The organism is Ruegeria sp. MALMAid1280 (assembly GCF_049195285.1).
Classification (GTDB): domain Bacteria; phylum Pseudomonadota; class Alphaproteobacteria; order Rhodobacterales; family Rhodobacteraceae; genus Ruegeria.
In genome coordinates this window covers 168,533-224,698 of sequence record NZ_JBMIRT010000046.1, presented here as the reverse complement: position 1 = coordinate 224,698, position 56,166 = coordinate 168,533, and the positions used below count along the sequence as shown (strand labels likewise).

Below are 56,166 nucleotides of genomic sequence, written 5' to 3'. Positions count from 1 at the left end.
GCCTATCGCCGCCGCACCCGCAGCTTTCGGTTCAATAGCTGGATCTATGATGGCAAGCGGGACGAGGTGCACTCGCCCGACGGCTATCTGGTCTCACTGTCGCAACGGGAATCCGCCCTGCTCAAGGTTCTGTTGGCCAATCCGCATATCCCCCTGACCCGGGATGAGATTGCCGCCGCGCTGGACGTCACCGGCAGTACTGACAAACCCGAGGCACAGGGCCGCGCCATCGACATGCTGGTCGGGCGGTTGCGGTCCAAGATCGAGGCCAACCCGAAAGACCCGCAAATGCTGCGCACCGAACGCGGCGTCGGTTATGTCTTTGCCGCCGAAGTGTCTGTGGACGAGGACGCATGACAGCGCGCGTGCCGCGCCTGCGCAGCCTGGGCTGGATCTGGACCGGGGCGGCCTTTGCCACCGGCCTTTTGTCCGCAGGGTTGTGGTTTTCTTCGGCCCGCGCCTGGGACGACTTTCTGACCCACGCCTATGTCGCGGGCTTTGCTGTTTACGAAGAATTGCGGGTCGGAATAACCCCTCCGCCCGGTGTCACGGTTACGGCTTTGTCGCCACGGGCGGTACACTTGGCCGATGCAGGCCAGTTCGAGCAACTGCCAGGCCTGTCGGACCGCAGCTTCGTCACCAACCTGTCGATTCTGACCGACAATACCGCCCCTTTGGCCGGGCGCGAGCTGACGCTGGCAGTGATGTCCGACCGGCTTGTCTATCCGGTGTCCGATATCCTGTCGCGTATCGACCAGACCGGGGCCGAGAAGATGGGCAATCTGACCCGCCTGCTGGCCACCTATTGCAGCGAACCGATCCTGATCGCCCGGTTCGGGCGCAATGACTGGCGGCAGGTGGACGGCACCGATGTCTGGGGCTGCAAGGCCGCCCCCGCCGACCTGCGCCTACCCGCCATTCTGGCCGCGATCGTGGCGCTGGCGGTAATCCTGACCTCGGTCGGCAATGTCTCGGATACCTTCACCCGGTTTGCGGGTGCGCTGCGCGACCGCAAGCGCCGGGGCGGGCCGAGCAGCTATGACACCGATGGCCCGGCGGAACTGCGCGAGATCGTCTCGGCCGTCAACGATCATCTGGATGCCGAGCGCGCGCAGCTGGAAAAACGCGCCACCGTTCTGTCCGGGGTCAGTCACGATCTGGGCACGCCCGCAACACGGGTCCGCCTGCGGGCGGCGCTGATCCCCGATGACGAGCTGCGCGAAAAGCTTGAGGCGGACGTGGACCAAATGACCGGAATGATCGAAAGTGTGCTGACCTACACGCGGTCCGAGCTGAGCGTCGAAGAACCCCGTCAGATTTCGCTGACCGCGCTGGTCGAGTCTCTGGTCGCCGATTATCAAGATATGGACCTGCCGGTGACGCTGAGGAAAATCACCCCGGTCGCGGTCGAGGGCGCGCCCTCGGTCTTCATGTCGCGGCGCGGACACGGGTCGTTGCCGGAAACGCGGCGGATGCTGGTGATGGGGCGGCCGATTTCGTTGAAACGCGCGCTTACCAACCTGATCGACAACGCCCTGAAATACGGCCGTCACGCCGAGGTGCAACTGGAAACCGATGCCCGTACGGCCACCATCACCGTCGAGGACAAAGGGGCCGATCTCTCCGTTTCAGATATCGAAGCGCTGATGGCGCCGTTCCGCCGTGGGTCCAATACCGGGTCCTCGGACGGGTTCGGCCTTGGTCTGACCATTGTGGCCACGATTGCCGAACAGCATGGTGGTTCCCTCAGTTTCGAGGCCGGGGATCAGGGCTTGCGGGCACGGCTGCAGATCACCCGGCAATGACTGCTCTAGGTCATGTAACTGCGCACCAATGCGCCGGCGATCAGCGACCAGCCATCGGCGATGACGAAAAATGCCAGCTTGAACGGAAGCGAGACGGTCGCAGGCGGCACCATCATCATCCCCATCGACATCAGCACCGCCGCCACCACCAGATCGATGATCAGAAACGGTAGGAAGATCAGGAAACCGATCTGAAAGGCGCGGGCGATCTCGGACAGCATGAAAGACGGCATCAGGATCGACAGCGGCGCCTCGGGCGACAGCGCGATGGCGTCTCCACCGGGGCGCAGGGCGGCCATGGACTGAAACGTATCGGGGTCCAGCCGCGCAGCCATGAAGGCGCGGAACGGTTGGATGGCAATTTCCAGCGCTGGCTCAACCTCCATCGTTTCCTCGACCATCGGTTTGATGCCGGTGGTCCAGGCCTCGGTAAAGACCGGCTCCATAATGAAATAGGTCAGGAACATCGCAAGGCTGACAATCAGCATGTTGGGTGGGGATTGCTGCAAGCCGATGCCCTGCCGCAGAATCGCCAGAACAGTGATCAGAAACGGAAAACAGGTGATCATGATTGCCAGCCCCGGCGCGAGGCTGAGCACTGTGATCAACAGGATCAGCTGGATGGTCCGCGCCGAGATCGAGCCCCCTTCGCCCAGTGACAGCGACAGCTCCTGCGCCGCAGCCAGCGATGGGGACACGGTCGCAAGCGCAACAACCAGCCAAAGCAGAATCCGCATCAACCGATCCCGTTCTGCAAATCCGCGATTTCGGTCAGGCGTACGGCCAGTTGCCCGGCCTGATCGCCCTCCATCTCTTCCAGCAGGCCACGGGCGACCAGTTGATCGCCGACATAGAGGTCAACCGGATCCTCGATCCGCTTGTCCAGCGTCAGCACGGCGTTTTCGCCCATGTTCAACAGGTCGCGGATCAAGGGTCGCGCGCGCCCGACCGAGACTGTGACCTCGATGGGGACGGCTTCGAACGGGTTGGCTTTTTCGGGTTTCGGGGTCTGGGAATCACTCATGGCTTACTGCCTCTTTTGCCTCAAATACATATGCGTCGAATGCCCCGGCGACCGAGGTAAGCAGCCCGCTGCAATCCACCTCACGCTGCGAGGTGCCGACCTGCAATCGCGCCTGTCCGGTCTCCAGCGAGGGGTCTTCGATCACGCGCGTGGGTGAGGACAGGTCTTGTGGCAACAGGACCTCAACCTCGCCCGTGCGGCCCGCGGGTACGAATATCTGCATTGGCTGGCCGACCTGCTCGCGCGCCATTTCGGCCAGTTGTTCAACCAGCCGCGCGGCAAAGCCGCGATCCAGCGTCTCGGGCAGGATAACCTGCACCAGACTTTGAAACATCGGCTCCAGCGACAGGGTCATCCGGGTGACGGCCTCGTGATAGGTAAAGGACATGTCCTCCAGCGATTTGGCCAGTTCGGCCGAAACCTGCCCCCGGCTCTGCTCCTGCGCCTGAACCGAGTCTTCCCAACCGGCGCTGTAGCCCTGTTCAAAGGCGGCCAGTCTTTGTTCTTCCAGCGCGTCCTCGTCCAGAAGGTGCAGCTTGCCACCCCCGGCCTGCAGGGTGAAATCCTCAAGAAGATGGGCAATCGACATCAGACACGCTCCTCCCCTTCTTCGAGCCAGCTGCGCAGGATTTCGACCGTCTCTTCCTGCTTGTCGCCGATCATCGCGCGCAGCCGATCCACCGGATCAGCACCCTGCTGAGCGGCCAGCGCCGGAACGTCGCCAGCAGGTGCCTGATCTGGAAGCGAAGTGAATTGGCCGTTCTCGTCGGTAGCGATTTCACCGGTCAGATAGGCCTCGGGTTCAGGAGTGGTCCCTGCAGGCAGCAGCGCGGGTGCCATCGCCGGTTTCGTCAGGATCGGACGGATCACGAACAGGCCGAGCACCAGCGAGACAATCGCCAGAACCGCCATCTGGATCAGCGACATCGCGTCGAAATGCACCTTTTGCCAGATTGAGGCCGAGGCCATCGTGCCCTGCGGCTCAACCACCGGCAAGTCCAGCGATTTCAGGGTAATGACGTCCCCGCGCGCCTCGTCGAACCCAACGGCCGAGGCGACCAGTTCTTTCAAAGCGTCCATCTCGGCCTCGGGCATCGGCTCAAAGGTCTCAACCCCGGCGGCGTCCACAGTGCGCGTTCCGTTGACCAGAACCGCCACGGTCAGGCGTTTGATCGCACCGGGGGCGTTGTGAACCTCAAGCTCGGTCTCGGAAACCTCATAATTCACCCGCTCGCGCGTCTGCGTTGCGTTGGAGTTCGATTCGTCGCCGCCAGCGCCATCGCCATCCGGCAGGTTCGACGCCACCGTGACATCGGCAGACTGGTTGCGCGCGCTGTCTGACCGTTCCTCGATATCGGTGCTGATGGCGACGCGGCCATTGGGGTCAAAGCGGCGCTCGCGGATGGATTCGGTCTTGGTCACCGTATCAACACTGACTTCGACCACCGCATTCCCGGTGCCGACGCGCGCCTCGACCAGTCGCATCACCCGTTCGCGCAGCTGTCGCGCCTTGTCATCCGCCGTATCAGCGGCAACGGCCGTTTCCTGCGCCCCGATCACCGCCCCGTTCGAATCGACGACCGTGACATTCTCGGGCGCCAGACCGCTGACCGCTGAGGCCACCAGAAACCGGATCGCCTTGGCCTGATCGGACGTGACCTGCGCCCCCGACGGTACCAGATAGACCGAAGCCGTCGGCGCCACGCTGCGCTGGAACGGATTGGTCGACCCGTTGGCGATATGTACCCGTGCCTGACTGACATGGGGGCTGCCGACAATGGTGCGGGCCAGCTCGCCTTCTTTCGCGCGCCAATAGGCGGCATCGAACATCTGCGACGTGGTGCCGAAACCGCTGAGCGAATCCAGCAGTTCGTACCCCTGATTGCCGTTGGCAGGCAGCCCCTCGCTGGCCAGGGTCATGCGCAGTTCATCCCGCTGCGCCCCGGGCACATAGATCGAACCGCCCCTGATCTCGTACGTAACCCCGCGCTGTTCCAGCGAGCGGACGATATCCCCAGCGGCACCGCTTTCCAGCCCCGCATAGAGCAGGGTCATCGACGGTGTCGTCACCAGACGTGACATCGCAAGAACCCCAAGAAACACCAGCACGACCGCACCGGCAACGATGATTTGTTTACGCCTGTCCAAACTTGCCCAGACAGTTCCGATCTGCTGCACGCTCACCTCCGACTCGCCGACATTCTGCCCGGCGCATCCCCTGTTTGGACGATTGCCCTTAACAATCGGTTAGTCCCTGCCGGGTTATGACGATTGCAGAACGGACAAATGAGGACGTCATGACTGACGCGACTGCAGAACAGGCAGAAGCCCCGGAAAAGTCTGGAAAAAAGGGGCTGATCATCGGGGTGATTCTGGCCGTGGCCGGGGCGGCCGGCGGGTATTTCCTGACCACGTCCGGAATGCTGCCTTTCGGCGGCAAATCCGCGATGGAAGAGGCCAAGGAAAAGGACAAGGGCAAGCCTGTCAAGGCGTTGCCGCAGGTGGGTTTCATCGACCTGCCGCCGGTGATCGTGTCGGTGAACGCGGGCGATTCGCGGCATCTGAAATTTCACGCTCAGCTTGAGGTGAACAGTGATTACGCCGCCGATGTCGAGAAGATGAAGCCTCGAATCATGGACATCCTGAACGGCTATCTGCGCGCGGTCGAAGTGTCGGATCTTGAGGATTCACTGGCCCTGATGCGCATCCGCGGACATCTGCTGCGGCGCATTGAAATCGTCGTCGGCGAGGGGCGCGTGCGCGATGTCCTCGTGATGGAATTCGTATTGAACTAGGAGGCGAAATTGGAGCTGATTGCAGATATTTTGCTGGTCGCCGGCGCGCTGGGTGCGGGTCTTTATTGTTTTGTGCTGTCCCGGCGGCTCAAGCGGTTCACCGATCTGGAAAAAGGCGTTGGCGGCGCGGTTGCCGTGCTGTCGACCCAGGCCGATGAGCTGAAAAAGTCGCTCGGTGCGGCGCGCGAGGCGTCGGACCAGTCCGGTGAGGTCCTGAAAGAGCTGACGCTGCGGGCGGAATCGGTCGCCCAGCGCCTGGAACTGATGATGGCCTCGATGCATGACATCGTTCCGCCCGAAGAAAAAGCTGTGAAAACGACCGATTCGGAACCCGCCACCCCGCCGAAAGAGACAAGCGCACAGCCTGAGGCGGATGAGGAAACAACCAAAGCAGGATCGGAAGACACGTCTGAGACGAACGAAAAGTCTGCAGAGACGGAAGACAGAGTTGAAGTGGCCGACAAGCCGGAACAGCCGGAAGACACCGCCGAAGCAACGGAAAAGCCCGAAGAGGCGGGCAGCGAAACTCCTGCCGCAACTCCGGCCAAGCGGCCCGATGGCCTGATGTTTTTCCGACACGACCGGTCTCGGGGTGAGGCAGCGACATGACCCGCAAGCCAACCGAAAAACGGCCAAAGAGTGGTGTGCTGGCGGTCATCTCATTGCTGATGATCGGGTCGGCGGCGATTCGTATCGGGTTGGAAGCAGGTCCCGCGCTGGCAAAAGGTACCGAGCCTTCAATGCCCGAGGCCAGGCAGGCACGGGCCGATTTACCCGGTGCACAGGTCTTGCTGACCGAGTTGCTGCGCCGGGAAGAGACGCTGGAACAGCGCGAGGCGGCAGTCCTGGACAAGGAAAAGGCGCTGGCCATTGCCGATCAGGCGATCGAGACCCGTCTGGTTGCGCTGCAAGAGGCTGAAGAAGCCCTGCGCGAAACGCTCTCCATCGCCGAAAAGGCCGCCGAGACCGACCTGACGCGCCTGACGGATGTTTATCAAAGCATGAAACCCAAAGACGCCGCCGCCCTGTTTGAGACGATGGACCCGAGCTTTGCCGCCGGCTTTCTGTCACGGATGCCACCGGACGCGGCGGCGGGCGTTCTGGCCGGGCTGAGCCCCGAGGCCGCCTATACGATCAGCGTCATCATGGCTGGCCGCAACGCGGCAGTGCCGCAGGAATAACATTTCAACCCCGCACAGGGCTTTGCTGGAGACAACCCATGATCGGATTAATCGGAATTGTCGTCATTTTCGCCATGGTGTTCGGCGGCTATCTGGCTGCGGGCGGCAAGATGGCCATCATCATGAAATCGCTGCCGTTTGAGATGATGATGATCGGCGGTGCGGCTGTTGGGGCTTTTATGATCAGCAACGACAAGAGTGCCGTCAAACACACCCTGAAAGACATGGGCAAGGTGTTCAAAGGCCCGAAATGGAAGCCCGAGGATTACCGCGACCTGCTGTGCCTGTTGTTTTCGCTGATCCGTATCGCCAAGGCCAACCCGGTCGAGGTTGAACAACATATCGAAGACCCGGAAAACTCGGCTTTGTTCTCGGCCTACCCCAGAATTCAGGCCGACAGAGAAGCCGTTGACCTGATCTGCGACACGATGCGGTCCGCTTCGATGAACTATGACGATCCGCATCAGGTGGAAGAGGTGCTGGAAAAGCGGATGGAGTCGAATTTTCACCACGCCATGCACTCCAGCCACGCCCTGCAGACGGTTGCGGACGGTCTGCCCGCCCTGGGCATCGTGGCGGCGGTTCTGGGGGTGATCAAGACGATGGGCTCAATCGATCAGCCGCCTGAGGTATTGGGCAAACTGATCGGCGGTGCGCTGGTGGGGACCTTTCTGGGCGTGTTTCTGGCCTATGGTCTGGTCGGGCCATTTGCCGGCAAGCTGAAAGCAGTGGTGGAAGAAGACAACCATTTCTATCAGTTGATCAAAGAGGTTCTGGTCGCCAACCTGCACAACCACAATGCCGCCATGTGTATCGAGGTCGGGCGTCAGAACACGCCGACCCATAACCGCCCGGATTTCACCGAGCTTGAAGACGCGCTGAAAGAACTCAAGCAGGCAGCCGCATGACCCGGTTTGCGCTGATTGTTTCCGCCCTGATCACAGCAGCCACAGGCGCCGCCGCGCGGGATGTGACCGTGCGCTCGGGCGAGCATGACGGCTATACAAGACTGGTTGTTCAGGTTCCGCCAGACACCGGCTGGGTATTGAAACAAACGAAAAACGGCGCACGCCTGAACGTCGCGCTTGAGGATGTGGCGTTTCGAACAGGGGCGGTGTTTCAGCGCCTGACCCAGAACCGCTTGGCCACCCTTTCCCAGGCTGAACCCGGTGCGCCCCTTGAGCTGGAGTTCGGTTGCGACTGTGTCGCCTCGGCGTTTCTGTTCAAGAATACGATGATCGTGGTGGACATCGCGCCCGGCACTTTCCTGCCACCGCTTACCAGCGACATTCCGGCTCTGGCTCTGCCCAAAGCCCCGAAGGAAAATTTAACGCCCGGGCAGGATCAGAGTATCGCGGCACTTGAACTGCCCTTGCTGAACCTGAACGCGAGCGGGTTCGAAGATCAGCTTGCAACGCGCCTGCTACAGGGTGCTGATCGTGGCATCATCGATCTGAACATTGCCCCGGTGGGGCCACGTGCCTCGGTTGGCAACCAAAGCCTGCTCATGCCGGCTGACGTGGAGCTGAACGTTCAGGTAACCTCAATTCTGGACACCCTGAACGGGCTTTTGGGTCCCGATGTTCCGCAGTTGGAACGGCGCCCCCCCTGCGTATCCAGCGCCGAGCTTGCTTTGGATGACTGGTCCGGTGAACGCCCGTTTGCCGAACAGACGGCACAGCTGAGGGCGGGTCTGTTTCAGGAGTTCGACACCATCGACAAGACCCGCGCGCTACAATTGGCAAAGCTCTACGCCTATTCCGGGTTCGGTGCCGAAGCCATCAGAGCACTGGATCTGCTGGGAGAGCGGTCCGTGGAAACCAAACGCATCGCTGCCATTGCCCGCGTTCTGGACGACGGACCACTGACTGAACCGAACCCGTTTACGGGCCTGCAGCGGTGCGATAGCGACGCCGCTTTGTGGGCTGCCCTGACCGAGGGCCGCTTGCATGAAGACGCCAATCTGATCGCGATTGAGCAGACCTTTGCGCGCCTGCCGAACCATCTGCGCCGCCATGTCGGGCCAAGGCTGTCGGACATTCTGGTGGACGGGCAGGAATTGGAAGCCGCCCGCCGTGTCTTGCGCTCGGTGGATCGTGTCGAGACTCTGGCCAGCGCAGACACCACGCAGGCCAAGGCAATGGTCGCCTCGGCCGAGCACGATGCCCCCCGGACCGAAGCCTTGCTGACCGAAGTGATCGGGGCCCCGGACGCCACGCTGGAAGCCCCGCTGGCGCTGGCCCGGCTGGTTGAAAAACGCTGGCTGGAGCGTGGGGCCGTCTCACCGCAAGAGCTGGATCTGGCGGAATCCTACACGGTCGAGTTTCGCCGGTCGGATATCGGCCTGATGATGCAGCAAACGCACGCGGTTGCCCTGATGCTGGGGCAGGAATTCGATGCGGCGCTGGACGTCGTGGCGGAGCTGCCCGAGGATGACGGGTCCGCCGAGACGCTTAACCGCGTGGTGTTCGTACTGACCGAACGGGCCGACGATGCCACCTTTCTGCGCCGCATCCTGAGCCTGCGCCAAGCCCAGACACAGGGGCTGACAACCGATGCGGCAATTGCGGTTGCGGACCGGTTGGCCGAGCTGGGGTTTGCAAGGCAGGCGCAGGCCCTGGCGAAACGCCCTCAGGACAGGCTCAAGCGCGGGGAACGGGCCCGGTTGCGGGCCAAGGCAGCGCTACTTGCGCAACGCCCGCATCAGGCGATGCTTGAGCTGGGCGATGATTCTACGGAACAGGCTGTTTCACTGCGGGCCGCAGCCCTGCAGGCCGCGGGCGAATTCGCGGCAGCGGGTGAGTTGATGCGCGCCTCGGGGCACGTGGAGGAGGCGAACCGGCTGTTCTGGCTGGCCGATCAGACGGAAAAGGCGGATCAGGATGACGGTACGAAATTCAGTCGTGTTGCAAGAACAACTGGGGGTTTGACGGCTTCACCGCTGCGCGTTCCTGAAAAACCACTGGCCGACGCGGAAGCCCTGTTACAGGACAGCGCCGATACCCGGCAAAGGATTACAGACCTCTTCGCAATGTTGAAGGAACAGTAAAACAGGCTCTAACACGCTGGAAAGCCGGTATCAGAACCAACGTCACCCGGATCAATGACCGGTCGCCCACCGCTCAGGGGCCGAAAATAAAGGGCGACAAGTCAGCGTATCGAGAGTTTGGGGTAACCCAGCCCAGAATGACATTGCGGATCGCCTCGGCTCGCGCCGCGCCTATAACCGGGGCGGCGAATTCCATGTATTTGGCGATCACCTCATCCCGGCTGATCGGAGCCTCGGGACCGCCGCGGGCGTGTATGTCTCCGGAGCCCAGCACCCGCCCATCGGTGGTTGTGATTCTGACATCGGCCCAGCGGCCTTCGGGAAATCGGGTGTTGTGCCGGTCAGATTCAGCCACGCTGATACGCGTCATCAAATCTGCCACGGCCGGGTCAGACAGCCCGGATCCGGAAATGTGCTCGACGCCGATCCGGCCGTATATGGCCTGCACTGCCACGGCAAAGGACAGAGAATACTGGGCTTGAGACGTCGTATCCGGCATTCCGGCATACAGGCAGACTGCCTGATGAAAGCTGTTGATCTGAATGGATTTAATTCGGCCATGGGACAGGGTGTTGTCCCGCATCACTGCCCGGACGCCATCTATCGCCGCATGGGCCCAGCGGCAGATCGGATAGGGCTTCACATATTGATGCTCGACCTGCCAGAACTGCCCCAGATCGGCCCAATGGGGGGCGGCGGCCTCGGCTTCGATCGTGATGGCAGGTGCGCCAGTAAAGCCACGCTCGGCCAGAATGGCGGCGGACATGCCAACCAGCGCACCCCAGCCCGAGCCGTCATGCAGCATCGTAGGGTTGGCAATCTCGCGCATCATCTGGCTGCGGGGGCCGTGGTATTCGGCAATCCCCATCGCATGCCGCATCTGTTCGGGTGTAAATCCCCGCAACCGCGCCGCCATCGCCACCAAGCCCAGCGCGTTCCACGCGCCCGAGGTGTGGTAGTCGCTGACCGACGCATGCAATGACAGCCCGGCCCGACCGGCGATTTCGTAACCGGTGATCACGGCAGCCAGCGCTTCGGGCCCGGTCAGGTCAGGCCGATGTTCCGCCAGGGCAATCAGTGCTGGCAGAACCACAACCCCGATATGCCCTTTGGTCGGGTTATATCCATCATGTCCGTCCAGATTGTCGGTCTGGGTTGCGGCGGCATAGGCGGCGCCTGCCATGCTGACCGGACGACCATCGAACATCATCCGCGCGCTGTAGGCCGGATCAGTGCTGGCATAAAGCAGCGCCGCGGTGTCGCGCGCAATCACCCCGGCCTCCATCGGGCCCGAGGCGATCAGGATGCCCATCGTGTCCAGCATCATCAGCGCCGCCGCCTCTTTGGCACTGTCCGGCATCTGATCAGCCGGGCGGTTCAGGGTGAAATCGGCAACGCGCGTGATGGTATCCGTCATGAGGCGCCCTCTGTCACCGGGTGGATGTCGCGCAATCGGTGACCCTTGGGGTCAAAGGGCGGTTCCGCAAGAATTTTGGCCCCGTGGCGCTTGCCCAGGATGAAGATTTCGACCGTATCACCCGGACCTGCCACCTTGGGGTCGGCATATCCGATGGCCAGAGATTTGCCGACCGAATACCCATACGCGCCCGAGGTCACGCGACCCACGGGTGTCCCGTCGGGGGTAAAGATCGGCTCACCACCTGAAGCATCGGCAACATCGGCATCGACCTCGAAGATCGACAGAACCTCGCGCGCCGGGTTGTCCTTGATGGCCAGATAGGCCTCTTTATGCAGGAAGGTCTTGTCCAGCTTGATCAGGCCCGACAGCCCGACCTCTTGCGGCCAATATTCCTGAGAATACTCGCGGCCCCAGGACCCATAGCCCTTTTCGATGCGCAGCGACCCCAGCGCACGGCCGCCGACAGGACCCCCTTTCAACGCCTTTGCGGCCCCTAAAAGCGCTGAATAGAGCCTGATTTGGTCAGTTTCAGCGCAATGCAATTCCCATCCAAGATCGCCGGTAAAGCTGACGCGGATGGCCAGACAGGTGACCCCGGCGACCTCGATCATGCGGGACCGCATGAAGCGGAAGCCTTCGTTGCTCAGATCCGCATTGGTCAGCCGCTGCAACAGATCGCGCGATTTCGGCCCCGCCACGTTGAAGCCTGCAATGCGGTTGGTGGCGACCTCGAAAGTGGTGCCCTCGGGCAGATCGATCATGTTGAAGAAGCGCTGATGATAGCGCTCGGCCATGCCCGAGCCGATCATCATATACTCGTCGTCAGCGACCTTGGTGATGGTGAAATCACCGGCCACACCCCCGCGGACCGAGATCAGCGGGGTCAGGCAAGACCGCCCAACCTCAGTCGGTACCCGGTTGGCGACCAGACGGTCGAGCCAATCATAGGCCCCTGGCCCCTTGATCACGTAATTGGCGAAGTTCGAGATATCGATGACACCCACATGGTCGCGCAGCATCTGCACCTCGCGCCCCACCGGCTCCCACCAGTTCTGACGGGTGAAGCCGTTGGTTTCCGCCGCGCCGGGTTGATCGGCGAACCACAGTGGATGCTCCCAGCCGCAGTTCAGGCCAAAGACGCAGCCCATGTCCTTTTGCATCTGATAGGCCGGGCGCACGCGTGCAGGACGACCGGCGCTGCGTTCTTCGTTCGGGAAGTGGATGGCAAAACGGTGGGTATAGACGTCCTCGACCCGCGCCTTGGTGAATTTCTTGTCGGCCCAGTCGCCGAACCGCGCCAGATCCCATGCAAACATGTCGTATTGCGGTTCGCCCTCGATCATCCACTGCGCCGACAGCAGGCCAAGGCCGCCGGATTGCGAGAATCCGGGGATGATCCCGGTACAGCAGAAGTAGTTGTTCAACTCCGGCACCTGTCCCCAGATCGCGTTGGAATCCGGAGACCAGATCATCGGCCCGTTGATCACCCGCTTGACGCCCGCAGTCGCGGCGACCGGCACGCGTTCGGTGGCGCGGATGACGTTCTCCATGATGCGATCCAGATCGTCGGGGAACAAGTCGTGGGCAAAATCCAGAGGAGTGCCGTTTTCAGCCCAAAACCGCATGTCTTTCTCATAGGCGCCGATCAGCAACCCGTTGCCTTCCTGCCGGAAATAGTACTCTCCATCCCGGTCGGCGATCGACGGCAGACGGCGACCCAAAGCGGCGACCTCATCAATCGCCTCGGTGACAAAATATTGATGCTCGGTCGGTTGCAGCGGCAGTTCGACTCCGGCCATCGCAGCCACCTCACGCCCCCAAAGACCACCAGCATTCACCACCCATTGCGTGTGAATATCGCCCTTTTCGGTGCGCACGATCCACGACCCATCGGGCTGCTGTTCAGTCCCTATTACGGGGCAAAACCGCTCAATTGTGGCTCCCATCGCTCGCGCTCCGGCGGCGTAGGCATGGGTCACACCGGATGGATCGACATTGCCGCCATCGGGTTCGAACATAATGCATCGGATATCATCGAACTGCGCCAGCGGGTGCAGCTCCGTGGCCTGCTCGCGGCTGATCTCATGGAAATTCAGGCCGTAGAACTTTGCCTTGGCCTCCTGCAGGCGCAGCTGGTGTTCGCGGTCCTCGGTCTGCGCCAGATACAATGACCCAGATTGGAAGACGCCACAGCCCTGCCCGGTCTCCTTCTCCAGCTCTTTATACAGGTTCATCGTATAATGCTGGATGCGGGTGATGTTGTTGTTGTCGTGCAGCCCATGAATGTTGGCCGCCGCGTGCCAGGTCGAGCCCGAAGTCAGCTCATCCCGTTCCAGCAGGACCACATCGGTCCAGCCAAGCTTGGCCAGATGGTAGAGGATCGAGCAACCGACAAGGCCGCCTCCGATCACAACGGCCTGAGCGTGGGTTTTCATCGGCGGACCTCCTGCTCGCGAACTAAGCGCTTGTTGGAAAGTCAGCCACAGGTCAGGGGCAGCTTATGCTCTGTTCCCGACGCGAAATGTCGGGAACAGAGCGTGGATCGCCGGTTTTGATCAGTAGGGCGCCTCGACATCGTTCATCGAAACGTAAACCGTCTTCATCTCGCTGAAGTGGTTGATCGCCAGTTTCGAGTTCTCACGGCCAACGCCCGACATCTTGGACCCGCCGAACGGCGCCTCAACCGGGGCGAGGTTGTAGGTGTTGATATAGCAGGTGCCCGCCTCGAAACCCGCCACGATACGGTGGGCGCGGGTCAGGTCGTTGGTAAAGACACCGGCGGCCAGACCGAATTCGGTATCATTGGCGCGGGCCATGACCTCTTCCTCGGTGTCGAAATCCAGCACCGACATGACCGGGCCAAAGATTTCCTCGCGTGCGATGGTCATGTCGTCGGTCACATCGGCAAAGACAGTGGGCTGCATGTAGAAACCATCGCCGTCGATCCGCTTGCCGCCATAGACCAGACGTGCGCCCTCGGCCTTGCCCTTTTCGATATAGCCCAGCGCAATGTTCATCTGGTTTTCGCTGACCATGGGGCCAAAGTTGACCTCTTCATCCAGCGGGTCGCCGATTTTCGCGGTTGCCAGACGTTCGGACAGGCGGGTAAGGAACTGTTCCTTGATGCCTTTCTGCACGAACACGCGGGTACCGTTGGAACACACCTGACCCGAAGAATAGAAGTTGCCCAGAATTGCGCCCGACACGGCGTTTTCGATATCGGCATCGTCGAACACGATCATCGGGGATTTGCCGCCCAGTTCCATGGTCACGTGCTTCATGCCATCCGCTGCGGCAGCATAGACCTTGCGGCCTGTCGGTACCGAGCCGGTCAGCGAGACCTTGGCGACGCGCGGGTCGGTCACCAGCGACGCACCGACATCGCCATAGCCCTGCACCACGTTATAGACGCCTTTGGGTGCGCCGGCCTCGATCAGAATCTCGGCCACTTTCAGCGCCGACAAAGGCGTGGTTTCCGAGGGTTTGAAGATCATCGTATTGCCACAGGCCAGCGCGGGCGCACCTTTCCAGCAGGCGATCTGGGTCGGATAGTTCCACGCACCGATGCCGACGCAGACACCCAGCGCCTCGCGGATCGTATAAACGAAGTCACCACCACCCAGCGGGATGTGTTCACCGGTCAGTGAGGCCGCCAGACCGCCGAAATACTCCAACGCGTCAGCACCACTGGTCGCATCGGCCACCAGCGTTTCCTGCAGGGGTTTGCCGGTGTCGTGGGTTTCCAGGATCGACAATTCGCGGTTGCGCGCGCGCATGATGTCGGCGGCACGGCGCAGAACCCGACCGCGCTCGGTTCCCGACATCGCAGCCCACTCAGCCTGAGCGGCTTTCGCGCTTTTTAGAGCCTGATTTACGATCTCAGGCGTGGCGGAGTGCAGCCGCGCGATGACCTCTCCGGTGGCCGGATAGATGACGTCGATCGGGGCGCCATTGGTGTCTTCGACATATTCGCCATTGATGAAATGGCTGGCCTTGGGCTGAAACTTCATGCCGCGTCCTTTTCTGTTCGGTTGTCCCTTTGAGACAGGGAAATGAGTGCGTTGCGCACGGGAATATCTTTTATTGATTGGCCAGTCAATAAACGCATGAGCAGGCGTGTTCTTGCTTAGCCAAAAGGGTCTACTCTTGAAATGAAAGGTTAATGTTCTATTTATGTTCTATACAGTCAGAGGATCACCCGATGACCCGGAACATGCAAAATTCTGCCTCAAGCGGCCCGACAAACGACTATCATCTGCTGCCCGTCACCGACCGGCAGATGCGCTATGCCCGCGCCATCGCGGAACAGTCGGCGCTGGATATTCCGGTCGAGGCACAGCGCGACCGGCGGTCGATGTCAGCCTGGATATCGGCGCACAAACCGGATGATCCGTCGCCCTTTGCAAATTACCCGACGGGCAAGCAGATCGCTTTTGCCGAGCGTATTTCACGCAGCAAGCGCAGGCCGATCCCGTCCGAGTGTTTCCGCGACAAACAGATGATGTCGCGCTGGATCGATCACAACAAATAACCCTTGATCAGAGCCTATTCCTGGCTGTGTGTGCGGGCGTAGAGAGCAACGGCGGCGGCGACAAACATGCCCAGCAGGATATACCCGGTCACGGCCTCGGCCACGGCCAACCCGCGGCACAGGCCGATGGGGGACATGTCGCCGTACCCGACCGTAGTGAAGGTGACGTATGAGAAATAGAGAATATCCGCCGGCCCCTTCGCCCCAAGTACGCAATTGTCGGTGTATCCGAACGCGCCATAGACGGCCGCAAACAGGAAGGGGACAACCTGGATGAAAGACACCCCCATCAGGAACAATAGCCTGCGCGGTGATTTCACCTGTGTCATGTAGAACCAGGATTGCGAGACGATCCACAGCACCAGCCCCACCGACGCAATCGTGCCGATCGTGTCCCCGGCCGCGGCCTCACTCAGACGCGACAGCCCGAACCACGCAACGAAGCTGGCGACGACCATGCCTGCGGCGGCCAGAAACGTCGACTTCCATTCTGCCAAAGTCGTGGGCTTGCGGGCCATGGGGCCTCCAACACGCTGATATCGCCTGAATTATCCAGATTTCAACGCACCGCCGCAACCGGAATTGCGAACCGGCCTAGTCGATGCCCAAATGCGTCTGCCCGCGCAGCCGCGCCAGCTGAATCTGTTTCTGCCGCTCGCGGAACCGCATCTTGTCAGCCTCGGAGGTCTCATTGATGCACTGATGGCAAGAGACGCCGTGTTCATATTCGGGACGTTTCATATCCTCGGGCAGGATCGGGCGACGGCAGCCGTGGCACAGGTTATGCGGCCCCTCGACCAACCCATGCCCCACGGAGACACGGTTGTCGAACACGAAACACTCCCCCTGCCAGGTGCTGTCCTCGGCGGGCATCTCCTCGAGATAGCGCAGGATGCCGCCTTTCAGGTGGTAGACATCCTCGACCCCCTGCCCCAGCAGGAAATTGGTGGATTTCTCACAGCGGATACCGCCGGTGCAGAACATGGCGACGCGCTTGTTGTGGAAACGGTCCTTGTTTTCCTCCCACCAGGCCGGGAAATCACGGAAACTGGCGGTTTCAGGGTCTATTGCGCCCTCGAACGTGCCAATCGCCACCTCGTAATCGTTGCGGGTGTCGATCACCACCACATCATCCGAGCGGATCAGATCGTTCCAGTCCTCGGGCTCGACATAATTGCCGACACGGGCGCGCGGATCGATATCCGGCTGGCCCATAGTCACGATCTCTTTCTTCAGGCGCACCTTCATCTTGCCAAAGGGCGGGTGGTCGGCGGTGGCCTCTTTCCAGTCCAGATCGGCACAGCCCGGCAGTGCGCGGATATGGGCCAGCACCGCGTCGATCCCGGCGCGGGGGCCTGCAATGGTGCCATTGATCCCCTCTTGCGCCAGCAGCAGCGTGCCTTTGACCGATTGCGCGCGGCACAGGCCCAGCAAGGGCTCGCGCAGTGCGGCGGGATCGGCGAAACGTGTGAAATGGTACAGGGCAGCGATCGTATACATGCCCGTGATCTAAACCTGCAGGGCCAGTGCCGCAAGCCATTGGGTGACTGCCCGGCGCAAGATTGACGATCCCGCCCCCGCCCCGTACCGATAGAAAACCCGAGGAGAGACCGCGATGACCCATGCCCTGATTGTAATCGACGTCCAGAATGATTTCTGCCCCGGCGGCGCGCTGGCCGTACCCGCAGGGGATGAGATCGTCGCCCCGATCAACGCGATGATGGATGATTTCGAAGCCGTGATCCTGACGCAGGACTGGCATCCGGCGGGGCATTCCTCATTCGCCAGTACGCATCCGGGCAAAACCCCCTATGATGTGACGGAAATTCCCTATGGCCCGCAGGTGCTGTGGCCGGACCATTGCGTGCAGGGCACGCCGGGCGCGGCGTTTCATGCCGATCTGCGCACCGACGGCGACCTGATCATTCGCAAAGGGTTTCGCAGCGCCATCGACAGCTATTCGGGGTTTTTCGAAAACGACCAATCCACGCCGACGGGCCTTGAGGGATACCTGAGAACACGCGGCATCGACAAGCTGACCCTCGTTGGCCTGGCGACGGATTTCTGCGTTCATTTTTCGGCCGTGGACGCCGCGCGGCTTGGGTTTGACGTGACTGTGCGGATGGAGGCCTGCCGGGCCATCGATCTGGACGGGTCCCTGGCCGCGGCCGAAACCGCGATGCGCGCGGCCGGGGTGACCCTGAGCTAGGGCGCGGTGCCCGCCGACGCCAGATACTTTAGAACCACGATCACAACCACCGCCAGCCCAAGTGCGAATCCGATTCGCCCCTGGATCGAACGCCTCTTGGGTTTCGGCCCGGCGGGTTCTCGCGATTTGCTTATCCACTCCTTAACTTCGGATGGCACGTCGTCCCGTGGCCGGGCTGTTTTCACATCATCGATAAACTGCCGGATGTCGAAGGCACCACAATATTCGCCCTTCACACCCACCGCCCTGATATTGGCGAACAGCGCACGCAGGATGCGTTCCCGCTCGGCCGTATCCTGCGGGCGGAAATACCCGTGTGCAAGATTGCTGTTGGTGGGGTCCAGGCCAAACCCGGCCTCTTCGAAAACCAGACGGATTTTGGGAGAAGCCGCGCGCAGGGCCTCGGCGGTTTTGGCACGGCGAAACTGCGCACGCGTTGCCCCTTTCGCGGGCGCTGCGGACTTCGCTGATCCGGAATTCGTTTCGTCAGCATCAATCGTTACAATATCAAAGTCGTACTCGAGACCCATTCACCGACTTAACCTTGTTCTTCCATCCCCTTTTTCTACTAACCAACGAAAAGATCAAACAATATGCTCGTATTGTGTCCTGACCTTGTCATTGTCTTCAATCTAGCGACTCTTGCCAATCCGCGCACCTATTGATCTAACAACGGAAATCGCAGGAGCTCCCCCATGGTCGATATTGCGACACGCGTGTACAATCATAAATGGAAGATTGACCCGATTGTCCGGTCTTTGATCGACACTGATTTCTACAAACTGCTGATGTGCCAGTCAGTGTTTCGAAATAAGCCACAAACGGATGTGGTGTTTTCGCTGATCAACCGGTCGAATCACATTCCGCTGGCCAAGCTGATCGACGAAGGCGAATTGCGCGAACAGCTGGACCATATCCGGTCGCTCAGCCTCAGCCGGGGCGAAAGCACCTGGCTTCGGGGCAACACGTTCTACGGCAAACGGCAGATGTTCCGCTCGGATTTCATGGAGTGGTTCGAGAACCTGCGCCTGCCGCCCTATCACCTGGAACGCAAGGGCGATCAGTACGAGCTGACCTTCGAGGGCAAGTGGCACGAGGTCATGCTGTGGGAAATCCCCGCCCTCGCGGTGTTGATGGAGCTGCGATCACGCGCGGTTCTGAACGACATGCGCCGGTTCGAACTGCAGGTGCTCTATGCCCGCGCCATGACGCGTGTTTGGGAAAAGATCGAGCAGCTGCGGGGAATTGACGGGTTGGGCATCGCTGATTTCGGCACCCGCCGGCGGCATTCCTTCCTGTGGCAGGATTGGTGCGTGCAGGCGATGATCGAGGGGCTGGGCCCGGCGTTTTCCGGCACCTCGAACTGTCTGATCGCCATGCGGCGCGAGGTCGAAGCGATCGGCACCAATGCCCATGAACTGCCCATGGTCTACTCCGCGCTGGCCGAAAACGATGAGGCGCTGGCGCAGGCCCCCTATGACGTTCTCAGCGACTGGCATGACGAACACGAAGGCAACCTGCGCATCATCCTGCCCGACACCTATGGCACGCAGGGATTTCTGGACCGGGCGCCGGACTGGCTGGCGGGCTGGACCGGTATCCGCGTCGACAGCGGCGATCCGGCTACCGGGTCCGAGATAGCCATCAACTGGTGGAAATCGCGCGGCGAAGACCCGACCCAGAAACGGGTGATCTTTTCCGACGGGCTGGACGTGGACAAGATCCGCGAGCTGCATGAGCGTTTTGCCCATCGCACCAAGGTGTCCTTTGGTTGGGGCACTTTGCTGACCAATGATTTCCGCGGACTGGTCCCCGATGACGCGTTGGCGCCGTTCTCGCTGGTCTGCAAGGCAGTGTCGGCCAATGGCCGCCCGACGGTGAAACTCTCGGACAACCCGGAAAAGGCAATGGGTCCGCAGGACGAAATCGCACGCTATAAACGCGTGTTCGGCGTCGGTGCTCAGGATCCGATCAAGGTAATCGTTTAGACCCTAACCATGGTGTGCGGCCACGGTTTTCAGCTGCGAGAACCCGTAAAGGGCCTCGAACCCTTTCTCGCGGCCATGGCCTGATTTACCCACGCCGCCGAACGGCAACTCGACGCCTCCGCCGGCACCGTAATTGTTGATGAACACCTGACCCGAGCGCAGCCGTTTCGCCAATCGCATCTGCCGCGCACCATCGCGGGTCCAGATGCTGGCAACCAGTCCGTAATCGGTGCCGTTGGCGATCTGAATGACCTCTTCCTCGGTATCGAAGGGGATCAGAACCTGAACCGGGCCGAAAACCTCATCGCGTGCCAGAACGTGGTCGGGTGGAACATCGGCAAACAAGGTTGGCCGGACATAAGCACCCTGCGCCGGGGCGTGATCAACGATCCGCCCCTGCCCCGCGATGTTCAGATCAGAGCCTTTGGCCAGAAACCCGGTCACGATCTCTTTTTGCCGGGCCGAGATCACGGGACCAACCCGTAAATCCTCTGACGCCGGGCCAACGGTCAGATCGGCATAAGCCGCCGCCATGCGGGTTTTGACCTGCTCATACACCCCCCGCTGCACCAGAATGCGCGATGAGGCCGAGCAGGTCTGACCCGCGTTCTGGATGCCCGCATTCACCAGAAACGGTAGCGCGGCATCCAGATCGGCATCGTCGAACACCAGTTGCGGGGATTTTCCACCCAACTCCAGCGTCACCGGCACCACGTTGCGTCCCGCCGCCTGCTGCACCAGCGCCCCCGTCGCAACCGAGCCGGTGAACGAGATATGGTCAACGCCGGGATGCCCGGACAGCGTCGCCCCGGCCTCGGCCCCCAGACCCGGCACCACGTTCAGCGCGCCCGCAGGCAAACCGGCCTCTTGCGCCAGATGGGCAAAGGCCAATGCGGTCAGACAGGCCTCTTCCGCCGGTTTCAGCACACAGGCATTGCCCATCGCCAGCGCCGCCCCGACCGAACGGCCGATGATCTGCATAGGGTAATTCCATGGCACGATATGGCCCGTTACCCCATGCGGTTCGCGCAGGGTATAGACGGTATAGCCGTCCAGATAGGGGATGGTCTCACCCATCACCTTGTCGGCAGCCCCTCCGTAGAACTCGCAATACCGCGCCAAGGCCACCGCATCTGCCCGTGCCTGGGTCAGCGGTTTGCCCACATCCATCGCCTCAATCCGCACCAGATCGTCCACGCGGTCCAGAACCAACCGGCCCAACCGGGTCAGGATACGGCCCCGTTCCAGTGCCGTTTTACGCCCCCAGTCGCCCTGCAACGCGGCGCGCGCGGCCTGCACAGCCGCGTCGATATCCGCCGCGTCTCCACGCGCAATCCGGCAAATCTGGGACCCGTCCGAGGGGTTGATCAATGGAATCTCCGCCTGTGAGGCAGGGCTGACCCATTTACCGCCGATGAGACACAGGCCGGGATTGAACCAGAGGGGGTTGGACATTTGGGCCTCCTTTCAGGCTCTAACAAGGCGAATTACGCCACATTCATACCGATATTAGGCAAGACGGGCGCGGCTTCGATCAGGGTTCGGGTATAGGGGTGCTGCGGGTTGGCAAAGACCTGTTCGGTTTCGCCCTGTTCGACGATCCGGCCCGCCTGCATCACCATCACCCGGTCCGTGATCGTGCGCACCACGCTCAGGTCATGGCTGATGAACAGATAGGTCAGGTCATAGGCGGCGCAAAGCTTGGCCAGCAGGTCCAGAATTTGTGCGCGGACCGAGACATCGAGGGCCGAGACCGCCTCATCAAACAGGATCAGTTCTGGTTCGATGATCAGGGCGCGGGCGATGGCGATGCGCTGCCGCTGCCCGCCCGAGAACTCATGGATGTATTTGCCGGCGTCGTCGGGGCTGAGGCCCACGGCGGTCAGCATCTCGGCAATGCGGTCCCGGCGATCCGCCCCGGTGGGCGGTGCGTCCAGCAGGTGAAACGGCTCGGTGATCAGACGGGCGACACGGTGGCGCGGATTGAAACTGCCATAGGGGTCCTGAAACACCACCTGCATCTTGCGGCGCACGGTCGGGTTCGGCCTGTGGCCCGAGAAAACCGGCCGCCCATCCAGGCGGATTTCGCCGCTCTGCACCTGCTCTAACCCCAAAATCGCCCGTGTTAGGGTCGATTTTCCACATCCGGACTCGCCCACCAACCCCAGACGCTCCCCCTTGTTGAGAGTGAAGCTGACGCCGTCCACGGCGCGATGATGGCCCGGCGCGCCAAACAGTCCCTTTCGAGGCAGGCGGTAATTGCGGGTGACCTGCGTTACCTCAAGCAGGGGGTGAGGATCAGCGGCCTCGGGCAGCGCCACCTGATGGCCCGAAGCCTCAAACAACATTCGCGTGTAAGGGTGCTGCATGTTGCGCAGCAGGTCGGTGGTTGCGCCGCTTTCGACCACCTCGCCGCAGCGCATCACCACGATCTGATCCGCCATATCCGCCACCACCGCCAGATCATGCGTGATCATCAGCAAGCCCATGCCGTATTCGCGCACCAGCCCTTTGAGAAGATCAAGGATCTGCGCCTGAGTGGTCACGTCCAGCGCGGTTGTCGGCTCGTCCGCGATCAACAGCTTGGGGCGCAGGGCGATGGCCATGGCGATCACCACACGCTGGCGCTGACCTCCGGACAGCTCATGAGGGTAGCGAGACAGGGGAAAGCGGTCGGGCGGCAGGCCAACGCGAGTCAGAACCTCCTGCGTGCGCGCCAACGCCTGCGGGCGCGGCATCGCTTTGTGAATCAGGATCGTCTCGATCACCTGATCGCCGATGGTCTTGACCGGGTTCAGGGCGGTCATCGGTTCCTGAAACACCATGCCTATCGCAGCCCCGCGCAAGGCGCACATCTCAGCCTCGGGGCGGTTCAGCAGGCCGTTCCCCTCCAGCCGGATCACCCCTCGCGTTTCAGCCCCGTTCGGCAGCAACTGCATGACGGCCAAAGCGGTCATCGACTTGCCCGAGCCACTTTCCCCGGTCACGGCCACAATCTGACCGGGGTCGATGGACAGGCTAACCTGTTTCAGAATTTCAGCGCCGTGGATCGACAGCGAAAGGTTTTCGATCTGCAGCAAACTCATGCGCGCGCCACCCTGATCCGTGGATCCAGCCAGTCGCGCAATCCGTCGCCCAACAGGTTCAGGCCCAAGACGGCAACAATGATCGCCAGCCCCGGAATCAGAGCCAAATGCGGCGCAAAACTGACCATTGTCTGCGCATCGGCCAGCATCCGGCCCCAGCTGGGCGTCGGCGGCTGCGCGCCAAGGCCGACATAGGACAGACCGGCTTCGGCGAGAATGCCCAGCGAAAACTGAATGGTCCCCTGCACGATCAGCAGGTTCGCCACATTGGGCAGGATATGTTCCGCCGAAATCCGCGCCGCGCCCTTGCCCGAGACGCGGGCGGCGAGGATGAACTCACGCTCCCACAGTGACAACGCGGCCCCACGGGTGATGCGGGCAAAGACGGGGATGTTGAAGATGCCGATGGCGATGATGGCATTGATCGCCCCGGCTCCGAATACGGCGGTGATCAGGATGGCGATGACCAGCGACGGGAAGGCAAAAACCAGATCATTGCCGCGCATGATCACCTCATCCAGCCACGACCCCTTGCGCGCCGCCGCCGTCAGGCCCAGCGGCACGCCCAAGCCGATGCCGATGCCCACCGCCACCAGCGCCACCGCAATCGACGTGCGCGCGCCGACCATGATCATCGAAAACATGTCACGCCCGAAATGATCCGTTCCGAACCAGTGCTGCGCGTTGGGTGGCTGCAATTTGTTGGCGATATCCAGCGCCGCATAATCATAAGGCGTCCAGATAAAGGATACCAAGGCCGCCAGCAGAACCAGCGAGGATAGCACCGCGCCGAGGATCAGATTGCGGCTCATGCCCGGCTCCGCAGTCTTGGGTCAACGGCGGCATAGGCCAGATCGACCATGAAATTCACGGTGATCACGGCAAAGACCAGCAGCATGACCACCGATTCCACCACGATCAGGTCACGGGCCGAGATGGCCTGAAACACCAGCCGCCCGAGGCCGGGCAGATAGAACACCTGCTCGATGATGATCGAGCCCGCCAGCAGGAAAGAAAACTGCAGCCCGATGATGGTCAGTACCGGAATCAGAGCGTTCCGCACCCCGTGCCGCCACAACGCCTGACGACGCGACAGACCCTTGGCGCGGGCGGTGCGCATGAAGTCCTCACCCAGAATGTCCAGCAGCGATGACCGCATCACCCGCGCCAGAATCGCCGCTTGTGGCAAGGCCAGCGCGATGGCAGGTAAGGTCAGGGAATGCAGACCGGTCCAGAGCCCCTGATCCCAGCCCGCAAACCCGCCCGCATTGAACCAGCGCAGATTGATGGCAAAGATCAGCACCAGCATCATCGCGAACCAGAAATTCGGCACCGCGATGCCCAGCTGCGTCACGCCCATGACCGTCAGGTCTCCGGGCTTGCCGCGACGCGCGGCCGCGTAAATCCCGGCGGGAAAGGCGATCAGAGTGGACAGCGTCAGCGCATACAAAGCCAGCGGCAGCGACACCCACATCCGGTCCACGATCATCTGCGATACCGGTGTGCGATAGGTGTAGGAGGTGCCGAAATCCCCCATCAACATGCCGCCGACCCAGTTGAAATACCGTTGCGCCTTTGAAACGTCCAACCCCAGCTCGGCCCGCAACGCCGCCAGAGTATCCTCTTGCGCGTTCACGCCCAACATGAACGAGGCCGGATCACCCGGTGCAACCTCGATCACCGCAAAGATGACGACCGAGGCGACGGCCAGGCTGATCAGCAGTGAAATCAGACGTTTGAGGGTATAGCGCAGCATCGAAGCCACGTTAGGCACACAGACCGCGCGGGTCCAGCGCCTATGGCACCAGAAGATAAATGAAAATCGCGTAGGCGACGATGGCGGCGTAGCCCAGCGGGTAAATCCACTTGATCGCGTAGTTGTCCAGCTTTCTGGCCCCCTCCTCGCGCCCGGACACTTTCAGTTTGCGCAGGGCCACGTTGAACACGATCAGCGCCCCGGTCATCAGGAACATGCATTGCAGGATGAAATCCAGAAAGGTCAGATAGCCCAGCTTTGGAAGATCGGCCGAGATCGCCCAGTTGAAGGCCACGAAAACCAGCAGATTGCCCCCGGCGATCTCGATCCGGCGGCGGTATTCGTCAAGGAAGAACAGCGCCCAGCCAACAGTGATCAGAACCAGCATCGGCAGGAACACCCGGATCACGTAATAGGTCAGATGCCGCTTGCCCTCGAAGGCCAGCGCGATCTGATCGCTGTCCCGACCGGACAGGCCGATCACGGTCGAGCGTTCGACCCGGGCGTTGCCCAGAATCCACTCTTCCTCACCCAGCATGTCGCCGAGGCCCGAGTGCTCGTTGAGCGGGTAATAGGACACGTAGTCGGACGGAAAGACCGAGACGACCTCGAAAAAGAACTCCTGCGTGTCAAACGGGTATTTGCGGAAATCGAAATGCGGGGCCTGCAAGGTCAGCGAGGATTTCTCGACATAAACCACTTGCCCGTCATAGCGCAGCGAGGCTGCGGCTTCGTGAATCCATTTGTTGGATTGCTGGTTGTGGATGACGAACGCGGGCACAACCGCACCCAGCCCCCGCGCGTGATCGGCCAGCCCCGAAGGGTTGAAGACCTGAATCTCGCGCCCGACCTCATCGCGGTCAAAGGCCAGTGCCGGGTCGGTCCATTCGACCCGCAGAACAACAACGGCGCCATAGTTCTCGGCCTTCTGATCGACGCTGGTGACCTGATCAATGCGGATGCCGATCCCCACCTGCAGCGGGTTTTCAGGCGTCCCGACCAGCGGCCCCACCCCACTTTCCAGCCCGTTTTGCGCCCGCGCCTTGCCATCAGCGGCAAAGAGGCAGGCAACAACAAGGCAGAAGATGCGGATCAGGTTCATTGTCAGGCTTACTCGGAAACAGAAAGCCGGGGCCGGTTCCAGCCCCGGACAGGGCTTACTCGGACCAGCTGATCTGGGTCAGGTCAATCGCGGCGGTCGGCGCGTTCTTCCACAAACCTTGGACACCGGCCTTGGCGATCCCCAGCTTGGGCAGCTGGAACAGATAGCCGTTGACGAAATCAGTCGATATCAACCGCTGCATGTCACCCAGCAGTTTCTTGCGCTCCTCCGGGTCGGTGGTGGCATTCAGCGTCTCCAGCAACGTTTGGGCGTCCAGGCTGTCATACTGGAAATAATAATCGGGCCGCGCATAGATACCGATATCCATTGGCTCGGTATGGCTGATGACGGTCAGATCGTAATCCTTGCCCTTGAACACCGATTCCAGCCACTGCGCCCATTCCACATTGATGATCTCGGCGGTGATGCCGACCTCGGCCAGTTGCGCGGCGATGATCTCCCCCCCGCGCCGGGCATAAGACGGCGGCGGCAGGTGCAGCGTGGTTTCGAACCCCTCTGCATAGCCCGCATCAGCCAGCAGCTTGGCCGCCATTTCCGGGTCATGGGCCGAGGTGCCGGTCAGATCGACATAGGCCGGGTTATGTGGCGCGAAATGGGTACCGATGGGGGTGCCATATCCGAACATCGCCCCGTCGATGATCGCCTGACGGTCAATGGCATGGGCCAGTGCCTGCCGCACGCGGATGTCGTCGAACGGGGGTTTCTTGTTGTTGGTGGACAGGATCGTTTCCCCCTCGGTCGAACCGACAAGCACCTGAAAGCGCGGATCGGCCTCGAACTGAGCCAGGTTCTCCGGCGCGGGGAAGTTGTCGAACACGTCCACATCCTCGGCCATCATGGCGGCGAAGGCGGCGGTCGGGTCCGAGATAAACTTGAACGTTGCAGTCTCTAATGTGGGCTGATCGCCCCAATAATCCGGGTTCTGGTTCAGCGTGATACTGTCGCCCTGCACCCAGTTGCCAAAGCTAAAGGCCCCGGTCCCCACAGGGTTGGTCTTGATGTTCTCGATACTGTCGGGCGACACGACCACCGCATCCCCCCAGGCCATGTTGAACAGGAAATTGCCGTTCGGCTCGGACAGGGTGACCTTGACGGTCAGCGGGTCGATCACCTCGACGGCTTCGATCCCGGCAAACAGCGGCTTTTGCGCGTTGGCACTGTCTTCGGCGCGGGCGCGGTCGAGGCTGAACTTGACGTCCTCGGCATCCATCGCGGTGCCATCATGGAAGGTCACACCATCCCGCAGCTTGAAGGTATAGACGGTGCCGTCCTCGGAAATTTCCCAGCTTTCGGCCAGCCCGGGCACGACCGAGCCATCGCCCATGAACCGGGTCAGCCCTTCGAAAATGTTGGTATAGACCACCGAGTCAATCGCCTGCGCCGCAGCACTTGTGGGGTCCAGATGCGGCGGCTCAAGCTGCATCGCGATGGTGATATCGGATTTGGCCAACGCCCCGGTGGCAAAGACACTGACCCCCAGCGCCAGGGCCGATGCAAAGGATTTCAACATCTGATTTGTCATAAAAATCTCCCACCGTTTTTATGGCTGAACCCGCTGTTTTGCGGGCTATTCTGCGGTTAATGTCCCTTTAAACCTCGGGTCAATCAAGGAAATGTTCGCGCAACCGGGGTTTCTATGACCTTGTTCAATCTGCTATGCCGCGCTGCAACATGAACCCCGGAGGAGCAATCATGAGCGCCACCGCCCACAAAAAAGCCCCCAATGCCGAGGACATCCGCGCCCGCAAAGGCGGCACGCCGCTGGTCAGCCTGACCGCTTACACGACCCCGATGGCGCGGCTGATGGATGCCCATTGCGACTTTGTTCTGGTGGGCGACAGCGTGGGCATGGTGCTGCACGGGCTGGAATCGACGCTGGGCGTGACGATGGAGATGATGATCCTGCACGGCCAGGCCGTTGCGCGCGGGTTGGGCAAGGCGATGATGGTCATCGACATGCCGTTTGGCAGCTACGAACACTCTCCGGCGGATGCCTTCCGCAACGCCGCCCGCCTGATGGCGGAAACCAGCGCAGGGGCGGTCAAGCTGGAAGGCGGGGTCGAGATGGCCGAGACCATCCGCTTTCTGGTCAAGCGCGGCATCCCGGTGATGGCCCATATCGGCCTGACGCCGCAATCGATCAATACGCTGGGCGGCTACAAGGTGCAGGGCCGGGACGAACAGGCCGAGGCCGTGCTGGCCGACGCCCGTGCCGTCGCCGGGGCGGGTGCGTTTTCGGTGGTGCTTGAGAAGGTGCCGCAAGGTCTGGCCGACCGGATCACGTCCGAAGTCGCCATTCCGACCATCGGCATTGGTGCCTCTGCCGGATGCGACGGGCAGATTCTGGTCGTCGATGACATGGTGGGTTTCTTCACCGCCTTTAAACCGAAATTCGTCAAACGCTATGCCGAACTGGGCCCGCAGGCCGAAGCCGCCATTGCCGAATATGCCGCCGAAGTGCGCGCCCGCGCCTTTCCGGCCGACGAGCATGTGTTCGCGGATCAGGCGCCCGCCAAAGGACCCAGGACATGACCGCCCCCATCCTGCGTCGCCTGACCGACCTGCGCGCGCTGACCACCGAATGGCACCGCAACGGTGAATCCATTGGCGTCGTCCCGACCATGGGCGCGCTGCATCAGGGGCATCTGTCACTGGTCGAGGCGGCAAAGGCCGGTACCGACCGGGTGATCGTGACCATTTTTGTGAACCCCAAACAATTCAACAACCCCGAAGATCTGGCCAAATACCCGCGCACCGAACACGAAGACGCACAGAAACTGGCCCTTTTCGGTGTCGACGCGATCTATGTGCCCGACCCCGAAGAGATCTATCCGCAGGGCTTTGCCACCAATGTGTCTGTCGCGGGCCTCACCGATGTGATGGAGGGCGAGTTCCGCCCCGGTCATTTCGACGGCGTCGCCACCGTGGTCGCCAAGCTGTTCCTGCAGACGCAGGCTGATCGAGCCTATTTCGGGGAAAAGGACTATCAGCAGCTGATGGTGGTTCGCCGCATGGCGCGCGACCTGGATATTCCGATCGAAGTGGTCGGCTGCCCCACGGTGCGCGAACCTTCGGGCCTGGCGATGTCGTCGCGCAATCTGCGCCTCTCGCCGGATGGGCTGGCGATTGCCGCCAACAAACACCGGGTCATGCAGGGGCTTGCTCAGTCGCTGAAAGCCGGTGCCGCCTTCGATCCGCTGGCCACAAAGGCCGAGACCGATCTGCTGGCCGCAGGGTTTACTCAGGTCGAATATATCCACCTGCGCTGCGCCGAAACGCTGGAGCCTCTGACCCATGCCGACCGCCCCGCGCGGCTGTTCGCGGCGGCCTGGGCGGATGGGGTCCGGCTGATCGATAATATTCCGGTCTGAACGCTCTGGCCCCCGCGCCGATGTTTGCGCTAAAGTCCCGCAAAACCAAACGGGAGGGGCGCGGGGAATGACCTATATTCTCGCCATTGATCAGGGCACCACATCATCGCGGGCCATTTTGTTCGACGCAGATATGCAGCGCGCAGGCACCGCGCAGCATGAATTCACCCAGCATTTCCCGCAGGAAGGCTGGGTTGAACACGATGCCGAGGAAATCTGGGACAGCGTGCTGCGTGTCTGCCGCGAGGTGATGGAGAGTACCGGCGTCACCCCCGATCAGATCGCGGGCATCGGCATCACCAACCAGCGCGAAACCACCGTGGTCTGGGACCGGTCCACCGGCAAGCCGATCCACAATGCTATCGTCTGGCAGGACCGCCGCACCGCCGAGATCTGCGCCCGCTACAAGCAGGCGGGCTGCGAGGATGACGTCACCGCCCAGACCGGTCTGCTGCTGGACCCCTATTTCTCGGGCACCAAGGTGAAATGGCTGCTGGACAACGTGCCCGGCGCCCGCGACCGCGCCGAGGCCGGAGAGTTGATGTTCGGCACCATCGACTGTTTCCTGATCTGGCGCCTGACCGAGGGGCGCAGCCACGCCACCGACGCCACCAACGCCGCCCGCACCCTGCTGTTCGATATCCACAAGGGCGAATGGAGCGCCGAAATTTGCGACCTGCTGGACGTGCCGATGAACATGCTGCCCGAGGTGCATGACTGCGCCTCGGACTTCGGAAAAACGACTCTGTTAGGGGGGAATATCCCCATTCTGGGCGTGGCGGGTGATCAGCAGGCAGCCACGATTGGTCAGGCATGTTTCCAACCCGGCATGATGAAATCGACCTATGGCACGGGGTGTTTCGCGCTGTTGAACACGGGCGACAGTCCGGTTGAGTCGAAAAACCGTTTGCTGACGACTATTGCCTATCAGTTGGATGGCAAACGGACTTACGCGCTGGAAGGCTCGATTTTTGTTGCCGGTGCCGCGGTGCAATGGCTGCGCGATGCGCTCAAGATCATCGAATCCGCACCCGAAAGCGGCGAGCTGGCGCAACAGGCCGATCCGAACCAGCATGTGGTATTGGTGCCCGCCTTTACCGGCCTTGGCGCGCCTTATTGGAAGCCTGACTGCCGGGGTGCGGTGTTTGGCCTGACCCGAAATTCCGGCCGCGCCGAATTCGCCAAGGCCACACTGGAGAGCATCGCCTACCAGACCCGCGACCTGTGGCACGCCATGCAGGGCGACTGGGGGGCCGACACCGACGTGACCCTGCGCGTGGACGGAGGTGCCAGCGCCTCGGATTGGGCGATGCAGGGGCTGTCAGACTATCTGGGCGCCGAGGTCGACCGCCCCGTCATGCAGGAAACCACCGCCTTGGGCGCGGCCTGGCTGGCAGGGATGCGGGCGGGTGTTTACCCGGACCAACAGGGATTCGCGGAAACCTGGGCACTGGATCGCCGGTTTGAACCGGAACTGTCCGCCGAGGAACGTGACGCAGCCTATGAGCGCTGGAAACGCGCTGTTTCGGCGGCGATGGCGTTCTGAAACCGGTGAAGGATCAGCTGTGATCCTTCATCAACCGCTGCTTTTGACGTGACCAGTCGCGCTTGGCCTGCGTCTCACGTTTGTCGTGCAGCTTCTTACCCTTGGCGATGCCAATTTTGATTTTGGCCCGGCCCTTGTGGTTGAAATACAAAACCAACGGCACCAGCGTCATGCCCTTGCGCTGGGTCGCATTCCACAGGGTCGATAACTCCTTGCGTGACACCAGCAGCTTGCGACGGCGGCGTTCTTCATGCTTGAACACCTTCGCCTGCTCGTAGGGCGCGATGTAGCTGTTGACCAGCCAAAGCTCTCCGTCATCGACCGAGGCATAGCTTTCGGCGATGTTCGACCCGCCCGCGCGCAGGGATTTGACCTCGGATCCCTCCAGCACGATGCCGCATTCGATATCGTCTTCGATCGCGTAATCGAAGCGCGCACGCCGATTTTCTGCGATGACTTTGTAATTCGGGTCTGAGTTCTGCTTTTGCTTGGCCATGACGCGTTGATTTAGGCGGCTTGGGCGGCCCTTGCAAGCCGTACCGTCAGGTCTTGGCCGAGATGATCAGATCGGGACCAAAAATCGTGTCTGCATGGTTGTGCAGATAGATCTTGAGCCACGGCGTAAATCGATCCGGATGGCGCTGCACTTCGGCCAGCAGATCGTGGTAGTCGATCCAGCGGATATCCATGACTTCGTCCGGATTAGGCTCGATTTTCAGCGAGCCGCGCACATGGGCCAGAAAGACATCGACCACCTCATGCTCGACCATGTTGTTGCCGACATCGGCGTGGTATTCCAGCCGGTGGCGGTATTCGGGATACAGGCCCGTGATTCCAAGTTCCTCACGCAAGCGACGCACGGCGCATTCCGAGGGGGTCTCACCCCAGTCGGGATGGGTGCAGCAGGTATTGGCCCACAGACCGGGCGTGTGGTATTTGCCCATCGCCCGGCGCTGCAGCAGAATCTCGGTGCCGCGGACGACAAAGACGGACACAGCCTTGTGTCTGAGGCCCTTCTCATGCGCCTCAAGCTTATCCACGGGGGTCAATTCGCCATCAACCCAGGCCGGGATCATGATTCCCATCTGTCGTCTCCTGCTGCCGATCTGCCTGAAGGGCCATAAATTCGAAATTGACTTGGGCCGGATCGGCGTGGCTTTGCGCAATCATGCGGGCAAGGCATGACGGATCGCGCATACCCAAGGTGGCGCTGATCTATCCTGTGATCAAGCGCACGAAAGGCCGCAGGGGCTGCGGCCTTTTGTAACCTTAAGCGATGCGTGGCGTCAGGCGTTATTCGCCCGAAACACTGACGATATAGGCATAAACGTCTTCGCCGCCCTTCTTCAGCTTGAAGGTCATCTTGGATTTGGCAGCGGTGTCATCCAGATAGGATTTCAGGAATGTCTTGGGATCCTGGGCGTATTCGACAAAGGTGGCTTCGTCCCAGACCAGACCGTTCTCACCGGCTGCAACGATGCTGTCGCCATATTTGAAGCCTTCGACAGTGCCCGCAGTACGGCCCGCGATGCCATAAAGGTTCGGACCGGTCTTGCCGCCTTTGACGATTGCCTCGCCGTCGGGGGTGGCGATTTGGTGACAGGACTTGCATTTGTTGAAGGTCTTCTTCCCGGCCTCGGCGTCGCCTTCGGCGTAAACGGGTGCGGCCAGAAGGCCGATTATTGCGGTAGCGAGGATACGATTCATAGCTTGGGCTCCGATACAAATTGGCTGCGCCGAATGGACCGTCAGCGCAGGAAAGAGTCAACGCGCAGATTGCCGCGCGCCTGCACTGTGCCACTGCGGCATATTGGTCGTCCTTAACTTATGTCATGTGGTGCCGACCAACAGGGCAAAAGATCGCCGACCTCCGGGGTTGCCAGATAGATCGCCCGCGCGATGGCCCGCGCAAGGCAGACCGAGGCCGCATGGCCGATCAGCCCCAATTCCGATTCAGCCGTGACCGGACGTGCGCCTGTGCTGACCCCAAACACCAGATCGCCGTCGCCCGGCGTGTGGGCAGGCAGGATCGCCCGGGCAATGCCATCATGTGCCGCCACCGCCAGCCGCTGGCATTGCGGTTTCGACAACGCGGCATCGGTGGCAACGATGGCGATGGTGGTGTTGCCTTTGTCCGGCTCGGTCAGGCGCATGGCCTGAGCCTTGAGACTGGGTGCGGGCAAACCCAGATTGGCGCTGGAATCAGGCCCTAATCCGCCGAATTCACCGTCACATTCGAAGGGCGCGGCCCAGAAATGACGATCTCCGGGCGTGGTGACGCTGCCCAACGGGTTGGCGGCGACCAGGGCGCCCACGGTGATTCCATTGTCCAGCACCAGCGAGGCAGAACCCAGCCCGCCCTTGTGCCGTGCGGTCATTGCCCCGGTGCCTGCCCCTGCCGTTCCCAGCGCGAAATTCGCAGCAGCAGCTTCGAATGCGGCCCGGCCCAGGGCGCGATAGGGGTTTTCGACCCAATCCTTGTCGCCGCCATTCAACAGATCGAACAGGATCGCACCGGGTACGATTGGCACCACAGTGCCGCCAACCTGGTATCCCCGGCCCTGCGCACACAGCGCATCCGACACTCCGGAACAGGCGTCCAACCCAAAGGCAGACCCTCCGGACAGAGTAATCGCATCCACCTGCGAGACGGATTTGTCCGGGGCCAGCAGATCGGTTTCCCGCGTCCCAGGTGCGCCGCCCATGACGTGGACCGAGGCGGCAAAGGCCTGATCAGCCGTCAGGACGGTTGTCCCGGATTTCAGCGCAGCGCCCTGCGCGTTGCCGACCCGCAGGCCGGGGACATCGGTGATCAGGTTTCTCGGTCCGGGGGTCATTGCGATCTTTGATGTTGAGGCCGGAAAGCGCGCAGGCGCGCTGCCTCCGGCGGGGATATTTTTGGCCAGATGAAGAGCGGATCAGATACAGCGGCCACCATCGACCTCCAAGGCTGTTCCGGTGATCATGCTGGCCTCGTCTGAGCATAGAAAACAGGCGGCGTTGGCCATGTCCTCGGGGGTCGAGAACCGGCCCAACGGGATGGTCGACAGGAACTTGGCGCGCATCTCGGGCGTGTCTTCCCCCATGAAGGATTTGAGTAACGGTGTTTCCCCGGCCACCGGACAGATGGCGTTGACGCGTACACCTGAGGGGGCGAGTTCCACTGCCATTGTTTTGGTTGCGGTGATCATCCAGCCCTTGGACGCGTTGTACCAGTTCAGGTTCGGGCGGGGCGACAGGCCAGCAGTCGACGCGACGTTCAGTATCGCTCCGGCCTGACGCGATTTCATGTGGGGCACGAAGGCACGCGCGGTCAGGTAGACAGATTTCATGTTCACATTGAAGACGCGGTCAAAATCATCTTCGGAAACGTCTTCGAGCGGTGTGGGTAGGTGCGTCACACCAGCGTTGTTGACCAGAATGTCCAGTTGGCCGAACCGATCCAAAGCGGTTTCCGCCATGGTCTGCACCGAAGGTGCGCTGGCCAGATCCACCAGCTGCGCAATCGCGTTGGGCCCGAGTTGCCTGGCCTGAACCTCGGCCGCGTCACCGTTGACGTCGGCAATCATGACCCGAGCCCCTTCGGACAGGAATTTCTGCACGATTCCGGCGCCAAAACCCGACGCGCCACCGGTGACGATTGCGGTTTTTCCCTCTAACCTCATGACCTTGCTCTCCCTTACGGGATCAGACTAGCAAGGTGCCGCGAAACTACCAGATCAATCTTCCGCGATCTTGCCGCGCAGCGCTTTCACATCCGAACGCGCCTTTTTCGCCGCCAGACGGCGCTTGACCGAGCCATAGGTGGGTTTGGTGGCAATGCGCCGCTTGGGCTTGACCAGCGCGCGGGTGATCAGTTCGGCCAGACGGGCGCGGGCAATCTCGCGGTTGCGGGCTTGCGACCGGGTTTCTTCGCATTGGATGATGATCGAGCCGTCCTTGGTCCAGCGCCGCCCGGCCAGACGCTTCAACCTGTTCTTGACCGGATCGGGCAAAGACGGTGAACGCGCGGCCTCGAACCGCAACTCGACCGCGGTCGAAACCTTGTTCACGTTCTGCCCACCGGGACCGGACGAGCGGACAAAGCTCTCGGTCATTTCCCAGTCTTGCAGGGTGATATCGTCGGTGATGCGCAACATGGGGTGAACCTTATCCGGCACAGGCAGAAACAAAAAGGGCCGCCCCGGCGGGACGGCCCTTCGAAAGTTCAGGAGGTCGGGTCGGTTAGATCAATCGACCAGCCGGAGCGAGTGCTCCGCCAAGGGCTGCCCTAGCAGGCGATCCCCCCGGTTGTTCCGACACCTCTCTCCAATCTCTTTCTCGACACTGGATCACCTCCTTTTCTATCTGTTGCGGTTAACCGTGAGCCTGACACAAGATGCGCCATTCTCAAAGCACTTTTTTACGCAGGCTGTGCGGTCAGGCGCGCAACGATCACTTTGAACGGGATCAAGGCGATCAGCGCCAGCGACAGTTTCATCAGCCAGTCAGCAAATGCCAGCGTTACCCACAGCGGCGCCATCGGGCCGGTCAGCATGAAGGGCACGGGCTCCCACGCCCAGTTGATCGCGGCGTCTGCATTGGCCCCAAAGACAGTGACCGAGGCGGAAAACGCGATGGTGAAGAACAGCGCCGTATCCAGCGCCGAGCCGATCAGGGTCGACACCAGCGGCGCGCGCCACCAGCGGCCACCGCGCAGGGAATTGAACACGGTCACGTCGGTCAATTGGGCGATCAAGAAGGCGGTACCGGACGCAACGGCAATCCGCAGCGGCACGGCGGCATAGGTGAAGCCGTCACCTTGCAGCATGATCTGGCTGCCGATCAGCGAGCAGATGATACCGGTGATGAATCCCGCAAACACAACCTTGCGGGCGGTGGCTACGCCATAGACTCGGTTCATGATGTCGGTGACCAGAAAGGCCAGCGGATAGGTAAAGGCACCCCATGTCAGCAGCCCGTCAAAGATCAGGAACTGGACCAGGATGTTCGAGGCCACAACAATGGCGGCCATGGCAAGAATGCCGGGGATGTAAGCGCGTTGCATGTTTTGATGCCCGTTTTGACAAGGTAGCGGCGACTTGGCCAAGGGACCGTCCCAAGGCAAGCCGTGCGTTTAGACCTTTGGTTGCCCCGAGTCAATCCGGCAGCAGATATTCCACCAGCTCGGTGCGTTGCAGGGCCAGAAAGTTGTCATCCGAAATCATCGTGGCCCGCAGCCGCCCCTGATCGTCACGCCAGACCGACAGCCCTTCGAGGTTGTCATGCGCGCCGGTGCCGCTGGTGAACAGGGTTTCTTCGTCCCCGGGCAGGTCACCCGTGATCTGCCAGCGGCGCAGGCGGGTACGGAACCCGGTCAGCGACAGGCTGCGCTCCAACAGATAAAACCGGCCGTCTGGCCCGAAATCGGCAGAGACGGGCAGGAACTTGCCCCGCTGCGGCAGTACAAATGGCGCCGACCAGCCCTGCCCGTCCCAGCGATAGACGGGGATGTCACCCTGCCGGGTGCGGCTTTTTTCGGGCAGGGTATATAGGTGCCCTTGGTTGTCGATGGCCAGAGCCTCGAACGAGCCGTTCTGCTTCAGGTCTTCAAACGCCTTGGGGCGCGGCAGCACCCGTGCGTTGGCATCAGGGGCCGCATAGCGGGCCACGCGGTGCAGCCATTCGAATGAGATGTAATAGCTGCCATCCGGCGCGACCGCGATGCCCTCGGAATCCCCGGCACCGCCCGACAAGGGCCGACCCTTGCTGGACAGAACCGGCCAGTTTCCGATGATCCGAACGCCGGTGATCTGATCCCCATCCCGCGCAATGGCCGCGCGGACAAGAACCGCCCGATCGCTGAGCGCGATCATCTGGCGTCCGTTATCCGAGACATGCAGCGCCGAAAACCCGCCGAACCACTCGGCCTTGTGCCGCCACGCAAAGCTGTTCAGTTGGGTGGCCGTCTTGACCTCGACCGCCCAGACCGATCCGGCCAGCAGAACAGCAATCAGTTGGATTGCAAGACGGCTGCGCATTGTTGCGGCAAATCGGTCAGAACATATTCCCGGCGTTTCTTCGGTGCCGGGGCGTTCGGGTCGGGTGGCGGTGGGTTGAGAATATTGCGCACCCATTGCTGCGCCTCGGCACAGCCATCCCCCTTGGGCGGCGGATCCTGATTGACACAGCCGCGCGATCCCCTGGGGCATTTCAGGCGTACATGAAAGTGATAGTGATGCCCCCACCACGGCCGGATCTTGCGCAGATAGGCGCGGTTGCCTTTCTCATCTTTGCACATCTGAGCCTTGGCGCCGGGAAAGACAAAAATCCGCGCCACGCGCTTGTCCTTTGCGGCCTCTCGCAGCAGGGCGTGGTGCTGTTTCGTCCAATTGCCGTTCACATAGGCCCCGTTGGAGCGGCGCAGGGAAATTGACGAGATATTCTCGCGCGCCTTGCGGCTGAGGCGCATGTTGTCACCAGGCAGCATCCAGATATCGATGTCCAGACCCAGTTGATGCGAACGATGGCCGGATGTCATCGGCCCGCCCCGCGGCTGGCTGATATCCCCGATATAGAGACCATTCCACCCCGGTTGCCGCGCCGCAAACCGGCTGAGGTCCTGCACATAGTCGATCGACTGCGGGTGACCCCAGTTGCGATTGCGCGACAGACGCATGGCCTGCCATGTCGGCCCGGTTTCGGGCAATTGCACCGACCCGGCGGCGCATCCGCGCGAATAACTGCCGAACGCGGCCGGTTTTTGCTGTGAACTTTGCTTTTGCGCCCCGAACAATTGCTTGGCCAGGGGCTGCGCCCCCACTGTGCCCGCCAATGTCATCGCGGCGATTATTGCCAAAAAACGTAGTAAAATCATCTGCTCTGATCCCCTTCCGGTTTCACCCAGCGCATTAGGAACAACCCCAGAATAAACAACAGAATGATCGGTGACACCCCCAGCCGTGCGCTACCGGTGGCAGCTGTGGCAATCCCGATCAGCAAGGGCGCGGCAAAGGCGGTGGCACGGCCCGACAGACCATAAAGACCAAAGCTTTCGACCGGCGCCTTGGGATCGGTGTGACGCACCATCAGCGAGCGGCTGGCCGATTGCAGAATACCCCCCATACCGCCGATCAGAACGCCGCAGCCAAAGAACACCATGTCCGGCAGGCCCGAGCCTTCAGGCAGCGCGATGCCGTATATCTGCGTCCGGTCCATCGACACCACGGTGATGCAGACAAAGATCAAAACCCAGATCGCCACCAGAATGACCGGTTTAGGGCCGTATTTCTTGTCCATCTTGCCGCCGATCCAGGCAAAAATGGCCGAGGCCAGAACGCTGACAATTCCGAACACGCCGATCTTGATCAGCCCCCACTCCAGCACCAGCCGCGCATAGACGCCGCCAAAACTGTAAAGCCCGTTCAGCGCGTCTCGATAAAACATGGACGAGCCCAGATAGGTCGCCAGGCTGACCCGGTGCCGCAGGTCCGAGATCGATTTGCCCAGCAGGCGCAGCGCCTCACCAAAGCTGCCCGATTTGTTGCTGTCCGGATCATCGCGCACCCACAGGAAATAGGGCACCATGAACAGGACGAACCACCCGGCGGTGAAGGGGCCGACGAACCGCGTGCCTTCTTGCATGGCGGCGTCCAGCCCGAAGATCGGCTCCATCCCGATTAGCGTTTTGCCGTTGGGCTGTTCGACAAAAAGCAACAACATGATCGCCAATGAGATCAGCCCGCCGAAATAGCCAAAGGCAAAGCCCGAGCCGGAAATCTCTCCGACCTCGTTGTCATCGCCCAGATCGGGCAGTTGCGAGTTGATGAAGATCAGCGCGTATTCCGCGCCCACAAAGCCCAGCCCAAAGGCCGACAGCATCAGCCACATGTTCGAACCGTCCGGCATCGTGAACCACAGAGCGGCAGAGCCCACCGCATACATTACCGAAAAGGCGAATATCCACGGAATGCGCCGCCCTGACACATCCGCCATCGCACCCAATAGCGGCGCCCCGAACGCGATGATCAGCCCGGTGATCGTCAGGCAGTTGGCCCAGACCGTCTGCGCCCGCGCCGCTGCCGCCTGCGGCTCTAACCCGGTGCCCGAGAAATACCCCGCCGCAACCCCGGCGAAATAGGGGCCAAAGACAAAGGTGACCAGAAGGGTGTGAAACGGCTGGCTGGCCCAGTCAAAAAACCACCAGCCCCAAATGCGCTTGCGCTTGGAAATCTCTGCCATGACCGCCCCTGATTATCGTTGCGTTCATAAGACGGGGCTTTGTCCCGTTTCGCAAGCGTTCTGTTGGCGCGGGCTTGCTCTTTAAGGCGGGGGCGCTTAGGTCTCGTCAAACGTAACTGGAGTATTCGGACATGATGGCTATTTTCGGCCCCATCGACTTGATATTGAGCATCGCCTATTGGTTCGTCTTGATTCAGGTGATTATGAGCTGGCTGATCAACTTTCAGGTTCTCAATCTGCACCAGCAGTTCGTTGCTCAGATCTGGTATGGTTTGAACCGCATCCTTGAGCCTATCTATCGCCCAATTCGCAGGGTCATGCCCGATCTCGGCGGCATCGACCTGACACCTCTGGTCGTTTTGGTGATCATCATTTCACTGCGCAGCTACGTCCTGCCGGAATTGTTTCAGGCTCTGAGCTGACCCGAACCCCCTTGTTCACCGAATCTTAGTATGTGATTGTCCTGTCTTAAGAGCAGATAAACCTTAAAACAGGGCAATCCCCACATGTTCGACGCCGCGCCTTTGCTGCGAGATGTCTTTGGATTCGACGACTTCCGCCCCGGTCAGGAAGAGATCGTCGATGCCGTGACCGCAGGCGAGAACGTGCTGGCGATCATGCCGACCGGTGGCGGTAAATCCCTGTGTTTCCAACTACCTGCCCTGCTGCGCGACGGGGTGACGGTGGTGATTTCCCCACTGATCGCCCTGATGCGCGATCAGGTACGCGGGCTGCAAGAGGCCGGGGTCGAGGCCGGAGCGCTGACATCCGGAAACACCCCCGAAGAAACCGATGCGGTGTGGGCGGCGTTGGAGGCCGGGCGTCTGAAATTGCTCTACATGGCGCCCGAACGTCTGGCCGCCGGGTCGGCCTTGGGTATGCTGCGTCGGATCAATGTCAGCCTGATCGCCGTGGACGAGGCCCATTGCGTCAGCCAATGGGGTCACGATTTCCGCCCCGATTACCTGCGGATCGGAGAGTTGCGGCGTGCCCTCAACGTGCCCTTGGCGGCCTTCACCGCCACGGCGGATGCCGAAACGCAGGACGAGATCGTCGAGAAACTGTTCGACGGCGCCGCGCCGCGCAAGTTCCTGCGCGGGTTTGACCGGCCTAACATTCACTTGGCCTTTGCCGCCAAGGACGGGCCGCGCAAACAGATCCTCGATTTCGCCGGGGCGCGCAAAGGGCAGTCCGGCATCGTCTATTGCGGCACCCGCAACAAGACCGAGGTGCTGGCGCAAGCCTTACGCGCCGAGGGGCACGTGGCCTGCCACTATCACGGCGGCATGGAGGCCGAGGACCGCCGCATTGTCGAGACCCGCTTTGCCCGCGAGGATGGTCTGATCGTCGTTGCCACCGTGGCCTTTGGCATGGGGATCGACAAACCCGATATCCGCTGGGTCGCTCATGCCGATCTGCCCAAGTCCATCGAGGCCTATTATCAGGAAATCGGCCGTGCGGGCCGCGATGGCGGGCCTGCCGAGACGCTGACCCTGTTCGGCCCCGACGACATCCGCCTGCGCCGGTCTCAGATCGACGAGGGGCTGGCCCCGCCGGAACGGCGCATGGCCGACCACGCCCGTCTGAACGCTCTGCTTGGTCTGGCCGAGGCGCTGGTATGCCGCCGTCAGACCCTGCTGGGCTATTTCGGCGAACAGGCGGCGCCTTGCGGCAAATGCGATCTGTGCGATACCCCTCCCGAAGTGTTCGACGGCACCACCCCCGTCCGCATGGCCCTGTCCGCGATCCTGCGCACCGAGGAATGGTTCGGTGCGGGCCATCTGATCGACATCCTGCTGGGCAATGACACCGACAAAATCCGCGCCCGCCGTCATGACAGCCTGTCCACCTGGGGCATCGGCAGGGATTGGTCGCGCCCGCAATGGCAGGCGATCTTCCGGCAGATGATGGGCCACGATCTGGTGCGCCCGGACCCCGAACGCCACGGCGCCCTGCGCATGACCGAGGCCGCCAAGCCGATCCTGAAAGGCGAAGCCCAGATCAACCTGCGCAAGGACACGATCCGCAAGGCCACCCGCCGCCCCGCCGTCAAAATGATGGTGGCCGAGGAAGACGCACCGCTGCTGTCCGCGCTGAAGGCCAAGCGCCGCGCGCTGGCGGAATCCGCGCGGGTGCCGGCCTATGTGATCTTCCCCGATCGCACCCTGATCGAGATGGCTGAAAAGCGCCCCGTAACGCTGGATGACATGGCCCGCATCGGCGGCGTCGGCGCCAAAAAACTGGAACGCTATGGCGATACCTTCCTTGAGGTGATCGCCGGTGCGGTCGAAGCCGTCCACCCCGCCCGCCGCAAACTGGCCGGGCGCGATCAGGGCGAGATTTACGACCGGCTGCTTGAGGTTCAATCGCAATTGTCGCGCGGCCCCGACGGGATCGATAAGCCGCTGACCTGCTCGGCCTCGCAACTGGCCAAGGTTGCGCAATTGCGGCCCGATGACCCACGCGGGCTGGAACAGGTTTTGGGCGATCGTCGTCACGAAAGGTTTGGCGCCGCGTTTCTGGACGTGCTGGAACAGGCGGGCTAGATAAGCCCTATCAGGCAAGAAACGAGGGCGGATATGCTGGTAGTGATTTCCCCGGCCAAGCGGCTGGACTGGGCAGAACGGGACATTGAAGTCACGCAGCCCGACTTTCAGGACGACGCAATCCGGCTGTCGAAAACCGCTCGCAATTTGACCTTGGGCGATCTCAAGAAACTGATGGACCTCAGCGATGATCTGGCGCGCCTGAACCGCGACCGCTATCGCGCCTTTTCCGATGCACCGGAAGCAGACGTAACCCGCCCCGCCGCGCTGGCCTTTGCAGGCGACACGTATCAGGGTTTGGAAGCAGCTTCGCTGGACGCCGAGGAAATGGCCTGGGCGCAGGATCATCTGCGCATTTTGTCCGGCCTTTATGGCGTGCTGCGCCCTCTGGACGCGATTCAGGCCTATCGGCTCGAGATGGGCAGCAAGCTGAAAACCCGGCGCGGCAAGAACCTGTATGAATACTGGCGCGATCAGCTGAGCAAGGCTCTGAACACGCAGGGGGATCAGATCGGCTCGGACGTGCTGGTGAACTGCGCCAGTCAGGAATATTTCAGTGCTGTGGACCCCAAGGCGCTGAAACTGCGGGTGATCACGCCGGTCTTCATGGAGGACAAGGCGGGCACCCCCAAGATCGTCAGCTTCTTTGCCAAGAAGGCGCGTGGCGCCATGGCGCGCTACATCATCCAGCACCGCCTGACCGACCCCAATGGCCTGCTGGATTTCGACACCGGCGGCTATGAATATCGCCCCGACCTGTCAGAGAACGACAGGCCCGTCTTTGTACGCCCCTATCAGGCCTGATCCAGCATCGACGGGTCAAAGGCAACCAGTTCGACCGTATTGCCCTCGGGGTCCTCGGTGAAAATACCACGCCATCCGATCCAGCCGAACTGTTCGACGCGGTAGGGCTGGTTGATTTCGTCGTACCAGCGCATCACAGCCTCTTGTTCCTCAAACGGCAGGGACAGCGCGATGTGGTGCAGCGACGATCCGGCACCGGTCGCGGGCCTGTCGGCGCCGATCGGGTGCAACCCGGGGCGCGGGGCAGCCGTGTGGTGAAACAGCGCCAGCACCTGCGTGTGGCCGCCGAACCCTTCGGCGATGCGAAAAAATGTGATGGCGCTGTTGTGATCTCCGGTCAGGCGTTCCAGCCCGATCACATTCTCATAAAATTCAACCATTGCGCCCATATCGGCGCAACGAATGGCAATCTCGCCCAATCCACGAGGCTGAAATCCACGATCTGACATGGGCTCACGCTAGCTGGCGGTGGCGTCTTCGGCAATGACAGGCAAGGCCTCTTCTGGCTTGTGATCCAGAATCATCTGGTGGATTTTCCGTTTTTGCAGCGGCTTGGTCAGATAATGATCCAGCCCCGCCGACAGGATACCCTGATCATCCCCGGTCATGGCATGCGCGGTCAGCGCAACAATCGGCACATGCCGCCCTGTTTCGATCTCGCGCCGCCGGATTTCTGCCGTGGCCTGTTTGCCATCCATTTTGGGCATCGAGATATCCATGAAAATCAGGTCCGGATCGAAGTCCTGATTTTTGTCCACCGCCTCGACCCCGTTGCCCGCGAATTGCAAGTCGATGTTCAGGTCTTTGACCATCTTTTGCAGGATCAACTGATTGGTCCGATTGTCCTCTGCCGCCAGCACGCGCATCTGACGTTGGCGTTCGCTGGGCTGCTCAGGCGGGGTTTCCGGAGCCTCGGATCCCGAGTCCGGCGCCGCGGACCGCCGTCCCAGCATGGTCAGACGCGAATACAGCTCGGCCCTTGGGATGGGTTTCTGCAACACCCCGTCGATCAGGTGACGGGCCGGGTTGGCGTGGAGAACGCCGGGATTGGCCGACATCACCACCACCGGCAAATCGCCCCACCCCCTTTCCTTCAGCGTGGTTGCCAGCTCCAACCCGTCCATGTCCGGCAGGTCGTGATCGCACAGCAGCAGATCCACGCTGTCATCGACCGCAGCCAACGCCTCACCCCCCGAGGCGCAGACCGTGACCCGGGACCCCAGCCGCCCCAGCTGTTTCGCAAGGATGGCGCGGTTCACGGCCTGATCCTCGACCACGATCACATGGCGCAGGCGATCCGCCAGATCGGGCGGTAAGGGTTGCGGCCCTTCAACCGTGGGCAGCGATACCCGAAACCCGAAACACGACCCCTGCCCCGGTTCGCTTTCGACCCAGACCGTTCCGCCCATCAACGTCACCAGCCGGTTGGTGATGGCGAGCCCCAGCCCGGTGCCTTCGAATTCGCGGTTCTTCTCGTCTTCGACTTGATTGAATTCACCAAAGATATGTCCGATCTTGTCTGCCTCGATCCCGATGCCGGTATCCTCGATCGCGACGTGGATATCGCAAGTGTTAGTCTCTGAATTCGGTACCCCGGTTGCGCGGATCAGCACGTGCCCCTCAGCGGTGAACTTGACCGCGTTGCCCACCAGATTGGTCAGCACCTGCCGCACGCGGCCGGGATCGCCGACAAACAGGGTCGGCAGGAACAGGTCATAATCCACCAGCAGCGACAAACCTTTGTCACGCACGCTGGGCTGCAGCAGCATCGCGACCTCAAGAATACAGCGTTCGAAATCAAACTGTTCGGGGTGCAGGATAAGTTTGTCGGCCTCGATCTTGGAATAATCCAGCACATCGTTGATGATCACCAGCAACGCCTCGCCCGAGTTGCGGATGGTGTTGAGATACAGGCGCTGCTCCTCGTCCAGCGGGGTTTCCGACAGCAGTTCCGTCATCCCGACAATGCCGTTCATCGGCGTTCTGATCTCATGGCTCATATTGGCCAGAAAGGCGGATTTGGCCCGGTTTGCGGCCTCGGCCCGTTCGCGGGCGGCGTTCAGTTCGGCCTCATGCCGGACCGAGGCGGTGATGTTCAGGCCCAGGCTGACCACGTCGCCGCCATTGCCGCGCTGGTCGATCATCTTGAAATATTCGCCGTTCCACAGCTTGATCACCACCGGATCCGGATGCGGCTGCGCCCAGCGCGCCAGCATTCTTGCTTGCCAGTCCGCCGCCTTTTCCGCCCCGGTATCGACCAGCCCCTCATCCGTCAGAATCTCGAGGATACGGGCGTAGGTTATGCCGGGCACTACCTCATCCAGACCGTCAAAAAGGCTGAGGTAGGTCGCGTTGGCGCCGATCATGCGGTTATGGTGGTCAAAGAAGGCAAAGCCGTCCTGAATGGTCTGCATCGAATGCCACAGGCGGCGCTCGGCCACCTCGATCTTGGCATTGGCCTCGGTCAGGTCGGACTTGACCTTTTCATTCTCGTCCCGGACGTTTTCAACCTCGGCCTGGGTTTCGCCGATGCGTTTGGTCAATGCCATCGCGTGCAGGCCCAGCTTGCGGTTGGCCGAGGAAAGCTCGGCCTGTTTCATCGCCAGCAAACGCTCGGCCGCCAGCCGCGCGCGCCGTTCCTGTGCCAGTTTGTTTGCAAGACTCATCTTTGGTGATCCCGGACCGTTCCGCGACCAGCATCCGGGCAGAGCGTGAAAAAGTGTTTAAGCCGTTGCCGAACCCGCGCGCCCCGTGTCAGAGTTTTGAAAACCGGAGGTCCGCCATGCGCTTTACTCTCGCCACATCGGCACTTTGTTTTCTTGCCTCAATCGCATCGGCGCAGGCCGATTGCGCCACGGATGCGCAGGTGGATCAATACGTGCAGGACTATCTGGCCAAGACGCCCACGCCTGCCCTTTCTGCCGGTGGCAGAATGGAGGACGCGTTGTGCACCCAAGCCAAAATTGTCGCCGCATTAGAGCCGCATCTAGGCCCGGTCATCGGCTACAAAGCAGGCCTGACCAGCGCCTCGGCGCAGGGGCGTTTCGGGGCATCCGAGCCGGTTCAGGGTGTCCTGTTCCGCGACATGATGCTTGAGGACGGCGCAAAGGTGCCGATCACATGGGGCGCCCGTCCGGTGTTCGAGGCCGATCTGGTTCTGGTCGTCGGGGACGCGGGCATCAATCAGGCCACGACACCCGCCGAGGTCATGGCACACATCTCGGCCATCCGCCCCTTTATCGAACTGCCGGACCTGACCCTGGCCGAGGGCGAACCGATCACCCCGGTGACCCTGACCGCCATCGCAGTTGCGCCAAAACTGGGCGTGTTAGGGTCTGAAGTACAGGTTTCCGACCCTGTCGCGATGACACAGGCGCTGGCGGACATGACCGTCACGCTCAGCGCCGCGGATGGAGAGGTTCTGGCACAGGCCCCCGGCACGGCGGTTCTGGGACACCCGGCAAATGCAGCCCTGTGGCTGATGTCCAAAGGGATCGCGTTCCAGCCCGGAGACATGATCTCGGTCGGATCCTTCGGACCGCTTGTGCCGCCTGCCAAAGGCAAGGGCGGCGCATCGGCCACCTATGCCGGATTACCCGGCGACCCTACGATCAGCGTGGTGTTCGAATAGTCAGCGCCACCCCTCGCGCAGCCAGCCGGCCAGCAGGAACCCTCCGGCCAGCACCAGCACCAGCCACGGTGGCAGCAAACCGGCCTGCGTGACGTCGCGCGTCTCATAGGCGTTGCGCGGGGTCAGGCCGATCCAACCGCGCCCCGAGGCCGGACGCCCGGCGCGGACATTGCGGATCGACGGCAGACCGTCCTCCAACCGCATCGCACCGCCGCGCAGCTCGTCCAGTACGGGCTTCAAAACCTCACTGGTGGCGATGGTGCGTTCAAATTCCTTCGGCGCGGCGGGGCCCAGCCCGATCACCGCCATCTGGTCACCTTCCTGCAGACGGTAAAGGCCGATCTCGGGCCCGTAATACAGCGACTCGAACCGGCCCGGCGACACCTCATCCAGCGTAATTTCAAGCGTTTCGCCATTCGGGCGGGTGATGGTGACCGGCCCGACCTGATCCTCAAGCGTCTGGCGGATGATACGCATGAATTGGCCGTTGGCCTCGGCCCACAGGGCTTCTTCCTCCAACTCGGGCTCTTTCATCATCCAATGGGCCAGACGGCGCAGCAGCTCCAGCTGCGGGCCACCGCCTTCGAACCCCCGGCTCCACAGCCAGGCATGGTCTGACGCCAGCAGCGCCACGCGCCCTTCGCCTACACGGTCCAGCACCAGCAAGGGACGTTCATCCACGCCGGTCATCAACAGCTCACCCGTGCGGTGGTTCACGTCGATCTGGCGCAGCCACGCGCCCCAATCCTCGGAATCGCCCAGATTGGTCGTCACCGGATGGCGATGGCCCAAATCGGTCACCATGGGCACAAAGCGTTCCTCGATCACCCGCGCCGTAGGCTGCGCCGGCAGGATCGGCGCCAGAGGTGAGCGGAAAATACTGTCGGCGCTGGCGAAATCCGGCCCGGCAGCAATCAGGACCGCGCCGCCTTCGTTGATGTAGTTGGTGACATTGTCCAGATAGATCGCAGGCAGGATGCCGCGTCGCTTGTAGCGATCAAAGATGATCAGGTCGAAATCGTTGATCTTTTCCAGAAACAGCTCGCGCGTGGGGAAGGCGATCAGCGAGAGTTCGTCTACCGGCACGCCGTCCTGTTTCTCGGGCGGACGCAGGATGGTGAAATGCACCAGATCGACCGAGCTGTCGGATTTCAGCAGGTTGCGCCATGTCCGGCCACCGGGATGTGGCTCGCCCGAGACCAGCAGCACCCGCAGCCGGTCGCGCACGCCGTTCATCTGGATCAGAGCGGTGTTGTTGCGGTCGGTCAGCTCGCCCTCGGCCTGCGGCACGGTGAACTGGATGACGTTGCGACCGCCATGGGGCAGCGTGATGGGCAGTTCGACATCGATGCCGATGGGGATGTTCAACTGTTCCGGCTCGGCCCCGTCGACCGAAAGCTCAAGCGGCGCGGTCACGGCCCCAGCAGGGGCGGCGCCGCTGTCTTCGATCCGCAGGGTCAGGGTCACGGACTCACCAATGATGGCAAAGGCGGGCGCGTTGCGGACGATCAGGCGGCGGTCCCAATCACTGTCGCGCCCGGTCTGCAGCAAGTGCAGCGGCGCGGGCAGCTCGGGCGCCTGATCGACATCATGCACGATGCCATCCGACACCACCAGAATACCGGCGATCCGGGCACGCGGTTCCTCGGCCAGTGCCTCGTTCAGCGCGGCCATGACCTGCGTGCCTTCATCGCCGTTGCCATCACCCACCTTGATCCGGCGCAGTTCGGTATTGTCGCGGGATTCGATTTCGACGGCCAGGTCCTCGGCTGCCCGTGCTGTCTGATCCGCCCGGTCCGAGAGGGTCTGGCTGGCGCTTTCATCCTCGATCATCAGCACGATGTCGGTCAGCGGCGCGCGGTCTTCGACCTGATAGACCGGTCCCGCCAGCGCGGCGATCACCACCAAGGCCGCCAGCCCGCGCAGGGCCCAGCCGGACAGGCCGCGCCACAGGGCCAGAATGACACCCGCCACTGCAATTGCGGCAACGATGGCCAGAACCGGCCACGGGATCAGCGGATCGAAGATGACGGTTCCGGTCATTGTCCCAACCTGTCCAAAAGCGCAGGCACGTGGACCTGATCGGATTTGTAATTCCCGGTCAGCACATGCATCACCAGATTGACGCCGAAGCGACTGGCCAGCTCGCGCTGACGTTCCCCCGCATAGCCACGCCCCACCGGCAGCAGCGCCTGCCCGTTGCGGTCCACCGCCCAGGCCGAGGCCCAGTCATTGCCGCCGATCACCACAGGGGTCACGTTGTCGTTAAGGTTACGGAAGGGCATGCCTTCGATCTGTTCCGCATCCATCGGGGCGGCCTCGACCCAGACCTCGGTGCCTGCATACCGGCCCGGGAAATCCTGCAGCAGATAGAAGGCACGGGTCAGCACATGGTCGCGGGGAACAGGCTCTAACGAAGGGATGTTCAGCGGCCCGGCCAGTTGTTGCAGCTTGCGGCCATTGGGGCTGGCGGCACCATACCGCGCCACGTCCGCATCCCGCGTGTCGAACAGGATCATGCCGCCCGAGCGCAGATAAGCGTTGAGCTTGGCATAAGCCTCGACCGAGGGCTGCGGCTGATCCGGCGTGATCGGCCAATAGAGCAGCGGGAAAAACGCCAGCTCATCGCGTTCCAGATCCACACCGATCGGTTCGATCGGCTCGACCGAAGTACGATAGTACAGCGTTTGCGACAGCCCACGCATCCCCGCGCCGGCCACTTCGTCAACCTGCGCGTTGCCGGTCAGCACATGGGCCAGCACCAGTTCCTGCGTGGCATTCAGGGCAAATTCGGTCTCTTCCGGCGTCTGCGCCTGTGCCTCGGGCACCAGCATTACCGCACCCAGCGCAACCGCCGCCGCTTTGGCCAGACCGAGACGACCGGACAAAGCCAGCGAGGCGATGACATCCACGGTCAGCAGCAACAGCGCAAGGCTGAGCAGCAGCCCCCCGATCGGTGTCTCGTTGTTTACTTCCTGCCCCTTGATCGGCACATCCGGGGGCCAGATCACCGGGTTCAGCACCGCATCCTCGGACAGAACATTCAACGCCAGCTTCTGCTTGCCGCTTTCATAAAGGCCGGGCTGCAAATCCGGGCCGATCGTACCCGAGATCAGGTCGGAGCCCTCAACACCCGCCAGATTGCCCGCATCCGACAGAGTACCAAACCCGTCCATGACCTGTATCGGCTCCCACGTTGTGCCCTGCAACTGAGCCTCTTGCCGGGATTTGGCGGCCGAGGCCACGGCCAGACGATCCAGCATCTCAACAAACAGGCCGGACAGCGGCAGGCTGGACCATTCCGCATCTGCGGTCACGTGGAACAGCACTACCTGCCCCAGCCCCAGCGCCTTGCGGGTGACCAAGGGCGTGCCGTCCGACAGCGATGCAATCACCCGATCAGCCAGATTAGGGTCTGGTTGCGCCATAACCTGCGTGGTCACCGTGACATCACCGGGCACCTGCAAGCCATAGAAAGGCGAGTTTTCCGGGAACGGTGCCAGCCCTTTCGCCTCACCCCAACTCATCGCGCCACCGACCGAGCGGCCACCACTGCGCAAACGAACGGGCAGCAGGGGATCCGCGGCATCGCGCCCCATATCGCTGGCGGCCATGCGCGGTCCGGCAAAGCGCAGCAGCAGCCCGCCCTGTTCCACCCATTCGATCAGCGTGGCCTGTTCGCTGTCGGACAGTTTTGCCACATCGGCCAGAACGATCACATCCGGGTTGGCGGGCAGAACCTCCAGCAGCCCACCTTCGACGAAATCCGCCGTGGGTTTCAGAACCTGCGTCAGATAGTGCAGGGGCGAGAGCAGCTCCAGCCCTTCGCGGTTCAGGGTTCCGGCGATCAGGGCGACCTCGCGCCGACGCAGGCTGTCATCGGTCAGCGTCACCGCTCCGGCGGAACGCTGGCCTTGAATTTCGAACCGGGTGATGCGGGCGCGCAGTTCGGATGGCAGGGCCAGATCCACTTGCGCCAGGGTTTCTCCGCTGGGGAATTCCATCTCGGCCGATTGCAGGACACGCATCGCACCGGCCGGATCGCGGCCCTGCGCCAGCACGGTAATTCGGTCGACGGGTCCCGGCACCGCACGTTGCGCAGTCAACTGGATCACACCGTCCTGATAGGCAGCAGGCAGGATCGCAACCACCGGTGCCGCAGATTGATATACCGTCACCGCACCCTGCGCCTGCGCCGCCGCCAGAACCCGGTCATGGCCGTCAAAGCTCAGGTGGTCACTGAACCAATGGGTATCAAAGCCCCCGTCCAGCTGATCCAGCGCGGCCAGCGCCTGATCGATCTGAGTTTCGGTGGGCTGCCAAGGGGTCGGCGTCAGGCCCGGCAGGCGTCCGCGCCATGCCTCAGCCGCCTGAAACACCGGTGTTTCGGGTTCGGTCAGGCGCAGGATGGCCACGGTGCGCCCCGCCCGCCCGGCCTCGGTCAACTGCGCGTCGATCTGATCCAGTGTCGAAGACCACCGCGTTGCCCCCGCCCAACTGGCATCCAGCACCAGCAGCAAAGGCCCTGTCCCGGTTTCATCCCGCGAGGGGTTCAGGACCGGACCGGCCAGCCCGATGATGATCGCCGCCGCCGCCAGCATCCGCAATAGCATCAGCCACCACGGGGTGCGGTCCGAGACGCTTTCGTCATCCTTCAGCCCCAGCAGCAGCGTCACCGCCGGGAACAGACGGCGGATCGGAGCGGGCGGGACGGCACGCAGGATCAGCCACAGGATCGGCAGGGCCAGCAGACCCAGCAGCACCCATGGGGCGGTAAAGCCGATGCCCGCCAGAACCGTCATCGCGTGCCCCCGTCCAAGGCCCGATAGAGCCACAACAGAGCCGCTTGCGCGCTGTCTCCGGTATGGTGCAGGCCCAGCTGCCACCCCGTCGCGCGACACAGCTGCGTCAGCGCATCCTTGCGTTTGGCAAGACGGTCCAGATAACGCTCGCGCAGGTCTCCGGCCTTGAGCGTTTCATGCCGGACCGAGCCGCCAACGCTTTCGAATATTGTCCGGCCACGATAGGGAAAGGTTTCTTCGCCCGGATCGAGAACTTGCAACAGCACGCCCCGCACACCGCGATCGGCGGCTTTGGCCAGGGCCAGCTCGACCTCATCCAGCGGGCCAAGAAAATCGGAAATGAACACGGCGCGGGCATGGGGGATCATGGCGCGGTGTTCGGGCGGGGTATAGTCGGTGTCGGAATCTTCGGACCAAGCCTGCGCCAGACGGATGACCTGCGCATTACCACGCCGGGGCGGCAGGGTAGTGCCGGTCAGGCCGACCCGCTCGCCGCCGCGCACCAGCAGGATGGCCGTGGACAGGCCCAGCAGCCGCGCGCGGTCGGCTTTCGTTGGCAGAGATTTGTCCGACGCAAACCGCATCGACGCGCCCTGATCCACCCACAGCATCACTGATTGCGCAATCTGCCATTCGCGTTCGCGCACAAACTGCTGATCCCCACGGGCCGAGCGCCTGTGGTCAATCATCCGGCGACTGTCACCGATCTGCGCCGGGCGGTATTGCCAGAAATCATCACCAAGCCCAGAACGTCTGCGCCCGTGGTCGCCCAGCAGTACCGTTCCGGCCAGATGTTCGGCCCGCGCCAACAGGGGCGGCAGCCGGGACGCCTCGGCCTCGGATCTTTCGCGAAGGGTCAGCGCGGCATTCACGCCGCAGCCTCGGTGCGGATCAACCCGGCCGCGGTCGAGTCGATCAGATCGGCCAAACTGTCACCACGCGCCCGTGCCGCGAAGTTCAGCGCCATCCGGTGGCTGAGCACCGGGCGCGCCATGTCCAGCACATCCTCGGCATTGGGCGCCAGCCGCCCTTGCAGCATCGCCCGTGCCCGCACCGTCATCATCAGCGCCTGCGCCGCACGGGGGCCGGGGCCCCAGGCCACGGTTTCGGCCACACGTTCGGACACGCCTGCCTCTTCGGGACGGAAGGCGCGCACCAGATCGAGGATCAGTTCCACAACCGAATCCCCCACCGGCATCCGGCGCAGCAAGACCTGTGCGGCCAACAGTTCCTCTTTGGTGAAAATCTCGTGCGCGTTTTCTTCTTCGACGCCCGTGGTCGCCAACAGGATATCGCGCTCGGTCTGACGATCCGGGTAGTCCACGTCGATCTGCACCAGGAATCGGTCCAGCTGCGCTTCGGGCAGCGGATAGGTGCCTTCTTGTTCGATCGGGTTCTGCGTGGCCAGCACGTGGAACGGCTCACCCAGCGAGCGATCCTCACCCGCCACGGTCACGGTACGTTCCTGCATCGCTTGCAGCAGCGCCGACTGCGTTCGCGGGCTGGCGCGGTTGATCTCATCCGCCATCAGCAATTGACAGAAGATCGGGCCGGGAATGAACCGGAAATGGCGGCTGCCGTCATCGGCGGTATCAAGAACCTCGGACCCCAGAATATCGGCGGGCATCAGGTCGGGCGTGAACTGGATACGGTTGCCATGCAGGCCCATCACCGTCGACAACGTCTCGACCAGTCGTGTCTTACCCAGACCCGGCAGACCGATCAACAAGGCGTGACCACCGCACAGCAGCGCGGTCAGGGTCAGATCCACGACCCTTTCCTGCCCGATAAAGCGGCGGGTGATCGAGGATTTGGCCTCTTGCAGCTTGTTTTCCAGCGCTTCGATCTCGGACACGAGGTCGGCAGGTTCGGTCATGACTTTCCCTTCCGTGGACTATTATGATTGAAGTGTATCGCGCTGAGAGGAAATGGCAAAAGCAATGAGCGGACAAAAACCTGTGACACCTTCGCCTGATGGCCTGGCTGCATCAGTTCAAGCGGCCAAATCCAGGGGATTGCCCCCCGTTCACCTGTGGAATCCTCCGTTTTGCGGCGATCTGGACATCCGGATCGCAAATGATGGCACATGGAGTTATTTAGGCTCGCCCATCAACCGGTTCGAGCTTGTGAAGCTTTTTTCCTCAATTCTTAAGAAAGAAGACGGGAAATACTATCTGGTGACCCCGGTCGAAAAGGTGGGAATCACGGTCCAGGATGCCCCCTTTGTTGCCGTAGATTTCGATATCGAGGGCGAAGATGAGGCGCAAAACCTGAGTTTCACCACCCATGTCGGCGACACGGCGGTGGCCGGGCCAGACCATCCGATCCGCATTGTCATCGATCCCGAAACAGATGAGCCGTCGCCCTATATATTGGTGCGCGCGAACCTTGAGGCACGGATTGACCGCAAAAGCTTCTACCGCCTCGTGGACATCGCCGAACACAGTGGCGACTGGTTCGGCGTCTGGTCCGGCGGGCAGTTTTTCCCCCTGATCAAATCCGACGGTCTGCCGGACTAAGCGAGCTTCGCAACTTTCCGGTCCTGCGCCAGCACAACCGCCATCGCCACGATCCCCGCGCCCAGCGCGCGGGTCCAGTTCCACTCCTCCCCCAGCACCAGCATGATCAGCATCACGTAAAACGGCGCGATGTTGATGTGGAACGAGGCCAGCGCCACACCCAGCCGTCCGACCGATGAGATGAACAGAACCTGACTAATGCCCATCGCCACCAGCGCGTAGATGCCCAGCATACCGATCTGCTGCACATCGATGGGCGCGGTCGGCATGACCTCCATCCCCATTTGTCCGGCCACCAAGAACAGCAGCAGTGCCGCAACCAGCCCGCCCGCAAAGGTTATGGTGCTGCGCCCGGTCTGGCTGAGTTCGGGAAAGTCCCGCGCGGTCGCCATACAGGCCCAGCAGAACAACCCGGTGGACACGATGGCACAGGCCGCGCCCATCCCCAATTGCGCCGGAGCCACGGCGCTGGTGGCGATGAGGCCGCCAATGATCGACACGACCACGCCAAGGGCAAAGTTCCACCGCAACCGCCGCGTTCCCGTCGCCAGTTCGATCAGCGTCGCAAACAGAGGCGCGCATGAGGCGATGATCGCCACGGTCACCGGATCCGTCATCTTTTGCGCCAGAATGATCAGGAACATGCCCGCGCCCAGCATTGCGCCGACAAACAGCGCATGCCCCCAGCGCGCCCGCAACACACGGTCCCAGCCGTCGATAATGAACCAGACCGGCAGCATGACCGCCACCGCCAGCGCCAGCCGTGCGGCGAACAACGCGACCGGAGGCCAGCTTTGCAGCAACACCTCAGCCGCCGGAAACCCTGCCGCCCATGTCAGCATCGAGGCAACGGCCAAACCATTGCCGGACAAGACGGAATTGCCGCCGCCTGACACAGAGAGAGTGCTCCCGCGCGCGGGGTCAGGGCTCATTGCCATGGGGTTCATACCTTCTGTTGGCACGGCGTCGTTGAAATGATTCGCCGTCTAGTTCGGACCGTCTCTGATTCACGCGCGGCGTTCTGGCCGATTTTCGACAATCTGTCGTTTTTGATCCTCTTTCGCTGAAAACGCCTCGCCGCTAATCTCGGCGCAGAAACTGACCGAGACCGCCCATGCCCAGATTTGCCGCCAATATTTCCCTGCTCTTTACCGAGCTTCCCTATCTGGAACGCTTTCAGGCGGTGGCCGAAGCCGGGTTCCAAGCGGTCGAGATCCTGTTCCCCTATGAACTGGCCGCCAAGGAAACCCGCCGCGCACTGCTGGCCAACGGGCTTGATCTGGTGCTGATCAACGCCCCGCCGCCGAATTACACCGGGGGGCAGCCCGGCTATGCCGCCATTCCGGGTGGCGAGGCGCGGTTCCAATCCGATATCCGCCGCGTGCTGCGCTATGCCGATATCCTGCGGCCGGGGCTGATCCACATCATGTCCGGCTATGGCTTCGGACCGGATGCGCAGGAAGTATTTGTCCGCAACCTGCAATGGGCAGCCGATTTCGCCCCGCAGCAACAGTTCACCATCGAACCGCTCAACCCGGTGTCCCAACCCGGCTATTTCCTGAATGACTATGATCTGGCAGTGCAGGTGCTGGACCAGGTGGACCGCCCGAATATCGGCCTGCAATTTGATAGTTTCCACGCCCATATGATCCACGGCAATGCGCAGACGGTCTGGGACCGCTTTCACCCTCGGGTCGTCCACGCCCAGATCGGTGCCGCCCCGGATCGCCGCGAACCGGGGCACGGGCCAACAGATTTCGGTCGCCTGTTCACCGCCATGGACGCCGCAGGCTATGCCGGTTGGGTCAGCGCCGAATACGCGCCCTCAACACCCCGCACCCCCGACAGTCTTGGCTGGATGCGGGTCTAGCTCTGGTCTTTTGACGGAAAATGCAGCACATCTGGGGCAACTCGACCCTTAGGATGTCCAAAATGATTTCTGCCCGTTATGCCCGCGCCGTGTTCAGCCTGATCATGTCCGGCCTGATGTCCTGTATCGTGACCGGCGTCGCGACCGCGAAAGCCATTGGATTTGGCCCCAACACCCTGGCGGACTGGTTGGCGTCCTGGGCCTTTTGCTGGCCCATCGCCTTCATCGTCATCCTGTCGCTTGGCCCATCGGTGCAACGGCTGGTGAACCGCATGGTCAGTCCGCAGGGCTGACCCGCTGCGAAGAGGGCCCGCCGGGCCTGATGAGCAGCGCCCCCTAGTGCGCCTCGGCCCAGTTCGCACCCTGGCCTGCATCCGCGACCAGCTTGATGTCCAGCTTCACCGCCGGGTCCGCCGCGCCCTCCATGACGTCGCGCGCCACGCCGATCACCTGATCCACCGCGTCTTCGGCCACTTCGAACAGCAATTCGTCATGCACCTGCAACAGCATCTTGGCGGGCAGCCCGTTGATCGCATCGGGCATCCGCACCATCGCCCGCCGGATCACATCCGCCGCTGTGCCCTGAATCGGAGCGTTGATCGCCGCCCGGCGTGAAAAGCCAGCATGTGGCCCCTTGGCATTGATCTCGGGCGTGTGGATTTTGCGGCCGAACAGGGTCTGCACGTAGCCATGCTCTTTGGCAAAGGCGACCGTGTCATCCATGTATTTCCGAATACCCGGAAAGCGTTCAAAGTAGCGGTCGATGAACCCTTGCGCCTCGGCCCGCGGAATGCGGAGATTGCGCGCCAGACCAAAGCCCGAGATGCCATAGATCACACCAAAGTTGATCGCCTTCGCCTGCCGCCTGATCTCGGGCGTCATCTCGTCCA

The 56,166-nt window shown here is 61.9% G+C and carries 54 protein-coding genes (2 of these 54 only partly in view); 20 read left to right on the top strand and 34 right to left on the bottom strand.

Features of this window, described 5'->3' with window-relative positions; genetic code table 11:
- Positions 1–357, top strand: partial view of a response regulator transcription factor gene (locus ACOQFT_RS10830; protein ID WP_421597936.1) — the 3' end only. It extends 381 nt beyond the left edge of the window; 357 of the gene's 738 nt are visible here — the last part of the coding sequence; its start codon lies beyond the left edge, outside the window; its stop codon occupies positions 355–357.
- Complete coding sequence (locus ACOQFT_RS10825; RefSeq protein ID WP_421597935.1) at positions 354–1,805, top strand: sensor histidine kinase; 1,452 nt, start codon at positions 354–356, stop codon at positions 1,803–1,805. Before ACOQFT_RS10830 ends, ACOQFT_RS10825 begins: the two co-directional genes overlap by 4 nt.
- 5 nt (positions 1,806–1,810) lie before the next feature.
- Here ACOQFT_RS10825 and fliP read toward each other — a convergent pair whose 3' ends face one another.
- Genes fliP through fliF form a run of 4 tightly spaced genes read right to left on the bottom strand, consistent with a single transcriptional unit; the run spans position 1,811 to position 5,007 of the window.
- Positions 1,811–2,542, bottom strand: coding sequence for a flagellar type III secretion system pore protein FliP (gene fliP, locus ACOQFT_RS10820; protein WP_421597934.1), 732 nt, complete (start codon positions 2,540–2,542; stop codon positions 1,811–1,813).
- Entirely contained in the window at positions 2,542–2,829 is a 288-nt protein-coding gene (locus ACOQFT_RS10815; RefSeq protein ID WP_170401225.1) for a FliM/FliN family flagellar motor switch protein, read from the bottom strand. The genes fliP and ACOQFT_RS10815 overlap by 1 nt, the downstream gene beginning before the upstream one ends.
- Positions 2,822–3,418 (bottom strand): ABC transporter ATP-binding protein, encoded by a 597-nt coding sequence (locus tag ACOQFT_RS10810; RefSeq protein WP_421597933.1) that lies wholly within the window; start codon positions 3,416–3,418, stop codon positions 2,822–2,824. The genes ACOQFT_RS10815 and ACOQFT_RS10810 overlap by 8 nt, the downstream gene beginning before the upstream one ends.
- Positions 3,418–5,007 carry a flagellar basal-body MS-ring/collar protein FliF gene (fliF, locus tag ACOQFT_RS10805; protein ID WP_421597932.1) on the bottom strand — a complete coding sequence of 530 codons (1,590 nt, stop codon included), beginning with the start codon at positions 5,005–5,007 and terminating at the stop codon, positions 3,418–3,420. Before fliF ends, ACOQFT_RS10810 begins: the two co-directional genes overlap by 1 nt.
- Positions 5,008–5,126: 119 nt before the next feature.
- On the opposite strand from fliF, the gene ACOQFT_RS10800 reads away from it, so the two are divergent.
- From ACOQFT_RS10800 to ACOQFT_RS10780, 5 genes are read left to right on the top strand one after another with little or no spacing between them, the layout of a single operon-like run.
- Positions 5,127–5,624 (top strand): flagellar basal body-associated FliL family protein, encoded by a 498-nt coding sequence (locus tag ACOQFT_RS10800; protein ID WP_421597931.1) that lies wholly within the window; start codon positions 5,127–5,129, stop codon positions 5,622–5,624.
- A gap of 9 nt (positions 5,625–5,633) precedes the next feature.
- Entirely contained in the window at positions 5,634–6,233 is a 600-nt protein-coding gene (locus ACOQFT_RS10795; RefSeq protein WP_421597930.1) for a hypothetical protein, read from the top strand.
- Positions 6,230–6,805 carry a MotE family protein gene (locus ACOQFT_RS10790; protein ID WP_421597929.1) on the top strand — a complete coding sequence of 192 codons (576 nt, stop codon included), beginning with the start codon at positions 6,230–6,232 and terminating at the stop codon, positions 6,803–6,805. The genes ACOQFT_RS10795 and ACOQFT_RS10790 overlap by 4 nt, the downstream gene beginning before the upstream one ends.
- A gap of 38 nt (positions 6,806–6,843) precedes the next feature.
- Positions 6,844–7,713, top strand: coding sequence for a flagellar motor stator protein MotA (gene motA / locus ACOQFT_RS10785; protein WP_421597928.1), 870 nt, complete (start codon positions 6,844–6,846; stop codon positions 7,711–7,713).
- Positions 7,710–9,854 (top strand): hypothetical protein, encoded by a 2,145-nt coding sequence (locus tag ACOQFT_RS10780; RefSeq protein WP_421597927.1) that lies wholly within the window; start codon positions 7,710–7,712, stop codon positions 9,852–9,854. Before motA ends, ACOQFT_RS10780 begins: the two co-directional genes overlap by 4 nt.
- Before the next feature lie 73 nt (positions 9,855–9,927).
- Here ACOQFT_RS10780 and ACOQFT_RS10775 read toward each other — a convergent pair whose 3' ends face one another.
- From ACOQFT_RS10775 to betB, 3 genes are all read right to left on the bottom strand, one after another.
- A complete protein-coding gene (locus ACOQFT_RS10775) occupies positions 9,928–11,271 on the bottom strand; it encodes an MmgE/PrpD family protein (RefSeq protein WP_421597926.1) in 1,344 nt (447 codons plus the stop codon).
- Positions 11,268–13,709 (bottom strand): GcvT family protein, encoded by a 2,442-nt coding sequence (locus tag ACOQFT_RS10770; RefSeq protein ID WP_421597925.1) that lies wholly within the window; start codon positions 13,707–13,709, stop codon positions 11,268–11,270. Before ACOQFT_RS10770 ends, ACOQFT_RS10775 begins: the two co-directional genes overlap by 4 nt.
- Positions 13,710–13,829: 120 nt before the next feature.
- Positions 13,830–15,284, bottom strand: coding sequence for a betaine-aldehyde dehydrogenase (gene betB / locus ACOQFT_RS10765; RefSeq protein WP_421597924.1), 1,455 nt, complete (start codon positions 15,282–15,284; stop codon positions 13,830–13,832).
- A gap of 191 nt (positions 15,285–15,475) precedes the next feature.
- On the opposite strand from betB, the gene ACOQFT_RS10760 reads away from it, so the two are divergent.
- The gene (locus ACOQFT_RS10760) at positions 15,476–15,805 is read left to right on the top strand and encodes a hypothetical protein (protein WP_421597923.1); all 330 of its coding nucleotides are present in this window, start codon (positions 15,476–15,478) and stop codon (positions 15,803–15,805) included.
- Positions 15,806–15,819: 14 nt separating this feature from the next.
- Here the strand turns inward: ACOQFT_RS10760 and ACOQFT_RS10755 are convergent, their stop codons facing one another.
- Together ACOQFT_RS10755 and ACOQFT_RS10750 are read right to left on the bottom strand one after the other, a co-directional pair.
- Positions 15,820–16,323 carry an ion channel gene (locus ACOQFT_RS10755; protein WP_421597922.1) on the bottom strand — a complete coding sequence of 168 codons (504 nt, stop codon included), beginning with the start codon at positions 16,321–16,323 and terminating at the stop codon, positions 15,820–15,822.
- A 76-nt stretch (positions 16,324–16,399) separates the two neighbouring features.
- Positions 16,400–17,305 carry a rhodanese-related sulfurtransferase gene (locus tag ACOQFT_RS10750; protein ID WP_421597921.1) on the bottom strand — a complete coding sequence of 302 codons (906 nt, stop codon included), beginning with the start codon at positions 17,303–17,305 and terminating at the stop codon, positions 16,400–16,402.
- Positions 17,306–17,420: 115 nt separating this feature from the next.
- On the opposite strand from ACOQFT_RS10750, the gene pncA reads away from it, so the two are divergent.
- A complete protein-coding gene (pncA, locus tag ACOQFT_RS10745; protein WP_421597920.1) occupies positions 17,421–18,014 on the top strand; it encodes a bifunctional nicotinamidase/pyrazinamidase in 594 nt (197 codons plus the stop codon).
- On the opposite strand, the gene ACOQFT_RS10740 is transcribed toward pncA, so the two are convergent.
- Entirely contained in the window at positions 18,011–18,544 is a 534-nt protein-coding gene (locus tag ACOQFT_RS10740; RefSeq protein WP_421597919.1) for a hypothetical protein, read from the bottom strand. The genes pncA and ACOQFT_RS10740 overlap by 4 nt on opposite strands.
- Before the next feature lie 165 nt (positions 18,545–18,709).
- On the opposite strand from ACOQFT_RS10740, the gene pncB reads away from it, so the two are divergent.
- Positions 18,710–20,002: a nicotinate phosphoribosyltransferase gene (gene pncB / locus ACOQFT_RS10735; protein WP_421597918.1), complete on the top strand. Its 1,293-nt coding sequence runs from the start codon at positions 18,710–18,712 to the stop codon at positions 20,000–20,002.
- 3 nt (positions 20,003–20,005) lie between these two features.
- On the opposite strand, the gene ACOQFT_RS10730 is transcribed toward pncB, so the two are convergent.
- Genes ACOQFT_RS10730 through ACOQFT_RS10705 form a run of 6 tightly spaced genes read right to left on the bottom strand, consistent with a single transcriptional unit; the run spans position 20,006 to position 27,489 of the window.
- Complete coding sequence (locus ACOQFT_RS10730; protein ID WP_421597917.1) at positions 20,006–21,457, bottom strand: aldehyde dehydrogenase family protein; 1,452 nt, start codon at positions 21,455–21,457, stop codon at positions 20,006–20,008.
- A gap of 32 nt (positions 21,458–21,489) precedes the next feature.
- Entirely contained in the window at positions 21,490–23,088 is a 1,599-nt protein-coding gene (locus ACOQFT_RS10725) for an ABC transporter ATP-binding protein (protein ID WP_421597916.1), read from the bottom strand.
- Positions 23,085–23,900 (bottom strand): ABC transporter permease, encoded by an 816-nt coding sequence (locus tag ACOQFT_RS10720; protein WP_421597915.1) that lies wholly within the window; start codon positions 23,898–23,900, stop codon positions 23,085–23,087. Before ACOQFT_RS10720 ends, ACOQFT_RS10725 begins: the two co-directional genes overlap by 4 nt.
- A complete protein-coding gene (locus ACOQFT_RS10715) occupies positions 23,897–24,844 on the bottom strand; it encodes an ABC transporter permease (RefSeq protein WP_421597914.1) in 948 nt (315 codons plus the stop codon). The genes ACOQFT_RS10720 and ACOQFT_RS10715 overlap by 4 nt, the downstream gene beginning before the upstream one ends.
- Positions 24,845–24,884: 40 nt before the next feature.
- On the bottom strand, positions 24,885–25,946 hold the full coding sequence (locus tag ACOQFT_RS10710) for a hypothetical protein (protein WP_421597913.1): 1,062 nt from the start codon (positions 25,944–25,946) through the stop codon (positions 24,885–24,887).
- Between the two features lie 55 nt (positions 25,947–26,001).
- On the bottom strand, positions 26,002–27,489 hold the full coding sequence (locus tag ACOQFT_RS10705; RefSeq protein ID WP_421597912.1) for an ABC transporter substrate-binding protein: 1,488 nt from the start codon (positions 27,487–27,489) through the stop codon (positions 26,002–26,004).
- A gap of 170 nt (positions 27,490–27,659) precedes the next feature.
- Here ACOQFT_RS10705 and panB point away from each other — a divergent pair, with 170 nt between their 5' ends.
- The 3 genes from panB to glpK all read left to right on the top strand — a co-directional run bounded on the left by panB (position 27,660) and on the right by glpK (position 30,884).
- Positions 27,660–28,499 (top strand): 3-methyl-2-oxobutanoate hydroxymethyltransferase, encoded by an 840-nt coding sequence (gene panB / locus ACOQFT_RS10700; RefSeq protein ID WP_421597911.1) that lies wholly within the window; start codon positions 27,660–27,662, stop codon positions 28,497–28,499.
- Positions 28,496–29,338: a pantoate--beta-alanine ligase gene (panC, locus tag ACOQFT_RS10695; protein WP_421597910.1), complete on the top strand. Its 843-nt coding sequence runs from the start codon at positions 28,496–28,498 to the stop codon at positions 29,336–29,338. Before panB ends, panC begins: the two co-directional genes overlap by 4 nt.
- A gap of 67 nt (positions 29,339–29,405) precedes the next feature.
- Positions 29,406–30,884 (top strand): glycerol kinase GlpK, encoded by a 1,479-nt coding sequence (gene glpK / locus ACOQFT_RS10690; protein ID WP_421597909.1) that lies wholly within the window; start codon positions 29,406–29,408, stop codon positions 30,882–30,884.
- A gap of 13 nt (positions 30,885–30,897) precedes the next feature.
- On the opposite strand, the gene smpB is transcribed toward glpK, so the two are convergent.
- The 10 genes from smpB to ACOQFT_RS10640 all read right to left on the bottom strand — a co-directional run bounded on the left by smpB (position 30,898) and on the right by ACOQFT_RS10640 (position 39,104).
- Positions 30,898–31,380: an SsrA-binding protein SmpB gene (gene smpB / locus ACOQFT_RS10685; protein ID WP_421597908.1), complete on the bottom strand. Its 483-nt coding sequence runs from the start codon at positions 31,378–31,380 to the stop codon at positions 30,898–30,900.
- Positions 31,381–31,426: 46 nt separating this feature from the next.
- Positions 31,427–31,969 carry an isopentenyl-diphosphate Delta-isomerase gene (idi, locus tag ACOQFT_RS10680; protein WP_421597907.1) on the bottom strand — a complete coding sequence of 181 codons (543 nt, stop codon included), beginning with the start codon at positions 31,967–31,969 and terminating at the stop codon, positions 31,427–31,429.
- A 208-nt stretch (positions 31,970–32,177) separates the two neighbouring features.
- Positions 32,178–32,591 carry a c-type cytochrome gene (locus ACOQFT_RS10675; protein WP_421597906.1) on the bottom strand — a complete coding sequence of 138 codons (414 nt, stop codon included), beginning with the start codon at positions 32,589–32,591 and terminating at the stop codon, positions 32,178–32,180.
- A 113-nt stretch (positions 32,592–32,704) separates the two neighbouring features.
- Positions 32,705–33,721, bottom strand: coding sequence for a P1 family peptidase (locus tag ACOQFT_RS10670; protein ID WP_421597905.1), 1,017 nt, complete (start codon positions 33,719–33,721; stop codon positions 32,705–32,707).
- 81 nt (positions 33,722–33,802) lie between these two features.
- Positions 33,803–34,549: an SDR family oxidoreductase gene (locus ACOQFT_RS10665; RefSeq protein WP_421597904.1), complete on the bottom strand. Its 747-nt coding sequence runs from the start codon at positions 34,547–34,549 to the stop codon at positions 33,803–33,805.
- Between the two features lie 54 nt (positions 34,550–34,603).
- Positions 34,604–35,023 (bottom strand): alternative ribosome rescue aminoacyl-tRNA hydrolase ArfB, encoded by a 420-nt coding sequence (gene arfB / locus ACOQFT_RS10660; protein ID WP_421597903.1) that lies wholly within the window; start codon positions 35,021–35,023, stop codon positions 34,604–34,606.
- A 263-nt stretch (positions 35,024–35,286) separates the two neighbouring features.
- Positions 35,287–35,931: a queuosine precursor transporter gene (locus tag ACOQFT_RS10655; protein WP_421597902.1), complete on the bottom strand. Its 645-nt coding sequence runs from the start codon at positions 35,929–35,931 to the stop codon at positions 35,287–35,289.
- Between the two features lie 91 nt (positions 35,932–36,022).
- On the bottom strand, positions 36,023–36,904 hold the full coding sequence (locus ACOQFT_RS10650; protein ID WP_421597901.1) for an esterase-like activity of phytase family protein: 882 nt from the start codon (positions 36,902–36,904) through the stop codon (positions 36,023–36,025).
- Positions 36,877–37,740 (bottom strand): penicillin-insensitive murein endopeptidase, encoded by an 864-nt coding sequence (gene mepA / locus ACOQFT_RS10645; RefSeq protein ID WP_421597900.1) that lies wholly within the window; start codon positions 37,738–37,740, stop codon positions 36,877–36,879. Before mepA ends, ACOQFT_RS10650 begins: the two co-directional genes overlap by 28 nt.
- Entirely contained in the window at positions 37,737–39,104 is a 1,368-nt protein-coding gene (locus tag ACOQFT_RS10640; protein WP_421597899.1) for an MFS transporter, read from the bottom strand. The genes mepA and ACOQFT_RS10640 overlap by 4 nt, the downstream gene beginning before the upstream one ends.
- A 131-nt stretch (positions 39,105–39,235) precedes the next feature.
- On the opposite strand from ACOQFT_RS10640, the gene ACOQFT_RS10635 reads away from it, so the two are divergent.
- The 3 genes from ACOQFT_RS10635 to yaaA all read left to right on the top strand — a co-directional run bounded on the left by ACOQFT_RS10635 (position 39,236) and on the right by yaaA (position 42,454).
- Positions 39,236–39,526: a YggT family protein gene (locus ACOQFT_RS10635; RefSeq protein WP_170444148.1), complete on the top strand. Its 291-nt coding sequence runs from the start codon at positions 39,236–39,238 to the stop codon at positions 39,524–39,526.
- Positions 39,527–39,610: 84 nt separating this feature from the next.
- The gene (gene recQ / locus ACOQFT_RS10630) at positions 39,611–41,650 is read left to right on the top strand and encodes a DNA helicase RecQ (RefSeq protein WP_421597898.1); all 2,040 of its coding nucleotides are present in this window, start codon (positions 39,611–39,613) and stop codon (positions 41,648–41,650) included.
- A 33-nt stretch (positions 41,651–41,683) separates the two neighbouring features.
- On the top strand, positions 41,684–42,454 hold the full coding sequence (gene yaaA / locus ACOQFT_RS10625; protein WP_421597897.1) for a peroxide stress protein YaaA: 771 nt from the start codon (positions 41,684–41,686) through the stop codon (positions 42,452–42,454).
- On the opposite strand, the gene ACOQFT_RS10620 is transcribed toward yaaA, so the two are convergent.
- Both ACOQFT_RS10620 and ACOQFT_RS10615 read right to left on the bottom strand, forming a co-directional pair.
- Positions 42,445–42,903 carry a VOC family protein gene (locus ACOQFT_RS10620; protein ID WP_421597896.1) on the bottom strand — a complete coding sequence of 153 codons (459 nt, stop codon included), beginning with the start codon at positions 42,901–42,903 and terminating at the stop codon, positions 42,445–42,447. The two genes, yaaA and ACOQFT_RS10620, sit on opposite strands and share 10 nt — an antisense overlap.
- Positions 42,904–42,912: 9 nt before the next feature.
- Entirely contained in the window at positions 42,913–45,120 is a 2,208-nt protein-coding gene (locus tag ACOQFT_RS10615; protein ID WP_421597895.1) for a response regulator, read from the bottom strand.
- A 116-nt stretch (positions 45,121–45,236) separates the two neighbouring features.
- Between ACOQFT_RS10615 and ACOQFT_RS10610 the strand changes: the two genes are divergently transcribed.
- A complete protein-coding gene (locus ACOQFT_RS10610; RefSeq protein WP_421597894.1) occupies positions 45,237–46,085 on the top strand; it encodes a 2-keto-4-pentenoate hydratase in 849 nt (282 codons plus the stop codon).
- On the opposite strand, the gene ACOQFT_RS10605 is transcribed toward ACOQFT_RS10610, so the two are convergent.
- The 4 genes from ACOQFT_RS10605 to ACOQFT_RS10590 are packed head-to-tail and all read right to left on the bottom strand — an operon-like array spanning position 46,086 to position 52,763.
- Positions 46,086–48,128, bottom strand: a complete 2,043-nt coding sequence (locus ACOQFT_RS10605) for a hypothetical protein (protein WP_421597893.1) — start codon at positions 48,126–48,128, stop codon at positions 46,086–46,088.
- Positions 48,125–50,887 carry a DUF4159 domain-containing protein gene (locus ACOQFT_RS10600; protein ID WP_421597892.1) on the bottom strand — a complete coding sequence of 921 codons (2,763 nt, stop codon included), beginning with the start codon at positions 50,885–50,887 and terminating at the stop codon, positions 48,125–48,127. The genes ACOQFT_RS10605 and ACOQFT_RS10600 overlap by 4 nt, the downstream gene beginning before the upstream one ends.
- Positions 50,884–51,759, bottom strand: a complete 876-nt coding sequence (locus ACOQFT_RS10595; protein ID WP_421597891.1) for a DUF58 domain-containing protein — start codon at positions 51,757–51,759, stop codon at positions 50,884–50,886. The genes ACOQFT_RS10600 and ACOQFT_RS10595 overlap by 4 nt, the downstream gene beginning before the upstream one ends.
- Entirely contained in the window at positions 51,756–52,763 is a 1,008-nt protein-coding gene (locus tag ACOQFT_RS10590; protein ID WP_421597890.1) for an AAA family ATPase, read from the bottom strand. Before ACOQFT_RS10590 ends, ACOQFT_RS10595 begins: the two co-directional genes overlap by 4 nt.
- A 64-nt stretch (positions 52,764–52,827) precedes the next feature.
- Between ACOQFT_RS10590 and ACOQFT_RS10585 the strand changes: the two genes are divergently transcribed.
- Positions 52,828–53,406: a DUF1285 domain-containing protein gene (locus ACOQFT_RS10585; protein ID WP_421597889.1), complete on the top strand. Its 579-nt coding sequence runs from the start codon at positions 52,828–52,830 to the stop codon at positions 53,404–53,406.
- Here ACOQFT_RS10585 and ACOQFT_RS10580 read toward each other — a convergent pair.
- Positions 53,403–54,344: a DMT family transporter gene (locus tag ACOQFT_RS10580; RefSeq protein ID WP_421597888.1), complete on the bottom strand. Its 942-nt coding sequence runs from the start codon at positions 54,342–54,344 to the stop codon at positions 53,403–53,405. The two genes, ACOQFT_RS10585 and ACOQFT_RS10580, sit on opposite strands and share 4 nt — an antisense overlap.
- Before the next feature lie 176 nt (positions 54,345–54,520).
- Here ACOQFT_RS10580 and ACOQFT_RS10575 point away from each other — a divergent pair, with 176 nt between their 5' ends.
- Positions 54,521–55,276 carry a hydroxypyruvate isomerase family protein gene (locus tag ACOQFT_RS10575; protein ID WP_421597887.1) on the top strand — a complete coding sequence of 252 codons (756 nt, stop codon included), beginning with the start codon at positions 54,521–54,523 and terminating at the stop codon, positions 55,274–55,276.
- A 62-nt stretch (positions 55,277–55,338) separates the two neighbouring features.
- Entirely contained in the window at positions 55,339–55,569 is a 231-nt protein-coding gene (locus ACOQFT_RS10570) for a DUF2798 domain-containing protein (RefSeq protein ID WP_421597886.1), read from the top strand.
- A 43-nt stretch (positions 55,570–55,612) separates the two neighbouring features.
- Here ACOQFT_RS10570 and polA read toward each other — a convergent pair whose 3' ends face one another.
- Positions 55,613–56,166: the 3' portion of a DNA polymerase I gene (gene polA / locus ACOQFT_RS10565; RefSeq protein WP_421597885.1), read on the bottom strand. The gene runs 2,245 nt beyond the window's last position; the window shows 554 of its 2,799 coding nt (coding positions 2,246–2,799); its start codon lies off the right edge, out of view; its stop codon occupies positions 55,613–55,615.

Bases quoted from the DNA above. Each gene is read 5' to 3' on its own strand.
- ACOQFT_RS10825 (WP_421597935.1), top strand. From the start codon at position 354: ATGACAGCGCGCGTGCCGCGCCTGCGCAGCCTGGGCTGGATCTGGACC.
- fliP (WP_421597934.1), bottom strand. From the start codon at position 2,542: ATGCGGATTCTGCTTTGGCTGGTTGTTGCGCTTGCGACCGTGTCCCCA.
- ACOQFT_RS10815 (WP_170401225.1), bottom strand. From the start codon at position 2,829: ATGAGTGATTCCCAGACCCCGAAACCCGAAAAAGCCAACCCGTTCGAA.
- ACOQFT_RS10810 (WP_421597933.1), bottom strand. From the start codon at position 3,418: ATGTCGATTGCCCATCTTCTTGAGGATTTCACCCTGCAGGCCGGGGGT.
- ACOQFT_RS10800 (WP_421597931.1), top strand. From the start codon at position 5,127: ATGACTGACGCGACTGCAGAACAGGCAGAAGCCCCGGAAAAGTCTGGA.
- ACOQFT_RS10790 (WP_421597929.1), top strand. From the start codon at position 6,230: ATGACCCGCAAGCCAACCGAAAAACGGCCAAAGAGTGGTGTGCTGGCG.
- motA (WP_421597928.1), top strand. From the start codon at position 6,844: ATGATCGGATTAATCGGAATTGTCGTCATTTTCGCCATGGTGTTCGGC.
- ACOQFT_RS10780 (WP_421597927.1), top strand. From the start codon at position 7,710: ATGACCCGGTTTGCGCTGATTGTTTCCGCCCTGATCACAGCAGCCACA.
- ACOQFT_RS10775 (WP_421597926.1), bottom strand. From the start codon at position 11,271: ATGACGGATACCATCACGCGCGTTGCCGATTTCACCCTGAACCGCCCG.
- ACOQFT_RS10770 (WP_421597925.1), bottom strand. From the start codon at position 13,709: ATGAAAACCCACGCTCAGGCCGTTGTGATCGGAGGCGGCCTTGTCGGT.
- betB (WP_421597924.1), bottom strand. From the start codon at position 15,284: ATGAAGTTTCAGCCCAAGGCCAGCCATTTCATCAATGGCGAATATGTC.
- ACOQFT_RS10760 (WP_421597923.1), top strand. From the start codon at position 15,476: ATGACCCGGAACATGCAAAATTCTGCCTCAAGCGGCCCGACAAACGAC.
- ACOQFT_RS10755 (WP_421597922.1), bottom strand. From the start codon at position 16,323: ATGGCCCGCAAGCCCACGACTTTGGCAGAATGGAAGTCGACGTTTCTG.
- ACOQFT_RS10750 (WP_421597921.1), bottom strand. From the start codon at position 17,305: ATGTATACGATCGCTGCCCTGTACCATTTCACACGTTTCGCCGATCCC.
- pncA (WP_421597920.1), top strand. From the start codon at position 17,421: ATGACCCATGCCCTGATTGTAATCGACGTCCAGAATGATTTCTGCCCC.
- ACOQFT_RS10740 (WP_421597919.1), bottom strand. From the start codon at position 18,544: ATGGGTCTCGAGTACGACTTTGATATTGTAACGATTGATGCTGACGAA.
- pncB (WP_421597918.1), top strand. From the start codon at position 18,710: ATGGTCGATATTGCGACACGCGTGTACAATCATAAATGGAAGATTGAC.
- ACOQFT_RS10730 (WP_421597917.1), bottom strand. From the start codon at position 21,457: ATGTCCAACCCCCTCTGGTTCAATCCCGGCCTGTGTCTCATCGGCGGT.
- ACOQFT_RS10725 (WP_421597916.1), bottom strand. From the start codon at position 23,088: ATGAGTTTGCTGCAGATCGAAAACCTTTCGCTGTCGATCCACGGCGCT.
- ACOQFT_RS10720 (WP_421597915.1), bottom strand. From the start codon at position 23,900: ATGAGCCGCAATCTGATCCTCGGCGCGGTGCTATCCTCGCTGGTTCTG.
- ACOQFT_RS10715 (WP_421597914.1), bottom strand. From the start codon at position 24,844: ATGCTGCGCTATACCCTCAAACGTCTGATTTCACTGCTGATCAGCCTG.
- ACOQFT_RS10710 (WP_421597913.1), bottom strand. From the start codon at position 25,946: ATGAACCTGATCCGCATCTTCTGCCTTGTTGTTGCCTGCCTCTTTGCC.
- ACOQFT_RS10705 (WP_421597912.1), bottom strand. From the start codon at position 27,489: ATGACAAATCAGATGTTGAAATCCTTTGCATCGGCCCTGGCGCTGGGG.
- panB (WP_421597911.1), top strand. From the start codon at position 27,660: ATGAGCGCCACCGCCCACAAAAAAGCCCCCAATGCCGAGGACATCCGC.
- panC (WP_421597910.1), top strand. From the start codon at position 28,496: ATGACCGCCCCCATCCTGCGTCGCCTGACCGACCTGCGCGCGCTGACC.
- glpK (WP_421597909.1), top strand. From the start codon at position 29,406: ATGACCTATATTCTCGCCATTGATCAGGGCACCACATCATCGCGGGCC.
- smpB (WP_421597908.1), bottom strand. From the start codon at position 31,380: ATGGCCAAGCAAAAGCAGAACTCAGACCCGAATTACAAAGTCATCGCA.
- idi (WP_421597907.1), bottom strand. From the start codon at position 31,969: ATGGGAATCATGATCCCGGCCTGGGTTGATGGCGAATTGACCCCCGTG.
- ACOQFT_RS10675 (WP_421597906.1), bottom strand. From the start codon at position 32,591: ATGAATCGTATCCTCGCTACCGCAATAATCGGCCTTCTGGCCGCACCC.
- ACOQFT_RS10670 (WP_421597905.1), bottom strand. From the start codon at position 33,721: ATGACCCCCGGACCGAGAAACCTGATCACCGATGTCCCCGGCCTGCGG.
- ACOQFT_RS10665 (WP_421597904.1), bottom strand. From the start codon at position 34,549: ATGAGGTTAGAGGGAAAAACCGCAATCGTCACCGGTGGCGCGTCGGGT.
- arfB (WP_421597903.1), bottom strand. From the start codon at position 35,023: ATGTTGCGCATCACCGACGATATCACCCTGCAAGACTGGGAAATGACC.
- ACOQFT_RS10655 (WP_421597902.1), bottom strand. From the start codon at position 35,931: ATGCAACGCGCTTACATCCCCGGCATTCTTGCCATGGCCGCCATTGTT.
- ACOQFT_RS10650 (WP_421597901.1), bottom strand. From the start codon at position 36,904: ATGCGCAGCCGTCTTGCAATCCAACTGATTGCTGTTCTGCTGGCCGGA.
- mepA (WP_421597900.1), bottom strand. From the start codon at position 37,740: ATGATTTTACTACGTTTTTTGGCAATAATCGCCGCGATGACATTGGCG.
- ACOQFT_RS10640 (WP_421597899.1), bottom strand. From the start codon at position 39,104: ATGGCAGAGATTTCCAAGCGCAAGCGCATTTGGGGCTGGTGGTTTTTT.
- ACOQFT_RS10635 (WP_170444148.1), top strand. From the start codon at position 39,236: ATGATGGCTATTTTCGGCCCCATCGACTTGATATTGAGCATCGCCTAT.
- recQ (WP_421597898.1), top strand. From the start codon at position 39,611: ATGTTCGACGCCGCGCCTTTGCTGCGAGATGTCTTTGGATTCGACGAC.
- yaaA (WP_421597897.1), top strand. From the start codon at position 41,684: ATGCTGGTAGTGATTTCCCCGGCCAAGCGGCTGGACTGGGCAGAACGG.
- ACOQFT_RS10620 (WP_421597896.1), bottom strand. From the start codon at position 42,903: ATGTCAGATCGTGGATTTCAGCCTCGTGGATTGGGCGAGATTGCCATT.
- ACOQFT_RS10615 (WP_421597895.1), bottom strand. From the start codon at position 45,120: ATGAGTCTTGCAAACAAACTGGCACAGGAACGGCGCGCGCGGCTGGCG.
- ACOQFT_RS10610 (WP_421597894.1), top strand. From the start codon at position 45,237: ATGCGCTTTACTCTCGCCACATCGGCACTTTGTTTTCTTGCCTCAATC.
- ACOQFT_RS10605 (WP_421597893.1), bottom strand. From the start codon at position 48,128: ATGACCGGAACCGTCATCTTCGATCCGCTGATCCCGTGGCCGGTTCTG.
- ACOQFT_RS10600 (WP_421597892.1), bottom strand. From the start codon at position 50,887: ATGACGGTTCTGGCGGGCATCGGCTTTACCGCCCCATGGGTGCTGCTG.
- ACOQFT_RS10590 (WP_421597890.1), bottom strand. From the start codon at position 52,763: ATGACCGAACCTGCCGACCTCGTGTCCGAGATCGAAGCGCTGGAAAAC.
- ACOQFT_RS10585 (WP_421597889.1), top strand. From the start codon at position 52,828: ATGAGCGGACAAAAACCTGTGACACCTTCGCCTGATGGCCTGGCTGCA.
- ACOQFT_RS10580 (WP_421597888.1), bottom strand. From the start codon at position 54,344: ATGGCAATGAGCCCTGACCCCGCGCGCGGGAGCACTCTCTCTGTGTCA.
- ACOQFT_RS10575 (WP_421597887.1), top strand. From the start codon at position 54,521: ATGCCCAGATTTGCCGCCAATATTTCCCTGCTCTTTACCGAGCTTCCC.
- ACOQFT_RS10570 (WP_421597886.1), top strand. From the start codon at position 55,339: ATGATTTCTGCCCGTTATGCCCGCGCCGTGTTCAGCCTGATCATGTCC.